This is a genomic window from Amycolatopsis sp. MtRt-6, from assembly GCF_017308975.1.
GTDB lineage: Bacteria > Actinomycetota > Actinomycetes > Mycobacteriales > Pseudonocardiaceae > Amycolatopsis.
Window position 1 is genome coordinate 111,216 of sequence record NZ_JADWPD010000014.1, and the last position, 57,671, is coordinate 168,886.

The window sequence follows — 57,671 nt, forward strand, 5'->3', positions numbered from 1 at the left end:
GGTGATCAGGTCGGTCGGGGCCTGCGCGACGCCGCCCACGACGACCGCCTTGCCGGCCTCCATCGGGCCGCCGGAGACGAACACCACCGGGATGTTCAGGCGCATCGCCGCGTTGAGCATGCCCGGGGTGATCTTGTCGCAGTTGGAGATGCACACCAGCGCGTCGGCCTGGTGCGCGTTGACCATGTACTCCACCGAGTCGGCGATGATCTCGCGCGAGGGCAGCGAGTAGAGCATCCCGGAGTGGCCCATGGCGATGCCGTCGTCGACGGCGATCGTGTGGAACTCGCGCGCGACGCCGCCCGCTTCCTTGACCGCGTCCGCGACGATCTCGCCGAGGTCCTTCAGGTGCACGTGGCCCGGCACGAACTGGGTGTAGGAGTTGGCGATCGCCACGATCGGCTTGCCGAAGTCGCTGTCGGTCATGCCGGTGGCGCGCCAGAGCGAGCGCGCGCCCGCCGCGTTGCGGCCGTGGGTGGTGGTCCGGGAACGGAGAGGCGGCACGGGAACTCCCAGGTCAAAGGGTGGCCGGCGAAACTGGTCCTACCAATTTACGCTGCCCGGCTCCCGAGACGAGCCGCGGGGTTATTCGCTCGGTGACGTCCCGGGCTTGAGGTCCTCGGCCTGCAGCACCCCGCTCGGGTCCGCGACCAGGCCCTCGCTGACCAGCGACAGCACCGGCAGGTGCCGGGTCCGCACGGTCGGCAGCGGCACCTTCGTGTCGTCCTGCAGCACCGCCTGCACGCGCGCCTTCTTCGTGATCGCCAGCCCCTTCAACGCCGACCACGGGATGTCGCGGTGGCCGAACATCGTGCGGACGGCCAGCCCCGAGCGCGTCGCGACCGTGCGGTGGCGGATCACGAACACCGCCAGCGCGATCGGGAAGACGTAGAGCCACTGCAGGTACGGGATCTCCCCGAGCGCGATCGGCGTCACGCAGATCGTCAGGAGGGCGATCGCCATGAAGGACGTGCGGGGGACGCGGAAGACGGCCTTCCGGCCTTCGTCCTGCTGTTTTTCGGCCACCCCGAAATGGTGCACCGCGCCGCCGACCGGCCCGGACCCGGGTCTCGCCGGTGTGACCCACGTCCACGATGCGGACATGTCATCCCGCAGAGTTGACACCCGCATGGCGTTCGGTCTAGCGTCATCGCCGTGACACCGCTGACCGGCCTCGTACTTCCCAAGCGCGTCGACGCTTAGGGAAGACTTTCCGCTGCGTCGACGCGCGAACCCTCGTGCGACCTTACGGTCGGCGAGGGTTTTTTGTTGCCCTAGGGAAGCAATTCCCCGCCCCACCGCACAAAACCGACCCGAACGAGTGACACCGAGACCCACGAGGCAGATCCGATGACCAGTGCGACGTCGCGCAGCGACGCGAAGCCCGGGCCGACGCCCGGAACGCCCGGAGCACGTCCGAAGCCGGCTCCACCGGCGGGAACGCCGGTGCGCGTCACCGGCGCCCAGTCCCTCGTGCGCTCGCTCGAGGCCGTCGGCGCCGAGGTGGTCTTCGGGATCCCGGGCGGCACCATCCTGCCCGCCTACGACCCGCTCCTCGACTCGACGAAGGTCCGCCACGTCCTGGTCCGCCACGAGCAGGGCGCCGGCCACGCGGCCACCGGGTACGCGCAGGCCACCGGCAAGGTCGGGGTCTGCATGGCGACCTCGGGCCCGGGCGCGACCAACCTGGTCACCCCGCTCGCCGACGCGAACATGGACTCGGTGCCGGTCGTGGCCATCACCGGGCAGCAGTCCCGCGCGCTGATCGGCACCGACGCGTTCCAGGAAGCCGACATCTGCGGCATCACCATGCCGATCACCAAGCACAACTTCCTCGTCACGGACCCCGCGGACATCCCGCGGACCATCGCCGAGGCGTTCCACCTGGCCGCGACCGGCCGCCCCGGCCCGGTCCTGGTGGACATCCCCAAGGACGTGCTGCAGGAGATGACCTCGTTCTCCTGGCCGACGGAGCTGCGCCTCCCGGGCTACCGCCCGACGCTGCGCCCGCACGGCAAGCAGGTCCGCGAAGCCGCGAAGCTGATCGCCAAGTCGCGGCGCCCGGTGCTCTACGTCGGCGGCGGCGTCATCAAGGCCGAGGCGCACGAGCAGCTGAAGCAACTCGCCGAGCTGACGAACATCCCCGTCGTCACCACGCTGATGGCGCGCGGCGCGTTCCCCGACTCGCACCCGCAGCACCTCGGCATGCCGGGCATGCACGGCTCGGTCGCCGCGGTCGCCGCCATGCAGCGCGCCGACCTGCTGATCGCGCTCGGCGCCCGGTTCGACGACCGGGTCACCGGCCAGCTGTCGTCGTTCGCGCCGGACGCCGCGATCGTGCACGCCGACATCGACCCGGCCGAGATCTCCAAGAACCGCAAGGCCGACGTCCCGATCGTCGGCGACTGCAAGGAGATCATCGGCGAGCTGATCACCGCCGTGACGACGGAGTTCGACCACAGCGGCCGGCCGGACCTGACCGACTGGTGGACCCAGGCCGACGACTGGCGCAAGACCTACCCGGCCGGCTACGAGTGGCCCGACGACGGTTCGCTGTCGCCGCAGTACGTCATCGAGCGGATCGGCGAGCTCGTCGGCCCGGACGCCGTCTACGCCGCCGGGGTCGGCCAGCACCAGATGTGGGCCGCGCAGTTCGTCAAGTACGAGAACCCGCGCACCTGGATCAACTCCGGCGGCCTCGGCACCATGGGCTACGCGGTGCCCGCCGCGATGGGCGCGCAGTTCGGCGTCCCGGACAAGCCGGTCTGGGCGATCGACGGCGACGGCTGCTTCCAGATGACGAACCAGGAGCTGGCCACCTGCGCCATCGAAGGCGCGCCGATCAAGGTCGCCGTCATCAACAACGGCAACCTGGGCATGGTCCGGCAGTGGCAGAACCTCTTCTACTCGGAGCGGTACTCCAACACCGACCTCGGCACGCACAAGCACCGCATCCCGGACTTCGTCCTGCTGGCGGAGGCGCTGGGCTGCGCCGGCCTGCGGTGCGAGACCCGCGAAGACGTCGACGCCACCATCCGCCGCGCGATGGAAATCAACGACCGCCCCGTCGTGATCGACTTCGTCGTGGGGAAGGATGCCCAGGTGTGGCCGATGGTCGCGGCCGGCACCGGCAACGACGAGATCATGGCGGTCCGGGGCATCCGGCCGCTGTTCGACGACGACGAGGTTTCGGTCGAGACGACCGAAGCCGCCGCGGAAGGTGAGCGCTGAGATGAGCGTCCACACGCTGAGTGTCCTGGTCGAGAACAAGCCCGGTGTGCTCGCGCGCGTGTCGGGCCTGTTCTCCCGCCGCGGGTTCAACATCGAGTCCCTCGCCGTCGGGCCCACGGAAAACCCCGAGGTGTCCCGCATGACGATCGTGGTCGCCGTGGAAGAGCTACCGCTCGAACAGGTGACGAAGCAGCTCAACAAGCTGGTCAACGTGATCAAGATCGTCGAGCTGGAGCAGTCGACCGCCGTGCAGCGCGAACTGCTGCTGGTGAAGGTTCGCGCCGACAACACCGTGCGCAGCCAGGTCCTCGAAACCGTCCAGCTCTTCCGGGCCAAGGTGGTGGACGTCTCTCCGGAGGCACTCACCGTCGAGGCCACCGGGACGTCCGACAAGATCGGTGCGTTGCTGCGGATGCTGGAGCCGTATGGCATCCGCGAGCTCGTGCAGTCCGGCATGGTCGCGGTGGGTCGCGGCGCCCGTTCGATCACCGCCACATCACCGCGATAAAGAAGTAAGTCAGGAAAGGAAGCAGTACCCCCATGGCAGTGGAAATCTTCTACGACGACGACGCCGACCTCTCGATCATCCAAGGGCGCAAGGTCGCTGTCATCGGCTACGGCAGCCAGGGCCACGCCCACTCGCTGAGCCTGCGCGACTCCGGCGTCGACGTCCGCATCGGCCTGCCCGAGGGGTCCAAGTCGCGGGCGAAGGCCGAGGAGCAGGGCCTGCGCGTGCTCACCCCGGCCGAGGCGTCGGCCGAGGCCGACCTGATCATGATCCTGGCGCCGGACACCAAGCAGCGCCACATCTACGAGCAGGACATCGCGCCGAACCTCAAGGACGGCGACGCCCTCTTCTTCGGGCACGGCTTCAACATCCGCTACGACCTGATCAAGCCGCCGGCAGGAGTCGACGTCGCGATGGTCGCCCCGAAGGGCCCGGGCCACCTGGTCCGCCGCCAGTTCGTCGACGGCAAGGGCGTCCCGGCGCTCATCGCCGTGGAGCAGGACGCCTCCGGCAACGCCCAGGCGCTCGCGCTCTCCTACGCGGCCGCCATCGGTGGCGCTCGCGCCGGCGTCATCAAGACGACGTTCACCGAGGAGACCGAGACCGACCTCTTCGGCGAGCAGGCCGTGCTCTGCGGTGGCGCGTCCGCGCTGGTGCAGACCGGTTTCGAGGTGCTCACCGAGGCGGGCTACGCCCCGGAGATCGCCTACTTCGAGGTGCTGCACGAGCTGAAGCTGATCGTCGACCTCATGTACGAGGGCGGCATCGCGCGCCAGCGCTACTCGATCTCCGACACCGCCGAGTACGGCGACCTGACCCGCGGCCCGCGCGTCATCTCGCCGGCGGTCAAGGAGGAGATGAAGAAGATCCTCGGCGAGATCCAGGACGGCACGTTCGCCCGCGAATGGGTGGCCGAGGACGAGGCCGGCCGGCCGAACTTCACCAAGCTCGAGGAGCAGGGCAACCAGCACCCGATCGAGGAGACCGGCAAGAAGCTCCGCGGCCTGATGTCGTGGGTGGACCGGCCGATCACCGAGACCGCCTGACGTTCTTATCGGTAACACAGTTGCCTGGACCGAAGGGGACGCCCGCTACCGGGCGTCCCCTTCGGTGTCTCGTTACGCTGACCGCATGACCGACGACAAGGAGCACATCCGGCACCACCTCGACCTGTCGCGGGCCGAGTGGATCCGGGGTGAACCCGCGGGCGTCACGCTCGACGAGGTCGTCGAGTACGCGTTCGTGCCGCACACCGACGGCGTCACCTACGTCGCGATGCGGAAGTCGACGGATCCCGACGGCGTGGTCCTGGTCTTCACCCCTTCGGAGTGGGACGCGTTCCTCAAGGGCGTCCGCGACGGCGAGTTCGACCTGCCCGAGGCCTAGGGAAGCTTCGCGGCCAGCTCGGGGATCTTCCCGAGCTCGCCGGCGATCCCGAGGTGGTCGCCGTAGTCGCGGGACTCCACGATGAGCCCGCCCGAGATCCGCATGACGAAGAGGTTCGCCACCCGCACCGGCTTTCCGCCGTAGCTGCCCTGGTAGGCGAACTCGCCGATCAGCACTTCCGGATCGGTGCCCCGGTAGGTGACCAGGTCCGTAACGGCGAACCCCGGGTTCAGCGCCTTGCCCGCCGCGAAGTGCGCGCGCAGCTCGTCGCGGGTGCGCATGACCTCGGAGCCCGGCAGGAACGGGTGCGTGACGTGTGTTTCCTCCGCGTACAGCTCCGGCAGTCCGTCCCAGCGCCCGGCGGCGACGCCGTGGACGAGCCGCTCGAACACCGTGTCCCCGCTCTCCGGCGTGACCGGGGAAAGTTCGTGCGGCGGAGCCTGTTCGTAGGCCTGCACCAGCTGGTCGACGCCGTCGCGGACGACCGCGAACCGCAGGTAGTCGTGGTAGTCGCGGGAATGGACGATCAGGCCGTCGCGGACGCGCAGCACCTGGACGTTGGCCGTGGGGATCGTCCGCCCGGTCCGCACCGATTCGGCGTCGTAGTCGTATTCGGCGACGATCACCTCGGGGTCGGTGGTCTCGTGTACGACGACGTTCTTGCGCTTGAACCGCATCGTGCCGGCGAGGGCGCCGGTGAACCGTTCGTGGACCGTCGCGCGACCCGTGATGCGGGCCGGCCGCGGTACCGCCTGGGGGTGCTCGACGACGGTGTCTTCCGCGTAGAGCGCGGAAAGGTCTTCCCAGCGTCCTTCGGTGATGCCGTCGGACAGTGCGTGGAACACCTCGCGGGGCGCGTTCATACGGTCCTCCCAGTAGCAAAACGGAGTCGGTAGTCCGCCTATGACGATACGGACTACCGACTCCGGTTGGCTACCTCAGCAGCTCCCGCGCGGCCGGCTGCCCGCACACCTCCGCCCACTTCTCCGGGGTGCTGCCGAAGATCGCGTCCCGCGCGCCGGGGTCGGCACCGCTTTCGACGAGGGCGCGGATGACGTCGACGTGGCCGGACTGCGCGGCCAGGTGCAGGGCTGTGACGCCCTCGCCGTGGTGCGGGCCGCCGAACGTGCCGCGGAAGTTCACGTCGGCGCCGAGGTCGAGGAGCGTCCGGACGGCGGCGAGCCGGCCCGAGGCCGCCGCCCACGCCAGCGCCGTTCCGCGGTAGACGTCGGCGTCCACGTCGGCGCCCCGCGCGACGAGCGTTCTCAGCGCGTCGACGCGGTCGTTGCGGGCCGCCCAGGAGAGGGCTTCGTTCTTGGCTTCGGCGGGGTCGTCCGTCGGCCGCCAGCGCGGGAAACCGCTGTGGGGACGGTAGAAGCCCCGGTGCGCGCCGCCGCGGCCCGACGTCAGGAGCTCGTCGAGGAGTTCGATGTCACCCAGCCCGGCGGCGACGCGGAGGTTGCCCGGCGCCCGGCTGTGTTCCGCGAGTTTTCCGGCGGCTTCGCGGTGACCCCAGAACAGGGCGACGACCAGGGGAGTGCCGCCGTCGCCGCGGGCGTGGACGTCGACCGGCGCGCCGCGCTCCAGCAGCAGGTCGAGCAGGTGCGGCAGGTTGCTGTAGGCGGCCTGGTGCAGGGGCGTCCAGCCGTGGACGTTGCCGCGGCCCGGGTCGGCGCCGTGGTCGAGGAGGATCCGGCTGAGCCGCTCGTCGTGCGTGGCGCCGGCCATGCCGAGCAGGTCGTTGCCGTTGGTGCCGCGGGCGGTGACGAGGCCGGGGAACGCGTCCAGCAGCGAGGCGAGCTGGTCCGGATCCCGCGCCTCGATCGCCCGGTACGCGCGGGCGAACGGCTCACCACTGTCCACAAGCGACTCGACGTGCCTGCGAAGTGCTTTCCAGGAACCGAAACCGTGCTCACGGGCGACGACCGCGCGGGCGCCGTCACGGGTGAGCGGCTGCCCCCAGCGGTCGAACGGCTCTCGCGCGCCGGGCGTCTCGTCCTCGGCCGAGGCGAGCAGGCCGAGCGCGCGTTCGGCGTAGTACCCGACGTCCTGGTGGTACGAGTGCTGCAGGGCGTCCCCGTGCTCGGTGACGCGCCGGACGTACGCCTGCAGCTTCGGCCAGCTCGGGAAGCCGTGGTCCCGCGCGATGCGGAACTGCGCTTCGGCGAGCTTGACGTTCTCGGCGCGCGCGAGGTCCTTCGCGCGCTTGCGCAGCTGGTCCAGGCTGGGTTTCGCGGGCAACGTGCCCATGGTGCCTCCTTCCCTCGACGCCCGTGGTCCGCCGGCACCGGGCAGGAAAGAAGGTGCGGAGCTGGTGGTGCGGTGAAGCGGGGCTGGGCTCGGCCCTGACCGCGGACGGGACGCGGACCCCACCGCGCCCCGCCACCTTACCCCGCTCACGGCAGCAGGTCGGCCAGCCTGCGGTAGGACGTCTCCGTGCGGGCCAGCACCTGGACACAGACGTGGTCGGCGCCCGCGTCGAGGTGGGCGCGGATCCGGTCCGCCACCGCCTGCTCGCCGGTCGCGACAATGGCGTCGGCCAGGCGGTCGCTGCCGCCGTCGGCCAGGTCGTCGTCGGTGAAGCCGAGCCGCCGCAGGTTTTCCTGGTGGTGCGGTGCCTGCCGGACGTACAGGCCGACGTGCTCGCGGGCGACGTCCGGTGCGGCGTCCAGGACCACCGCCTGCTCGACGGCGAGGTACTTGCCCGGCCCCAGCCGCTCGCGCGCCATCGCCGTGTGCTCCGGCGGGACGAAGTACGGGTGGGCGCCGTCGGCGCGTTCGGCCGCGAGGTCCAGCAGCTTGGGGCCCAGCGCCGCCAGCACCCGCCGTGGCCGCGGCGACGGCGGCGGGAGGCCCGGCAGCTCGGCCGCGTCCATCCCGTCGAGGTACTCGCGCAACGCCGTCAGCGGCCGCGCGCCCGGCCGGTGCCCGCCCAGACCGGCGATGAACCGGCCCGGGTACGCCTCGCCGAGGGCGCGGATGGCGCCTTCCGCGGCGAGCGGGGAGCGCTGGTCGAACCGCGCGACCCCGGTGGCGACCGTGAGCCGGGACGTCGCCGCGAGCAGCAGCGCCGCCTGGGTGAACGCTTCCCGGCCGGCGTACTCGCCGAACCAGATCGCGTCGAAGCCGAGTTCCTCCACCTCGGCGGCCGTTGCGCGGAGCGCGCCGATCGGGGCGCCGTCGAAGAACCGCCAGATCCCGACGCTCATCGGGTCACCTCCGCGGCCAGTTCGAGCAGGGTTTCCACAGTGGACTCGAACGTGGGTGCGGCCGGCGTCAGCAGTACGTGGTCCGCGCCCGCGTCGAGCACCTCGCCGAGGCGTTTCGCAATGGTCGGGGCGTCACCCCAGAGCACCAGGTCGTCGACGAACCGGTCGCTCGGCCCGTCGATGTCGGCGTCGGTGTAGCCGAGCCGTTTCCACCCGGCGAGGTACGCCGTCACCCGGTGCTCGCGCGATTGCGCCACCCGGTGCCGGACGGTTTCGCGAGCGTCCTCGCGCGTGCCGAGCAGGACCGTCTGCTGCGGGATGAGCAGCTTGTCCGGCCCGAGGATCTCGCGGGCGTACGGCGTGTGCGAGACCGGCTGGGCGAAGGGGTGGGCGCCGTCCGCGTGGTCGCGGGAGAGTGCCAGCATCTTCGGACCGACCGCGGCCAGGACCCGGGGGAACGGGACGGGCGCCGGGTTTTCGGCGGCCACCGCATCCATTTCGGACAGCTGGGCCCGCATCCGGTCGAGCGGCCGGTAGTCCTCGCCGAGTTTCGCTGCCTGGAAGGCGTGTCCGACGCCGATGCCGAGCACGAACCGGCCGGGGTGGGCCTGGGCGAGTGTCGCGCCACCCTTGTACGTGGTCGTTCCGCGCCGCAGCAAGGCGTTCGCGATGCCGGTGCCGAGCACGACGTCCGGCACGGCGGCCAGGAGGTCGCCGAACCGGGCGAACACCTCCCGGGTGCCGGGTCCTTCGCCGCTCCAGACCGAGCGGTAGCCGGCGTCGGCGAGCCGGCGGGTCGCGGCGCGTTCGACGTCCGGGGGTGGGTGCAGCGGGGCGCTCGGCAGCCAGGCACCGATCGCGCCGAGCCGGGCTCGCGTGTCTTCGATCAGGGTCATCCTCAGTCCCTCCAGTAAAGTGAGGCTGCCTCCGGTTAATATACGGAGGTGGCCTCCGATTGGCTACCCGGTATGGTCGGGAGCGCGATGACCGACGTCAGACCGATGCGCGCGGACGCCCGCCGCAACTACGAGCGCCTCCTCGAAGAGGCTCAACGCGCCTTCGTCGAGCACGGCGTCGAGGCGTCGCTCGAGGACATCGCGCGCCGCGCCGGGGTCGGCATCGGCACGCTCTACCGGCACTTCCCGACCCGGGAGGCGCTGCTCGAGACGCTCCTGCGCGCCCGGTTCGACGCCCAGGCCGAGCGGGCCCGCGAGCTGCTCGCCCACCCCGAGCCGCTGGCCGCCCTGCGGGCGTGGCTTACCGGGCTGGGGGACGCCACCGGTGCCTACCGTGGCCTGGCCGAGCTCACCGCGGACGCGCTGAACGACGAAACGTCCCGGTTGTACGAGTCGTGCCACGCCATGCGCGAGCTCGGTTCCCAGCTGGTGGAACGCGCGAAGCGGGCGGGCGAGCTGCGCGAGGACGTCACGGCGCACGAGCTGCTTCTGTTGCTGCACGCGGCATCCTGGGCGGGCGGGCACCTGCCCGGCGAGGGGGGCACGCACCGGCTGCTGGCTCTTGTTTTCGAGGGATTACGGGCGAGTTAACGCCGGGGGACGCCACGGGGTGCCGCGGGGCGTTAAACTCCGCCTCGACCGGGGCACAACGACGTGCAATGACCGTTTGTCGACACCGAGCGTCCTGGAAATGACCAGATAGTGGGAGCCGTATCGTGAGCAAGCCCAGCAAGCCCGTCGTCCTCATCGCGGAAAAGCTCGCCCCCTCCGTGCTGAGTGTCTTCGGTGACGAGGTGGAGGTCCGGCACGTCGACGGCACGGACCGGTCCGCGCTGCTCGAGGCGGTGAAGAGCGCCGACGCGCTCCTGGTTCGCTCCGCCACCCAGGTGAACGCCGAGGTCTTCGCGGCCACCACGCAACTCAAGGTCGTCGCCCGCGCCGGAGTCGGCCTCGACAACGTCGAGGTGCCCGCCGCGACCGAGCGCGGTGTCCTGGTCGTCAACGCGCCGACGTCGAACATCGTCTCCGCCGCCGAGCACGCCGTCGCCCTGCTGCTGTCGGTCGCGCGCCGCGTCCCGGCCGCCGACCAGAGCCTCCGCGGCGGCGAGTGGAAGCGCAGCTCGTTCTCCGGCGTCGAGCTGCAGGGCAAGACCATCGGTGTCGTCGGCCTCGGCAAGATCGGCCAGCTGTTCGCCCAGCGCCTGGCCGCCTTCGACACGCACCTGATCGCCTACGACCCCTACGTCTCGGCGGCGCGCGCCGCGCAGCTGGGCATCGAGCTCGTCACCCTCGACGAGCTGCTGACCCGCGCCGACGCCATCTCCATCCACCTGCCGAAGACGCCGGAGACCAAGGGCCTCATCGACGCCGAGGCGCTGAAGAAGACCAAGCCGGGCGTCATCATCGTCAACGCCGCCCGCGGCGGGCTCATCGTCGAGGAAGACCTGGCCGACGCGCTGCGCTCGGGCCACGTCGGCGGTGCCGGCGTCGACGTCTTCGTCACCGAGCCGACCACGTCCAGCCCGCTGTTCGAGCTGGAGAACGTCGTCGTGACGCCGCACCTGGGCGCCTCGACGGCCGAGGCGCAGGACCGCGCGGGCACCGACGTCGCGAAGTCGGTGCTGCTGGCCCTGCGCGGCGACTTCGTGCCGGACGCGGTGAACGTCTCCGGCGGCGGCGCGGTCGGCGAGCACGTCCGCCCGTACCTGTCGCTGGTCCAGAAGCTCGGCCAGCTCCTGACGGCGCTCAACCCGACGTCGCCGACGTCGGTGACCGTGCAGGTCAAGGGCGAGATCTCGAACGAGGACACCGGCGTGCTGCAGCTGGCGGCGCTGCGCGGGGTGTTCACCGGCGTGGTCGAGGACCAGGTCACGTTCGTCAACGCGCCGCAGCTGGCGGAGAAGCTGGGCGTGCAGGTCGAGCTGGAGACCGAGCCGGAGAGCCCCAAGTTCCGCAGCCTGGTCACGGTGCGCGCGGTGCACGCCGACGGCTCGGTGCTGAGCGTCTCGGGTTCGGTGACCGGCCTGGACGAGGTCGAGAAGCTGGTCGAGGTCAACGGCCGCGGCTTCGACCTGCGGGCCGAGGGCACCGTGCTGCTGGTCGAGTACCCGGACCGCCCGGGCGTGATGGGCCGGGTCGGGACGCTGCTCGGCGAGGCGGGCATCAACATCGAGGCCGCGCAGATCAGCCAGACGACGGACGGCTCGGACGCGGTGATGCTGCTGCGCGTCGACCGCCACATCGACGCGCACCTGCTGGAGCCGATCGGCGCTTCGGTCGGCGCGCACACGATTCGCGCGGTCGACTTCAACTGACGTAACTCGTTCGAAGGCCCCCTGTCACTCGGCAGGGGGTCTTCGCACGCAATCACAACTACATAACGGAGTCCTTTGCCTACGTAAGTAGGTGTTTTGGGGGATTAGGTTCTCTGCGCGAGGTCGAACCACGCGCCGTCGAGGGCACGGCGCTGTGCCGCGCTTCACCGTCGGGGGTGTCAGGAGCGGCAGGCAGGTTCGGGTCCAGACCTCGGGTAAGGGGCCGACTCATGAGCAGATCCCGCCTCCCCGCGCGCGCCACGACGGCGGCCTTCGCCGTCGTTCTGGCGGCCGCGCTCGGGGCGCCGGTCGCGAGCGCAGCGGACGCACCGCTCGCCGACGGCGTGGCACCCGCCAAGATCGACGACGCGAAGCTGCAGGGGAAGCTGTCGCCGCGCCTGGGAGCCGCGCAGGGCCGGGTCACCGCGTTCGTCGAGCTGGCCAAGAAGCCGGCCGTCGACGCGTTCACCGCCGCGCAGCCGCAGGGCAAGGAGCAGGCCAAGCGGGCCGCCAAGGCCGCCAAGGCCGACACCGCCGCCGCGGTCGACTCCGTCGTCGGCCAGCTACGCGCGGCCGACGCCAAGCCGCAGGTCGTCACCCGGACCGCCAACGCCGTTCCCGGCGTGGTCGTCACCGCGGACGCCGCGAAGCTGCGCGAGGTCGCGAAGCGGGCAGACGTCGTCGCGGTGCGCACGGTCGTGCCGAAGACCCGCACCAACGCCAGCGCCGCGCAGCTGACCAACACGCTCACCGCCTGGCAGCAGACCGGCAGGTTCGGCGACGGCGTCCGCGTCGGCGTCATCGACGACGGCATCGACTACACCCACGCCGACTTCGGCGGCCCCGGCACGCAGGCCGCCTACAAGAGCATCGACGGCACCAAGCCGACCCCGCTCTTCCCGACCGCCAAGATCGTCGGCGGCACCGACCTCGTCGGCGACGACTACGACGCCGGGACGCCCGGCAAGACCACCCCGAAGCCGGACCCGAACCCGCTGGCCTGCGGCGAGCACGGCACGCACGTCGCCGGCACCATCGGCGGCTTCGGCGTCACCGCCGACGGCAAGACCTTCAAGGGCGACTACAAGAAGCTGGACGCCAAGAAGGTCGACGCGATGCGGATCGGCCCGGGCACGGCGCCGAAGTCGCTGCTCTACGCCATCAAGGTGTTCGGCTGCGCCGGCTCGACGAACGTCACCTCGCAGGCCCTGGACTGGGCGCTCGACCCCGACGGCGACGGCGACTTCACCGACCACCTCGACATCGTCAACCTCTCGCTCGGCTCCGACTTCGGCGCCCCGGACGACCCGGACTCGCTGTTCGTGCGCAAGCTCGCCGCGAACAACGTCCTCCCGGTGATCTCCGCGGGCAACGGCGGCGACATCAACGACATCGCCGGCTCCCCGGGCAACACCCCCGAGGCGCTCACCGTCGCCAGCACGCGCGACGTGGGCATCCTCCGCGACGCCGCCGAGGTCAAGGCGCCGTCGACGGCCGCCGGCCAGAAGACCGGCCAGTACAGCCAGAACTACACCGGCTACGACACCCTCGACCTGACGGCGCCGGTCGTCGCCCTGTCGGCGGCGAACGCGGCCGGCTGCGCGCCGTACTCCGCCGAGGACAAGGCGAAGGCCGCCGGCAAGTTCGTCTTCCTGGAGTGGGACGACAACGACGCGACCCGAGCCTGCGGTTCGGCGGGCCGCGCCAACAACGCCCAGGCCGCCGGGGCCAAGGGCGCGCTCCTTTCGTCCACTTTGGAGCACTTCAGCGCCGGCATCGCGGGCAACGCGGCGATCCCGGTGTTCCAGTTCACCGGCTCCGCCACCCAGACGCTGCGCGCCGCGCTGACCGCCGGCACGCTGCAGGTCCGGCTCTACGGCGCCGGCCGCGCCTCGATCCAGACCTACGACAAGAAGATCGTCGACACCCCGAGCTCGTTCACCTCGCGCGGCACCCGCGGCCCGGCCGTCAAGCCGGACGTCGCCGCCCCCGGTGACACGATCACCTCGGCGTTCCGCGGCAGCGGCAACGGCCGCACCGTGCTGAGCGGCACCTCGATGGCCGCCCCGCACACCGCGGGCATCACCGCGCTGATCCGCCAGTCGCACCCCGACTGGTCGGTCGAGGAGGTCAAGGCCTCGGTCATCGACACCGCCGGCCACGACGTCACCGACGGCGCGGGCCACACCTACGCGCCGCAGCGCGTCGGCAGCGGCCGGATCGACGCCAAGGCCGCCCTGGACAACCAGGTGCTCGCCTACGTCGTCGACGACCCGGGCGCGGTCAGCGTCAGCTTCGGCACCGTCGAGGCCGCCGGCCCGGTGACGCTGTCGAAGACGATCAAGCTCGTCAACAAGGGCGTCACGCCCGCCGAGTACACCGTGGGCTACCAGGCGGTCAACGCGCTGCCGGGTGTCGAGTACACAGTGGACAAGCAGTCGGTGAAGCTGACCCCGCGCGGCACCGCCAAGGTCAAGGTGACGCTGAAGATCACCGACCCGAAGGCGCTGCGCAAGGTCATGGACCCGACCATGGCGGCCACCCAGGCCGGCCTGGCCCGGCAGTTCGTCGCGGACGCTTCCGGCCGCGTCGCCTTCACGCCGGTCAGCGGCGCCAAGGTGCCGCTGCGGGTCTCGGTCTATTCCGCGCCGAAGCCGGTGTCGACCATCTCGACGCCGTCGTCGGTGAAGTTCGCCCCGGACGCCACCCAGGCCGTGCTCAACCTGACCGGCAAGGGTGTCGACCAGGGTGCCGGCGCGCAGCGGTACCGCTCGCTGATCAGCGTGCTCGAACTGCAGGCGGAGTCCCCGCAGCTGCCCGAGTGCGACGCGGACGTGGTCACCGACTGCACGCTGAACAAGACGGCCAAGGGCGGCGACCTCCGCTACATCGGCGCGGCGTCGACCGCTCCGCTGGCGAAGGCGCAGGGCGAGCCGGAGAACGCGACCCTCGCGTTCGGCCTCTCCACCTGGGGTGACTGGGCGAACATCGGCAGCAACACCTCGCCGTTCGTCGACATCGACACGACCGGGGACGGGACGCCGGACTTCGAGACCTACGTGACCAAGGCGACGTCGACCGACGTCCTCCTGGCCGTCACGGTCGCGCTGACCCCGGGCTTCCCGACCGTCGACGTCCAGGCCGTCAACGGCCAGCTCGGCGACGTGGACACGAACGTGTTCGACACGAACGTGATCACGCTGCCGGTTTCGCTGGCCGCGCTGGGCATCGACGCGAACTCCGACAGCCACCGCATTTCCTACACGGTGGGCGTCAGCGGGTTCTACGTCGCGCCGGGCACGACGAACGGGCTGATCGACTACGTCGGCACGCCGCTTTCGTTCGACGCGCTCGCGCCGGGCTACACGGTGCAGGGTGGCGGCGACGCCGCGCTGGGCTACGTCGCGAAGCCGGGCACGGCGCTGGTCGTGACGCGCAACGCGGCGTCGGCCGCGGCCGACAAGGCCCTCGGGCTGCTGGCCATCGAGCACCACAACGCCGCGGGCAACCGGGCGAACGCGGTCAAGGTGGACGCGACGCAGGGCGCCCGGCCGGGGAACGAGCGTCAGCCGATCGGGGCTGGTCGCCGCTAGTCCCCGGCAAGATCGATTTGTGCAGGAGCAGGGGCGTCTCCGGCGGATTTCCGCCGGGGGCGCCCCGCTCGGGTTCACCCGATTGGGTGTCTCACCCTGCGGGAGGATGCGGCATAAGGGTGGTGCGGCTACGGCCGTTTGTCTACGGCCGGTAACCTTCCGGCTGCTGGCGTTTTGTTGCGGTGGGCCATCGGTGCGGTCGGTGGTCCGGTCGACGGAGGTGTGTGGATGCGGCTCGCGGTGATCCCAGGAGACGGGATCGGGCCCGAGGTGGTCTCCGAGGCGCTGAAGGTGCTCGGCGAGGTAGTACCGACGGCGGAGATCACGAACTACGACCTCGGCGCGGCCCGGTGGCACTCGACGGGTGAGCTGCTCCCGGAGTCGGTCCTCGGCGAGCTCCGCCAGCACGACGCGATCCTGCTGGGCGCGGTCGGCGACCCGACGGTGCCGAGCGGCATCCTCGAGCGCGGCCTGCTGCTGCGCCTGCGGTTCGAGATGGACCACCACGTCAACCTGCGTCCGGCGCGGCTCTACCCGGGGGTCCGGGGCCCGCTGGCCGACGCCGGCGACGTCGACATGGTCGTCGTGCGCGAAGGCACCGAAGGTCCGTACGCGGGCACCGGCGGCCTGATCCGCAAGGACACCGAGCACGAGATCGCGACGGAGGTCAGCGTCAACACGGCGTTCGGCGTCCGGCGCGTCGTCGCGGACGCGTTCAACCGCGCCGAGGCCCGGCCGCGCAAGCACCTGACGCTGGTGCACAAGACCAACGTGCTCTCGTTCGCCGGGTCGCTGTGGTCGCGGATCGTCGAAGAGGTTTCGCTGGAGCACCCGGAGGTGACGGTCGCGTACTCGCACGTGGACGCGGCGACCATCCACCTGGTGACCGACCCGTCCCGGTTCGACGTGATCGTCACGGACAACCTGTTCGGCGACATCATCACCGACCTCGCGGCGGCGGTGACGGGCGGCATCGGCCTGGCGGCCAGCGGCAACCTGGACATGACCCGCCGCAACCCGAGCATGTTCGAGCCGGTGCACGGTTCGGCGCCGGACATCGCGGGCCAGGGGCTGGCCGACCCGACGGCGGCGGTGCTGTCGGTGGCGCTGCTGCTGGACCACCTGGGCCAGAAGGAAGCGGCCCGCCGGATCGAGGCGTCGGTGGCGTTCGACCTGGCGACGCGGGACCAGTCCTCGCCGGGGGCCACGCAGGCCATCGGCGACCGGCTGGCGGCGTTGGTCTCGTCGAACGTGCGTACTGCCTGATTCTGCGAAAAAGCCCCGCGCCTCCTGGTGGGCGCGGGGCTTTTTCGTGTCCGTGGCGTTCCCGGATGGTGGGAGCTTGACCCAGCTTGTGGACTTTCGCGGAAACCCTGTGGCATGATGCGAGTGTGACCAGCTTCGCGATCATTATCGACGAGCGCGCCGGACGATAGCTCCACAAGAGCCCCCGGCGCGCAACCTCTCGCACCCATGCGGGAGGTTTTTTTGTTGCCCCGAAACGCCAGGAAAGCTAGGAGAGACCCGTGAACCGCAAGGAGCCCGCCGATACCCCGCTCGGCGACGCCTTCCACCTCTACGACACGACCCTGCGCGACGGCGCGCAGCGGGAAGGCATCTCCTACTCCGTCCAGGACAAGCTCGCCGTCGCGCGGCTGCTGGACGAGCTCGGCGTCGGGTTCATCGAAGGCGGCTGGCCGGGGGCGCTCCCGAAGGACACCGAATTCTTCGCCCGCGCCGCGAAGGGCGAGCTCCACCTGAAGCACGCCGCACTCGTCGCCTTCGGGGCGACGCGCAAGGCCGGGACCACCGCCGACGCCGATCCGCAGGTCCGGGCCCTGCTCGACAGCGAAGCGCCGGTCGTCACCCTCGTCGCGAAGTCCGACCTCCGGCACATCGAGCGGGCGCTGCGCGTCGACGTCGACGAGGCCTGCGCCATGGTGCGGGACACCGTCGCGTTCCTCACGCGGGAAGGCCGGCGGGTGTTCCTCGACGCCGAGCACTTCTTCGACGGCTACGCGTTTTCCCCCGAGACCTCCCTCAAGGTCCTGGACGCCGCCGCCCACGCCGGCGCCGACGTCCTCGTGCTCTGCGACACCAACGGCGGCCAGCTCCCGCTCGGCCTGGCCGAAACCGTCGCGAGCATCAAGGAAAAGACCGGGTTCCGGCTCGGGATCCACTGTCAGGACGACACTTCCTGCGCCGTGGCGAACTCCGTCGCCGCGGTGCAGGCCGGCGCGACGCACGTCCAGTGCACCGCCAACGGTTACGGGGAACGGGCCGGCAACGCCGACCTGTTCGCCGTGACGGGAAACCTGGTGACCAAGCTCGGCCTCGACGTCCTCCCGACCGGAGGCGCCGCCGAGCTCACCCGGGTCTCCCATGCCCTTGCCGAAATCGCCAACCTCGCCCCCTACACCCACCAGGCTTACGTGGGGGCGTCGGCCTTCGCCCACAAGGCGGGGCTGCACGCGAGCGCGATCAAGGTGGATCCGTTGCTGTACAACCACATCGATCCGTCTTCCGTCGGCAATGACATGCGGGTACTGGTCACCGAGATGGCCGGCAGGGCCAGCCTCGAGCTCAAGGGACGTGAGCTCGGGGTCGACCTTGCCGGCCGGCCCGAGGCGCTGACGAGCGCCATCACCAAGGTCAAGCGCCTCGAAGCCGAAGGCTGGTCCTTCGAAGCCGCCGACGCCTCCCTGGAACTCCTGCTGCGTCAGGAAGCCGACGTCCCCGTCGAAGCGCCGTTCGAGCTCGAGTCCTACCGCGTGGTGCTCGACCACCGCCCGGACGGCGAGGTGATGGCCGAGGCGACGGTCAAGGTGCACGTCGGCGGCCGGCGCGTCATCGCCACCGCGGAGGGCATCGGGCCGGTGCACGCCCTCGACGCCGCGCTCCGGAAAGCGCTGAGCCCGCACCTGTCCTGGTTGGACAGTGTGGAGCTGGCCGACTACAAGGTGCGCATCCTCCAGGGCCACCCCGGCACCGACGCGGTGACGCGCGTGCTGGTCGAGAGCACCGACGGCGAACGCGAGTGGACCACGGTCGGCGTGCACGGCAACATCGTCGAGGCCAGCTGGCTGGCGCTGTGCGACGCGCTCGTGCACAAGAGCACCACCGTGGCCTGAGCCGCTGTGACATCCGGGCCTTCGGCCCGGGCCGGGGGCTCCGCCACCCGGAACCCCCGAAAGCCGTGAGCCGGGCGCACGTAGACTTACGGCGTGCGCCTAGCCCGTATTGCTCATCCCGGTGGTGTCGCGTTCGCCTCGATCGAAGGCGACGGTGACGACGCCCAGGTCCTCGAAATCGCCGAGCACCCCTTCGGCCAGCCGAACTTCACCGGCAAGCGGTGGCCGCTGGCCGACGTCCGGCTGCTCGCGCCGATCCTGCCGTCGAAGGTGATCGCCGTCGGCCGCAACTACGCCAAGCACGCGGCCGAGTTCGGCAACGAGGTGCCCAGCGACCCGATGCTGTTCATCAAGCCGTCGACCACGGTCATCGGGCCCCACGCGGCCATCCGCCGCCCGTCCGGCATCGGCCGCGTCGACTTCGAAGGCGAGCTGGCGATCGTCATCGGGCAGCCGGTGAAGAACGTGCCGGCCGCCCGCGCCGCGAGCGCCATCCTCGGCTACACGATCGCCAACGACGTCAGCGCCCGCGACCTCCAGAAGGCCGACGGCCAGTGGGGCCGCGCCAAGGGCTTCGACACCTTCTGCCCGATCGGCCCGTGGATCGAGACCGCGATCGACGCGTCCGACCTGGCGCTGCGGTCCGAGGTCGACGGCGAGCTCAAGCAGGACGGCCGTACCTCGGACCTCGTCCACAAGATCCCCGAGCTGGTCGAGTTCGTCTCCGGCGTCATGACGCTCCTGCCCGGCGACGTCATCCTCACCGGCACGCCCGAGGGCGTCGGCCCGATCGAAGGCGGCCAGACCGTCTCGATCACCATCGACGGCATCGGCACCCTGACCAACCCGGTCGAGAACGTCTAGTCCCTGGTCGCCGGCTCCATCGGCCGCCGGGCGAACGCCGGAGCGTGCTCCGGCCGCAGCCCGAGGCCGAGGAGCCGGGCCGGGACGTACGACAGCCGCGGGAACCGGGCGAACAACTTGATCATCGGGGCCGGCGGCCCGTTGCGCTTGCCGGTCATCACCCCGCGCACCACGGTCCGGTGCAGCAGGCGCTGCAGCCCCTGCACCATCAGCGTCGGCGCGAGGCGCCGCGCGCGCACCTTCGCCAGCTCGGCCTCCGTGGGACGGCCCCGGCGCAGCGGCTCGGCCAGCAGCGTCGCCGCCGCCACCGCGTCCTGCACCGCCAGGTTGATGCCCACGCCGCCGATCGGCGACATCGCGTGCGCGGCGTCACCGATGCACAGCAGCCCGTCGACGTGCCACTTGCGCAGCAGGTTGAGCCGCACGTCGAGGAACTTGACGTCGTCCATCGCCGCCAATTCGTGCACGCGGTCGGTGAACTCCGGGCAGATCTGCGCCACGTTCTCCCGGAACGCCTCGATGCCCTGCTTCCGCAGGTCGTCGCCCTTCGGCGCGAGGTAGGCGACCTGGTAGAAGTCCGGCCGGGGGAGCGGCACCGCGAAGCGGCGGTCCCGCATCTTCGGCATCAGCATGCCGCCTTCCTCGTCCGCGCCGCGCGAGAGCCGGAACCACCAGACGTCGAACGGGCAGTCGTACTCCCGCGGCACCAGGCCGGCCTCCCGGCGGGCCAGCGACCAGCGGCCGTCGGCGGCGATCACCAGGTCGGCGCGGATCTCGCCGGTCTCGCCGCCGCTGGTGCGGTAGGTGACGCCCACGACCCGGCCGTGCTCGCGGACCAGGCCGGTGCACTCGGTCTCCATCCGCTGGACGAACGTCGGCTCCTTGCGCGCGCTTTCGGCGAGCAGGTCGAGGAAGTCCCACTGCGGCACCATCGCGATGTACGGGTGCGCCACCTTCAGCCGGGTGAAGTCGGCCAGCTTCATCATTTCGCCGTTTTCCTCGGGGAACCCGGCCGAGCGCAGCTCGCTGTGCGGCAGCGCGTGGAACTTCTCGCCGAGGCCCAGCTCGTCGAGCAGCGTCAACGTCGACGGGTGCACCGTGTCCCCGCGGAAGTCGCGCAGGAAATCGGCGTGCTTCTCCAGCACCGTCACCTCGACGCCGGCCCGGGCCAGCAGCAGCCCCGTGATCATCCCGGCCGGCCCGCCACCGATGACGACGCAGGTCGTGCGCTCGGTCATCTCGACCATCTCCCTTATTCATCGCGTGTTGAATAACTTGAGGATGCACCTGCCGGGCGCCGGCGTCAAGGGGTGTGACCGGAGATACGCTGATCGGGCGACGACCGGGGCAGGCCGCGTTCCGGTGACCAGAAACCGTCCAAACGCGACAGTTGGTCGGCCGCGTTCCGGTGGTGCGCGGATTCGGTGGCGACGCGCCGAAGTGTGCTTGTGGACGGAGCGGATTCCCAAGCGGAACAACGGTTTTCCGCGGCAATCGGTTACCGGCGCGTCCTCCGGCGTGCGGTGCCGGGTAACCGATCGGGGACGGTTCGCCAACTGGGAGTAGAGCCGGTGCGCCGGAACAGGCGAGCGGCAATCACCTCTTTGGCAGCGTCGCGAACGCGGCGGTTGCCCTAGCCTCACTGGGTGGATTTCGCCCTGGCACCCCGGACCCCTTCGCGAATCGCCCCGCCCGCCGCGGCGGCGTCCGAGCCCTGGGCGCCCCCCGAGCTCCGGCTGGTGTGCCTGGACATCGACGACACGCTCATCGACTGCACCGCCGCGATCCGCCGCAGCCTCCACATCCTCACCGGCCGGGGCGACCTGTGGCCGTTGTGGGACCTCATCACCGAAGAGCACGTCGCCCTGGTGGTCGCGGGCGAACTCGACTACGCGACCATGCACCAGCGGCGCACGGACTGCTTCCTCGCCGAAATCGGCATCTGCGCCGACGCCGAGCAGGTGAGCTCCTTCGAGCGGCGCCGCCGCGAGCTGCTCGACCACTCGTGGCAGCTGTTCGACGACGTCCTCGACTGCCTGGAGTGGCTGCGCGCGGCCGGCCTGATGCTGGCCGCCGTGACGAACGCCTCGGGCGTCCACCAGCGGAAGAAAATCGCCGACCTGGGCCTGGCGCCGTTCTTCGACCACGTGGCCATCGCGGGCGAGCTGGGCGTGGCCAAACCCGATCCGGTGATGTTCCACACGGTGTGCCTGGGCCTGGGGTGCGCCCCGGCCCAGGCGGTCCACGTGGGGGACAAACTGGACACGGACGCGATCGGCGCCCGCGACGCGGGGCTGGGGGCGGTCTGGCTCGACCGCGACCGCATCGGCGAGCGCGCGCCCGAGGGCGTCCACGCGGTGGCCGGCCTGGCGGAGCTGCCTGAGCTGCTGGTTTCGGAATACGCGACGATCGGCGTCCCGGCCCAGCGCCGCAGTGGCACCCCCGCGTTCACGGTCCGGAACGGCGTGCTCTAGTATTTCTCCTCGTGCGGTGCTGAACCGGCCAGCCGGATCGGTACCTCACTGGGGTATGGTGTAATTGGCAGCACGACTGGTTCTGGTCCAGTTAGTCTAGGTTCGAGTCCTGGTACCCCAGCTGCGGAGAGTGACCCCCCTGCGAAGCGGGAAATCGCTTCTGGTAGGTTCTCTCCAGCAAGAAAAAGTCTCCGGGAAACTGGAGGAGATCCTAGCCCCCGTCGTCTAGCGGCCTAGGACGCCGGCCTCTCACGCCGGTAGCGTGGGTTCGAATCCCATCGGGGGTACAGATAGGCAAGCCGTGTTGACCTCGGTCAGCACGGCTTGTTTTGTTGTGGGCGCCGTGGCTTCGGAGATCCTTTCCGTGGGTTGTGCCGTCTTGGGTAAGTGATCAACGGGTAGTTGACCTGTGACCGGCACCTCACTGGCGGCGATCTTCCGCTACGCCGACTCGCACCCGTTCCGGAGCCGGACGTGACCACCGGGCGGACGCCCGGCTGGTCTCGTGATCGACGAGGCGAGATCGAGGGTTGCGAAGCGGCTCGCCCAGCCAAGGAGCCGGCGCGGTCACGTCCTCACGGGCCTTTCGAGACGAGTGCAAGGAAGTTCAACAGGCGGCGCGATTGGACATCGCGTGAACCGACGTACCCCGATTTCGCCGTGGCTGTGCGATGACGAACCTCGACGTTGGTCGGCGATCAAGCATCGCAGTGCCGCGATCTCACGAAGCTTACCTACATACGGCTCACCAAATACACGTCGACAGCGCGGTGCTGCCGACTGGCACCGGCCGATCCTGCCGCGCGATGCGTCTGGCTGGTGGCCACACAGGAGGACGCAGGGGCGAACTGTCGGAAGCGGTTCTGGTACACGAATTCGGCGACCAGCGCTATCGCAGCTCGGCGACGTGGGTGTAGCCCGGCGCGCTCCGGTGGTGGCTGCGCGGCGCAACCGCCGCTGCTGCTTACCGAACTCGAATCATTCGCGATGTTGTGCCGGCGTGCGCTGTTACATCAGGCAGGGGATCAGCGACTCAGTGAGGTGAGGGAGCCCCGGGAAAGGTCGCGTTGATGAGTCGAGCGGTCGTGTTCGTGCACGGGACGGGGGTGCGAGGTGAGTCGTATGCCCGCTCATTCGCCCGGATCAAGGCGGCCTTACCCGGCGGAACGCAGTTCAGCGGGTGCTTCTGGGGTGCGACGGAGGGGGCGCGGCTGAGCGCGGGTGGGGTCTCGGTGCCTCGCTATGACAGTACTCGCGGCGAGCGTGACGCCGCGGCAGAGGAAGAACTCGCGCTCTGGGCGGTGCTCTACACTGATCCTTGGTATGAGTTGCGGTTGCTCCGATACGCCGGTGACGAAGCGGAGAATCTCCCTCCGGGAGCCGTTCCGCCGGCGGTCGCGCTGCGGGCACAGGTCGAGGGATTCACGCCCTCGGACCCGTTGCGGACGGAACTCGCCGCCGCCGGGCTGGAGCAGGCATTCGGCGAGGCGCTGACCGCGTTGGTTGCGTCGCCTGAGTTCGACGACGCGGCCGAGACTGCAGCGCTCGATCCGGTCGAGCACCGCAAGGCCGTGGCGAGGGCGGTGCTCGCACACGCACTGGTGGCCACGGCCTGCGCGATCGACGGCGAGACCAGAGATGCACTCGTCGAGCGACTGATCGACGAGCTGCACGGCTACGGCCGGGGCATCGGCGATTGGCTGGCCCGGCCACTCAAGGGTATCGCCGCCCGGACCGTGACGAGTCTGGTCGGGCGCCGCCGCGGGAGCGTCACCGACGCGGTTTCGCCCGCGGCCGGCGACATCTTGCGGTATCAGGCCAGAGGTGCGGGCATTCGTGACGCGATCCGGCAGGCGGTCACCGACAGCGGCGCGGCCGAAGTTGCCCTGCTGGCCCATAGCCTGGGCGGGATCGCCTGTGTCGATCTGCTGGTTTCGGGGAAGATCCCTGAGGTCGACCGGCTGGTCACGGTTGGCTCGCAAGCGCCGTTCCTGTACGAGATTGGTGCGCTGGCGAGTCTGGAGCCGCCGGATCCGTTGCCAGGGCACTTCCCGAGTTGGCTGAATATCTATGACCCGCGCGATTTCCTGGGCTACGTCGGGCAGGAAGTGTTCCCCGGCCGCGTGACCGATGTCGAGGTCGACAACCGGCAGCCGTTCCCGCAAGCGCACAGCGCCTACTGGGACAACCGTGCGGTGTGGGCGGCGGTGGGTGAGTTCCTGGCATGACGGTGGACATGGACCCGGCGGGCACCTTCGCGGTCGTGATCGGGATCGAACGGTACGACGCGGGGTGGTCGCTGGACGGCGCCGCGCGCGACGCTCTGCGCGCAGCAGCGTGGCTGCGCGCCGCGGGTGTGCCCGCGGACCGGATCCGGCTGACCGTCGATGCCTTGCCGGACAACGAAGACGACGTCAGGCGGGACGCAGCCGAGCTCGGCTTGTCCGTGCGCGAAGCCACGCGCGACGACATCATCGACCTCTTCACGAAGGAACTGACTGAGATCGACGGCTGTCACCTGGTGGTCTTCTGGAGCGGGCACGGCGTCCTGGACGACGGATACGCCCGGGCGCTGTTCACCGCGGACGCCCACACGGTCGACCAGCGCACGGTGCGGGTGGACGAATTGCTCGGCTTCCTGCGTGACAAAGAGATCCGCGGCTTCCACGACCAGGTTGTGATCATCGACGCCTGCGCCAACTTCGCCGCGGACATGAAGAGCCGCACCAGCCGCACCCATGCGACCTTCCCGGTCAGCCGGCCGCGCCCGGGCGTCCGGCAGTTCGTCCTCTACGCGGCTGCGCAAGGTGAGATCGCGGGCCACAACCAGGCCGCCAAGCACGGCGAGTTCTCCGACGCCGTGCTGGGGGTGCTCCATCCCGGTGAGGGCCCGCAGTGGCCACCGGACATGCCGGGGCTGTCCGCTTCGGTGGCGGCGAAGTTCGAGCGGCTGCGGGAGACTGGGCAGACGCGGGCCAACCCGGTGTACCTGTCCCGCAACACCGGCTGGACCGGGAGCGAGGTGCAATGCGAGTACGGGGGAATTCCTGTTTCGGGTGACTCCCGCCAGGCCGCCGACGAAGCGGGGATGACCGCGTCGCAACTGCGCAGGATGATCCATGCCTTCAACGCCGGCCCGCTCCAGGTCGGTGCCGAAAGAGTCGCCGATGCCTTCCGGCGCAGGGCGATGGACCAGCTCTTCTCGGAGCTGGCCACCGAGGCCAAGGGCGACGATCGGCGGTTGGCAGTCGAGCAGGTCAGACGGCACTGGCGTCTCCAGCGGAGGATCGCGGAACCGCTGCTGCACTTCCGGGCCGTGCCGCCGCGGCAGTTGCGCGCCTACTACGACGTGGTGCCCGACCGTCAGCTCGCGCCGCAACTGATCGAACTGGACGAGGTGCTCGAGCATCTCGCCGAGTTCGGCGAGGCCGACGAATCCGCGCCGCTGCTGCGGTTCGTGGCACGTCTGGAACTGTTCACCGGCACGTCACTGGAGGCGGACTGGTTCGGGCTTTCCCCAGCTCGGCTGGAGCACCTGCGCGCGGTCGAACGGCGCGCGGTGAGTGCCGGCAGCGGCTGCCACCTGGTGTTGCACCTGTCCGGCGACCAGTGGCCCGAAGAGGTGAGCGGGTATCTGCGCAGGTGCGGCGGGGAATGGGCGAAGCAGACGATTCCCTGTCCGGCGAGCCGGACGGGCGCTCTCGGCGCGGTCAACAGCCTGATCACCTGGGCACACGAGAGTCTGGCCGGAGAGCCGGCGCTGACGCTCGGGTTCCTGGTCTCCCGGGCGCGATTCGACGACGTGCCGGAGCGCTGGACCTACGTCGACGAGATGTCCGGCGAGCTCTCGCTCGGTGAGGAGTACCCGCTGGTGCTGCATTCCGGCGACCGGATCCGGGTGCCACGCGCCAGGGTCTGGTGGCGGGAGCGTCTGCGGCAGATCGCCGACGACATCGAACTGGCCGCACCCGAGATTCTGTGGATCGATGCGCCTCTGGACGCCAGGGCGATCACCAAGGCGGTGCGCGGCACGAACGCCGCCTGCGTGGTGTTCACCGACGTGCCGGGCCCCTTGCGCGGCACGCTGCCGGGAGACCCGATCGTCGCGGCGATCAATCCCGGCGCCCCGTACGTGATCTGGCTCGACGAACCGCCGGCCGACTGGGCACTCGCCAAGGCGGAGATAGCGGCCCTGGTGCGCAACGGCGCGTTCGACGGCGTGCCGGCCCGCACCCTGCGGATCCGGCAGGACGCGGGTCCGTGCACGGGCATCCGGGTGCTGTGGGACGACCAGGAGCTACTGCCCAAGTTCGGGCAGCTGACCGGAATCGATGTGAGGACGGCATGACCGGACCGGGCTTGTGGCAGCTCTACCGCGGCGACGGCGTACCCCGTGCGATGACGATGTCCGAGGCGCCGCCGTGGCGGCGGTTCAAGGGCACCGTGGTCCGGGAGCGGACAATCCCCGAACTCGAACCGGCCGCCTGGTTCCAGACCACGCCCGAGATGGTCGACGCGGTCAACGCGGCACTGCACCTGCGCCGTCCGTTGCTGGTGACCGGGCGGCCCGGTTCCGGGAAGTCGACGCTGATCGAGTCGGTCGCGAGCGAACTGCGACTGGGGGAAGTGCTGCGCTGGCACATCACCTCGTCGAGCACCCTGCGTGAGGCGCTGTACTCCTATGATGCCCTGGGCCGGCTGCAGGAGTTCCAGGTTACGGGCTCGGCGCCGGACATCGGTTCCTACCTGCGGCTCGGTCCGTTGGGCACGGCGCTGCTGCCGACCGCCACGCCGCGCGCGCTGCTGGTCGACGAGATCGACAAGAGTGACGTCGATCTGCCCAGTGACCTGCTGAACGTGTTCGAGCGCGGCGAGTTCCAAATCCCCGAGCTGGCGCGGCTGGGTCAGGACTCGGTCGACATCCAGGAGGACGGTGGCGATGAGCGATTCCCGATCACCGACGGGAAGGTGACGTGCCTGCAGTTCCCGTTCGTCGTGCTCACGAGCAACGGCGAGCGCGACTTCCCACCGGCCTTCCTACGCCGTTGCATCCAGTTCCGGATGCCCGACCCGGATCCACTGCTGCTGCGCCGGATCGTCGTCGCGCACCTTGGTGAGGGCGTTGCCGAGGCAGCGGAAGCGCTCATCGAAGACTTCTCCGAGCGGGCCGGCGCGAACCACGCGCAGGCCACCGACCAGCTGCTGAATGCGATCTTCGTCGTAACGAAGACGACGCCCGTACCGGAGGAACGGGAGCGGATCGTGCGGATGCTGCTGAAGGAACTGGAAAGCGACCTGCTGTGATCGAGCGGCTCGCCCGCGCGCTGCGGCAGGCAGGGGTCGACACCGATGCTGTCCAGCTCGCCGAAATCCTCTGGGTCGCCACCCGGCGCACCCCGGATCCCGTGCGCTCTCACCAGGATGAAGCGCAGGAGGCCCCCGAACTGCTCGACGCTCCGGCGCCTGGCCCGATCCCGCCGAGACCGCTGACGCGGGAGCCGGAGGAGATTCCGGAGCCATCACCGAGGTACCTCGTTCCGCAGCGGTCAGCGCCGGGCGAGGCGGTCGAAGTCCGGCTGCCCGCCCCAGTCGCCCTGCCCGGCAGGCTCCGGCTCGGTCGTGCCCTGCGCGCGTTCAAACAGCGGCACCCGGCGTCGCGGCTCCAGGAGTTCGATCTCGACGCCACCATCGAGTTGTACGGTGACACCGGACTGCTGGTTCCGCTGCTGCGCCCGGGTTCGGAACGCTGGTTCGACGTGACGTTGGTCGTCGACGCCGGCCCGACCATGGATGTTTGGGCCCAGACCACGGCCGAGCTGGCCCGGCTCCTGGCCGGCCACGGTGCTTTCCGCCGGGTCCGGCGGCTTCGTCTGGTCGACGAGGACGGCGAACCCTGGCTGCTCACCGACGCCGGGCAGCGGCAGCACCCCGGCCGGGTCGGCAGCCACGACGGCCGCCGGCTGACCATGGTGATCAGTGACTGCGTCGGCGCGCCCTGGTACGGCGAGACGCTGTGGCCGATCATCCGACAGTGGGGCCGGCGCGGCCCGGTGGTACTCGTCCAGACCCTGCCGCCGCGGTTGTGGGAGTCGACCGCGCTCGGCCCGGTCGACGTCCGCGTCAGCGGCTACCGCCCCGGGCAGCCCAACAGCGGTCTGCGCGTCACCTGGCCGTGGTGGTCGCTCGGCGGAGAGGACCAGCCGGGCGGGGTGGTGCCGGTCGTCGCCCTGACCGAGCCGGATCTTGCCCGTTGGGCGCGGATGGTCATGGGCCACGCCGACGTCCCGGTCGCCGGCGTGCCCGTCGGGCCCGCTTACGACGAGCCTGACCGGCCCTCGGAGATCTCCGCGGCGGCCCGGGTGGCCGCGGTCAAGGCGACCGTGTCGGTTGAGGCGTACCAGCTGGCGGTATGCCTGGCCGCGGTGCCGATCCGGTTGCCGGTGGCCAGGATGGTGCAGTACGCGATTCTTGGCAGCCACGACCCGGTACACCTCGCGGAGGTCTTCGCGAGCGGCCTGATCCGTCGGCTCGACCCCGCTGATCTGCCGCCCGACGAGGTCGCCTACGACTTCGTCCCCGGCGTTCGCGAGGTGCTGCAGGGCTCGCTGACCGGCAGCCGGACCCTGGAGATCTTCCGCGCGGTGGCGCAGTACCTGGAACGCACCATCGGCGCGAGTGCGAGCTTCACCGCGCTGCTGACCGGCGTAACGGGGGAGACCGAGGCCGACCCGGCGTTCCTCCCGTTCGCGGAGGTCGGCGCCTCGTTGCTGGACCGCCTTGGCCTGCGGTCGGCACCGGTGTCCGCAGCGTCCCCGCCGGTGCCGTCCGCGCCCGCCGGATTGCCGTGGGCCCACGCGATCCTGATCGGTGACCACGACCTGGAGGAATTCTGGGTGTGGTTGCGGGACAACGGATTTCCGGTGGAGCGCATCACCTGGCTGCGAGGCGACTTCGTGCGGGAGTCGTTCCAGCACGCGGTTCGCGAGGCGGCCGCCCAGCAGCCGGTGACCGGCCTGCTGTTCGTTCTGATGCTCGGCCGGGCCCAGTGGCCCCAGCGGGAGGTCGCCGTCTACAGCGAACTCGCCCTCGTCCCAGCACTGACGGCTTTTCCCGAGTTCGCGACCGTGACGCTGACCCAGGGTGAGCCGATGGAGGGCTGGCGGATCGACTCGCCTCCGCGAGCCGCAGTGCTCGGCTACAGCGGAGTCTCGGTCCCCGAGGTGGTCAGCGCACTGTCCGGCGGGGCGATGTCCGAGCGGGGGACGGTCACCGGGACGTCGCTCGACAGGTTTCTCGGGAGCCGTGCGACGGATGCTTACACCCTGCTCAACGAAAACCATGAGGTCGTGCTCCGGCCCGTACCGGAGCGGCCGCGGATCACGCGGTGTCGAGCGGTAGCGGTCGGTCTCGAAGGCGGTGCGGCCGACGCGAAACGGCTCGGGAAGCGGCTGAGCGAGCTCGGCTATGAGGCGCGAGTGCAGGCCGACGTGGTGACCACGAGCCCGTTGATCGCCGATCTCGACTGGCTTGCCGAGGGCGCAACCGAGCAGGATCTGCTCTGGCTGCACGTGTCGGCGGACTGCGGGATGGCTATGGCGGAGGACGACGTGGGGTGGATGCTCGACGACGGGGCCTTCGTCACGCTGGCCGACATTCGTGACGTCTTCGTCGCAAGCGGCGCCGGCGCAGTGGTGATCACGGACGAGACGCGAGAGCTCGCGGAGTTCACCGGTTCGAGCCGGTGGAACTACGGATTCCGGGATCGGAGCGGGGAACGGGTCCGGAACTTCCTGCGGATCTCGGCATTGGCCTCCCGCGCCAAGAACGGATTGGTTTCCCGCCTGCTCGATCTGCTCGCGCACGAGCCGCACGAGATCGAATGGCGCAGTGTCCTCGCGGAAAGTGGATCGTTCTATCTCGCCCCGTGGCCAGTCACGCGTTGGGGCGAGCTTGCCGTCTCGATCGCCCCGGATCCCGCAGCGGTCGTCGTCGCGGATCTCCGGTTGGTCGAGGTCCCGGAAGGTGACTTCTTCAGTGGAATGACCGAAGGGCAACTGGTGGAGATTTCCGGTGAGTTCCCCGACGCGGCGGGATTCCGGTCTTCGGGCGAAACAGTGTTCGTTCCGAGTTTCTCGATCAGCAAGTTCCCCATCACGAACCGGCAGTTCGCCAGGTTCGTCGCCGCCACCGTCTGGAAACCGCCGCACTATTGGGAAGGTGCGACGCCGCCGGACGAGATCGCCGATCATCCGGTCGTCCGGATCACCGCTGTCAAGGCCAGGGCGTACTGCTATTGGCTTGCACAACAGACAGGGGAGCCGTTCCGCCTGCCGACCGCACTGGAATGGGAGAAGGCCGCTCGTGGTACCGACGCCCGCCGGTTTCCGTGGGGAGATGAGTTCGACCCCGCCCGATGCTCGCATCGCCGACGGAGCACCGTGCCGGTGACAGCGTTCTCGCCCGAAGGTGACAGCCCGTACGGCGTTGCGGACACAGTCGGCAACGTCCGGGAATGGACGAGTACTGTCAAGGTCGGCAATTACGGTAACGAGTATGTTGTCGTGTGCGGCGGCGGCATGTACATCCGGGATGAACACGAACTGTGGTGTAATCATTCTTCGACGCTTGCGGACGGCCCGAAGGCGAGTATCGGCTTTCGGGTCGCGCTCGGCCAGGGCATGGCGACAGCGACGAAGCCGAGAGTTCATCAGGACCCGTAGAGGTTCGTCTCACTCAGGAGCGTCCCAGGCGGGCCGAGCAGTTGCCCTGCCGGGATAAAGTCACCTCTGCGTGAAGGCTGGGGCGAATCATTTTCCGAAGTGGTCGTGACGGCTGAACGAGTGATCTTTGGCTGGCGATCGGGCATGTTTTAGATCCGCCTCGACGACGCCCCCCGGTTTTGCCGACAGTGCGCTTAAATGGCTGTATGGCAGTTGAAGTTGCGCTCATTCAGCTGGGCGCCGTGGCAGTGCGGTCGGCGGTCAAGTTGTGGTTGAGCGACAATAAGATCGCGGAAGAGGTGGGCGGCCACGCCATTGATCTTGTTGCCGCGCGACTCAGCCGGGAGCGGGACAAACGCAAATTCGTTCGGATGGTCGAGAACTTCGAGGACACCGTGATCGAGCGGCTCGAGCCGATTCTGGAGATCGAGTTCCGCGGCCTTCCCGCGAACGAGCGGATCGCTGCGGTACTGGCGGTGGTGGACGTGTTCCAGAGGGCCAAGCTCGATGACAGGGACCTCTTCGCCGCGGACCTGGATGCACGCCACCTCGATCGGACCGTGCGAGGAGCCGGCCTGGAGGTCACGAGGGACCTCTCGGCCGATGCTGTGGCGCTGTTCGACCTGCTCTTGCTCGAGTGCTGCGGCTACGTGATCGAGATTTCACGTGGACTTCCGCCGTTCACGGTGAACGCCCTCACCGAACTGCTTCAACGGGAGCGCCAGGTCTTGGACGGCATCAAGGAAGTACTGGCCCGGCTGCCGCCCCGCGGACGAGAGGCCGGGTTCGTCTACGACTACCGGCAGCTCGTGGCGAGGACGCTCGATCACGTCGAACTCTTCGGAGCCACGGTCTCCGACGCCAGCAGACGTTACCCCTTGTCGGTCGCGTACATCAGCCTCACCGTGGCCGAGAGCAGCCAATCGCCGTACGAGCAGGGGCGCCGGGTCGAGGATCACCTGACGAACAGCTATCGTCATCTGATCCGCGGTGAGGCAGGGCTCGGCAAGACGACGTTGCTCCGGTGGATCGCGGTCCACTGCGCTCGCGGAGACTTCGGCGCACCTTTGACGCGCTGGAACGGCTTGGTGCCGTTCTTCATTCCTCTGCGCAGGTATGCCGATCGCGATCTTCCGGTGCCCCAGCAGTTCTTGTTCGAGGTCGGCCGGCACATATCCGACGAGATGCCACCCGGGTGGGTCCGCGAACAGCTCGATTCGGGAGCCGCGGTCGTGCTGGTGGATGGCGTCGACGAGCTCGCCGAGCACCGGCGCCAGGAGGTCCGGGACTGGATCCACGAGCTCGTGGACAGCTTCCCGAACGCCAGGTACGTGGTGACTTCGAGGCCGGGCGCGGCCTCGGCGACCTGGCTGGACCATGAAGGCTTCAACGTTCTGGATCTGCAGCCCATGACACCATCCGACACGAGGGTGTTCATCGATCGCTGGTACGACGCGATGCGCGTCCAGTGTGTCGATGAAGCCGAAAAAGCGGAACTCGACATGTACCAGGCTCGTTTCCTCGAGCAGATCGACTTTCGTGGACATCTGCGCAAACTTGCGGGTTACCCCTTGCTCTGCGCCTTGCTGTGTGCGTTGCACCGTGACCGCCGTGCGGCGCTGCCGAGCAACCGGATGGAACTCTACGACGTGGCCTTGCAGATGCTGTTGGAAAGGCTCGACGCCGAACGCAACATCCGATCACTTGACGGCCTCCACCGCACCGAGAAGACCCTTTTGCTGAGTGATCTCGCCTACTGGCTCATCCGCAACGACGCCGCGGATGTGGCCGTCGATCGCGCGATCGCGCGGATCGACGGACGTTTGAAGTCGATGGCGCAGGTCGAAGGCGGTGTCGCCGCGGTCTATCGATACCTCGTGGAACGCAGTGGGCTGCTGCGGGAGTCAACCGCGGACCGTGTCGATTTCGTGCACCGCACATTCCAGGAGTACTTGGCCGCGCGTAGCGCCGTCGTGGACTCTGACGACATCGGAGTCCTCGTGGGCAACGCGGACAAGGATCAGTGGAGCCAGGTCATCGTGATGGCGGCCGGTCACGCGACCAGTTCTCAGCGGAAGGAGCTGCTCGAGGGCTTGCTGGATCGGGGAAGGGCGGAGAACAACGCGACCTTCCTGCTGCTGGCAGTCGCGGCGCTGGAGACAGCGCCCGAGTTGGAGCCGGCGCTGCGGCAACGCATCCTCGACAGCACCGCATCGCTGCTGCCTCCGTCGTCCGAGGCCATTGCCGACACGTTGGCGGCGGCTGGATCGTTCGCACTCGACCTTCTCGGCACGGTGCAACCTCGATCGGTGCGGGAGGTTGTCTACACGATCCGGGCAGCGGCGGGGACGGGCTTGAACGAGGCAGTGCCCGTCATTGCCAGGTTCCGGGACGACCGTCGGGGTGCAGTGCATCAAGAGATCTTGCGGCACTGGCCTCGATTCGACCCACACCTCTACGCAGAGCGTGTGCTTTCCCATCTGCCTGTCGACAGTGTCGCGCTGGCCGACCCATCGATGTTGTCCGCGTGCGCGCTGCTGCCGAACGTCCGGAAACTGACCTGTCCGGCCGGCCGGGTCGTCGTCCTCGGGGATCTTCCGCCGCAACTGGAAGAGCTGAACTTGAGCATCGAATTCGACACCCACCTGGTCGCCTCTCGGTCGCATACGCTGCGTTCGCTCAGTGTATCCGCGAGGTACGCCAGCGGCGAGATTACGGTGAGCCTCGAGGGTGAACTGGGCGGGAAGACGCGTCTGAACTCGTTTACAGCGAACAACGTGACCGTCGTCAACCTCGATGAACTACGCAGGATGGAAGTGGTGAAGCTGTCCATGTGCAATGCGGTCTCCGCGCCGACGCTGGCTACCATGGCGAGTTGGGTGCTCGTCGAGCTTCACCTCGACAACGTGTTCGGACTCGAGGATCTCGAAGCACTCAGTTTTGCGAAGTGTCTCAAAATTCTTCGCCTCGAGAACTGCCAAGAGCTTTCTTGGATCGACGGAATCGACCAGTGGGCGGAAAGCCTGGAGGAGTTGTCGATCCGCAACTGCCATGGCATCGACCTCAACGCCGACGAGGTCGTCGGCAAGATGGTCTCATTGCCGCGCCTGCGAAAGGTGGAACTCGGGGGGACCGGTGACTCTTCGACGCTGGCCTTGAAGTTGGTGGAGTCCGGCAAGGTGGTCGATCTCGCGGCCGAGCGCTGACCCACGTCGCTGGGTGCGTCGGGGCGGGCAAGCCGGCTGACCGAGGGCGGTCGCCCAAGGCGCGGAATCCGCGCCGCTTGCCCAGCCTGTCGGCGCTGCACTCGACGGCCCACTGGTACAGCGCGGAAAACGTGGCGCCGAGAGCACCGACCAGAGCGGACGACAACGGATCTACGGTGACACCCCAAAGATCGCCAATCCGACGACCTGAGCGTAGCGAACGCCGTTCCGGACGCGGACCCTCCGCAAGCGCGAAGGAGGGTCGCGGCCGGTTGGACGAGATGGCCGTCAATCCGGCGATCGGTGCAGTGCCGGACCCGAGCGCGGGCCGTGTGGTCCCAGAAGTCGGCCCCCGCATCTGATCTGCGGCGACAGGTGCGTTCCGCCTGACGAAGATCGCCGCCGGCGAACTCGGCAGCGTGGCGCGATACCGGGAGGACTTCGATCTCAACCGCGGCGTCCGCCGGCCGGACGACCGTTTCCTCGAGGACCCGAGCCTGCTTCGCCCAGGCTGGATTCCCCGACTGCCGGACGATCCCGGTCGAACGGACGCCTGCTGGACGACCCCGGACGCGAATCCACCCCGGCGACGTCCTGCGCATACCCCGCCCGCCAAACCCCGCCGCGGGATGCGGTGGAGCTCCGGCCGCCGCCGAAGCCACCCGGCGGGCGAACCCCTCCCAGCTCAGCCGGCCGGCTTCCGGCTTCCATCGACGATCTCGACCAGGCGTTGCGAACGCTCGCAGAGCGCCTCGGAGACAACCTGCCCGGACTGCGAGCGGTCAAGGCCGGGCCTGACGGAATCAGGCTGCGTCCCCGTGGGCCGCGGGAGCCTGCAGAGGCTCCAGCCGGAGCAGGTCAGCGAACTCGTCGCGGCTTCGCTGCCGCCGAAGTGCCCGCCGAGGTCCTGGCCGGCGAGTACCGGAACGTCCCGTCGGCGGAGAGTGGCGCACCAGAACCTGTCCAGGCGTGAACACCGGTGGTCCCGCTCCAGTCGCTGGGGCCCGTTCGGTTGTACGGAGCCGACCCGCAGGCTGTGGAGGGCAGAAAGCTCGACCGCCTTGCGGAGCCGGCTGCGTTTCTCACGCTGCATCCCGGAGTGACGGCCGGCGAGATCTCCCGCCTCCGGACCTGGCTGGGCCGGGACGAGAACGACGAGCTGTCCGTACCGAACGTCGATGCGCGGCGTGGGACACCGGATGTCGGACTCGTTCACCTCCGGCTGGGGATGCGTTCCAGGACCTCGCGCGTCGCGGTCTCGCCGAAAGGGAGTCCACCCTGGCCGACGCCTACAGAAGGCGGGCGATTTCGCGGCTGCGCGCCCGGCGATGACGCGCGGACTGCCGGCCGAGCCGCGGAGCGAGATCCTCTACCGGGATTTGCTCCGCATCGAGTACCGCGCCGGAAACCATGCCGGGGTGCGAGAGACAGCGGGCAAGCTCATCGCGCTCGTGGCCTCTCTCGACGTGGAGCTGGACGATGAGACCGGTGTCCTGGCGAGCGCATTGCCTGCTCGCCGGCCGCAGAACGGTTGGGGCGTCGATCAATTGTTCGATTTTGCGTTCGTCCTGTCGGGACGGTCGTGGTGTCGGGCACATGTCCTATGAGGACGTTGCTTCCGCTGTTCAGCAGGCCCAGAGGGTGAATTCGCAGGTCAGGGGGGCAGGTCGTGAGCGCGGCTTACGGCTGGGGTCGGAATTCCGCGCGACACAACAGGGTTAAGCTGCTTCCGCTGTTTGGATTCGTGCAGGTTTGGTAATACCCTGTGCGCTGTCGGCCGTGATGGGCCTGACTGGTAGTTCCACTTTGGAGGACTGGAATGACGAACAAGGCCCAGCTGATCGAGGCGCTGTCGGAGCGTCTGGGCGATGACAAGAAGGTGGCTGCGCAGGCCGTGGACGGTCTGGTGGACATCATCATCCGGACGGTCAACAAGGGCGAGAAGGTCAACATCACCGGCTTCGGGGTGTTCGAGAAGCGTGCTCGCGCGGCTCGTACGGCGCGGAACCCGCGTACCGGTGAGGCCGTGAAGGTGAAGAAGACCAACGTGCCCGCGTTCCGGGCCGGCACCACCTTCAAGGACGTCATCTCCGGCACCAAGAAGCTGCCGAAGGCCACCCCGGTCAAGCGCGCCACGGCCGCGAAGGCTGCCGCCGCTCCGGCGAAGGCCGCGACGACGACCCGTACCACCCGGGCCGCCGCGGCCAAGCCGGCCGCGACCACGACCCGCACCCGCACGGCGGCCGCGAAGCCGGCGGCGAAGGCCGCCGCCACCAAGGCGGCCCCGAAGACCGCCGCCAAGACCACGGCGGCCAAGGCCACCACGGCGAAGGCCACCACGGCCAAGGCTGCCACCACGCGGGCCAAGACGGCCGCCGCCAAGCCGGCTGCCGCCAAGACCGCCGCGGCGAAGACCACGGCTGCCAAGGCGCCGGCCAAGCGCACCTCCGCGGCCAAGAAGAAGTAACCCGGCTTTGTCGCCGAAAGGCCCCGCACCGGCTTGGTGCGGGGCCTTTCGTGCACGTCAGGCCCGAACTCGGAGCGGCCGGGACCAAGGCAGTTCGTCGCGCCGGGCTGGGCTTCGTGATCGGCAGGTGCCCTGCCTTGACCGGCGCACCTTCCGGCAGTACCTCCTTTGCTTCTGTGCCAACCCATATCGGAACGGCCATGGTGCGGGTGCGCCCTTGGCCCGGTGCCGCCCACCGCCGGACGGCAGCGGGAGCGTGCGGAGGTGGGTAGGGTTGCCGACGGTGACTGTCGGCTACGGCGTGGGGGTGGAGCAGTGAGCGGGTCGTCGGGCAGCGGACTGATGCCGCCGCCGCGGATGTTCGTCGACCGGGAGCCGGAGCGGGACTCGTTCGTGCTCGAGGTCGCGGCCGCGCGGGAGACCGGTGAGCAGGGGGTGTTCGTTTTCACCGGGTTGCCGGGGGTGGGCAAGACGTCGCTGGCGCTCTGGTGTGCTCACCAGCTGGAAGGGCCGTTCGACATCGTGCTCTGCGTCAGCATGGGCGCGTCTTCGCAGGCGTTGTCCGTCGAGGACGCGCTGACGATCTTCCTGCCGCAGCTCGGGGTCGAGTCGCTGCCGCCGACAGGAGCCGGGATGCTCGCCACCTACCGGGCGAAGACCGCGGGACTGCAGATCCTGTTGTTCGCCGACGACATCGAGTCGGCGGCGCAGCTGAACGAGCTGTTGCCGGCCTCGGCGGGCAGCGTGGTCATCGCGACCAGCCGCCGCCGGTCGGAGGGGTTCGAGGAATACGGCTTCACCACGGTGTCCGTCGGACTGTTCGATCTCGCGAGCGCGAAGCAGCTGCTGACCTACGGGATGGACGACGCCGGTGCCGAGGAGGACTTGGCGGCGGTCGCCGAGCTCTGCGGCCGGCTGCCGCTGGCCCTGCGAGTGGCTCGGGCGCACCTGCGGACCCGGCACGGCGGACGCGTCGCGGCGTATGCCGAGCGGCTGCGGGCGGCGAAGGCTCTTCTCGCCGAGTTCACGATCGACGGCGAGCGGGTCGTCGAGGCCGTCTACGAGGTTTCCTACCAGGATCTGAAGGAGCCGGAACAGCGGCTGTACCGGCTGCTGAGCCTGCACCCGGGCGACCAGTTCGGTGTCGAAGCCGCGGCGGCGTTGCTCGGGCCGGAGCACCCGGTGGCCGAGGTGGAGGACGCGCTCCGGGCGCTGGTGCGGGCGAGTCTGCTCACTGACGTCGGACCTGGCCGCTACGAGCTGCACAGCCTGGTTCGGCAGCATGCAGCCGCGCTGGCCGGGAAGGACGAGAACGCCGCTGAGCTGTGGGAAGCGGTGCGCCGGCTCGTGGACTTCTACCTCGACTTCGCCGTCGCACGTGAACTCGTGCTCAGCACGCGGGTGCGGTGGGGTGAGCGGTTCGACGGCCGGATCGCTCCTGCCTACCAAGGGGCCGGCGCATGGGATCGGGCCGTTGCCGACCTCGAGCGGGAGCGGCCGAACCTGCGGCGCGCGGTACGGGTGGCGGTGGACGAACGCTTCTTCGACCTGGCGTGGCAACTGTGCGAAGCCCTGGTGACCTTCTACTTCCAGCGTGACCTCTACGCGGACGCGATCGCGGTGCACGGTCTCGGCCTGCCGGCCGCCGAAGACGTGTCCGGGCGAACCGGTGACCGGCGGCCGCAGCTGCGGATGCACGCGGAACTGGGCACGGCGTACTTCATGGTGCACGAGCACGAGACCGCGTTGCGGCACTTCGAGACGTCCGCGGCGCTGGCAGAACAGATCGACGATGCCGAGGTCTCCGTGGTGCACCGGGCGAAGATGACTGTGTGGACTGCACTGGTCCACCGGCGGCTCGGGCACGCGGAGGTCGCGGTGGCCGCCGCGGAACGCTCCCGGGCGCTGATCGCGGATCCGCGGTTCCCGGCCGCGTTGCGGGCGCGCGAGAACGCCTTACTGGACATGAACAGCGGGCCGATGCTCGCCGAGGTGGGCCGGTTCGAGGAAGCCCTCGCCGTCGGACGGCGTGCCGTCGCGTACCTCGCCGAGGGCACCGAACAGCACAACCACGCCAAGGCGGTGGCCAACCTGGGCGAATCGCTCGCCCTCGCCGGAGAGGCCCATCGGGACGAGGCCGTCGGCGTGCTCCGCGAGGCACTCGCCCTCGAACGGGCACGCGGGCTCGGCTGGTGGGAGGCACACACGAGCGAGCTGCTGGGTGACCTCCTGACCCGGGGCGGCCGGCCGGACGAGGGACGGAACCTGCTGGAGCACGCCCAGCGGTTGTTCGAGGAACACGACCTCCAGCGCGCCGCGGCCTTACGCGCCCGGCTGGACCGCGGCTGACCACAGCTCGACAGGCGTCTGCTCGGTGCCTTGGACCACGTCGAACCGCCGGGGCAATGTGGACGATCCGGTCATGAGCGACTCGTACAGGAGCGCGGCCGCGATGGCCGGATCGGTGGTGGAGGCCGTCACCAGGTGACCGTCGTGCGTCAGCAGCAAGCTGCCCGTGTCGTGCGGGAGCGCGGCGATCCGGGCGGACCGGTGCCGCCGCAGCACGTCGGCCAGGACGTCCCCGGGTTCGTCGTGGCAGGCGGGGAGGGAAGTGAGGACGACCGGTGCCTCCCCGGGGAGTGCCTGCCGAGGGTGGTCTTCGTGGGCGACGAGGAACGCGGTGTCGAGATGCCCGGAGGCCTCGGTGGTGACGTCGGCCGGGTACCGCGAGATCGTCGCGGTGGTGCCGCTCAGGCGGCACACGACGTGGTCCGCGCGGACGGGGGAGGGCCGGATCGTGGCGACCGCCTCGGGCGGGACGACCGGGAGGATCGCCGCGCCGTGCGGTTCGGCAAGCCCGAGGTGACCGTAGAAGAGGGCGCGCAGCCGCTGCGCGGACTCGCCGGGGCAGGAGGTGACGAGGTCGCGGAGCGGGTCGAACGTGCCGGGACGGTGTTCGGCGAAGGCGCGGTCGAGCTGGGTGCGCAGGTTCTCGCGCCGGTTGAGCCGTCGTGCGGTACGGCCCAGGAGCGCGCCGACGGAATCGGGCGCGACGTCGGCCTCGGGGAACGCCGCCAGTAGCACGGGCAGGTCGAGGGAAGCGCCGTAGCAGCTGGTCGCGCCGTGGTCGCCGACGACAAGGTCGGAGGCGAGCAGGACGGCCTGCCAGCCTTCCATCGGGCCGGCCAGGATCAGGCCCGCGCGGACGCAGTCGGCGAGCCAGGTGTGGACCTGCCACGGGCCGTGGCCGTGCCAGATGTTCGGGTGGATCAACCCCGCCACGCGGTATTCGTCGCGGGGGAGGCAGGCGAGGACCTCGCGGAACAGCGAGGGCCAGCTGCCCAGCAGGGAGCGGTGCCACCACGTGGTGGCCAGGGTGATCAGCTTCTGGCCGGGCCGGACGCCGAGGGCTTCACGGTAGCGGGGCCGCAGGTGACGGCTGCGCACCATGCGGTCGTAGGAGGGATCGCCCGCGACCACGGCGGTGCCGGCGGCCGCCGGGGTCGCCTGCGCCAGGCGCTCGCGTTCGTTCTCGTGGGCGACGACCAGCGACGACGCGATCGGCTCGCCGTTGTAGAGCAGCCATTCCGGGGAAAGCCCGAACACGGAACGGTTTCCGGTTTCCGGTTTCCGGTTTCCGGTTTCCGGTTTCCGGTTTCCGGTTTCCGGTTTCCGGGCGAATTTTTAGTGTATCCCACGCCATGGGGAATGATCACCAGGGGGGCGGTGATTTCGGTGAGGCCGCCGTGGTTGGCGGCAATCGCCAGGTCGAATTCGGTGTCGATGGCCTGCGACCAGGGAATGAGCACGACGCCGAGTTCGTCGAGGAGCCGGTCGAGGCCGTGCCGGAACGGGTCCGACCCGTTCCAGGTGAAGACGACCTGGACGCGGGGGTCGGCGTCGAACACCGTGATCACGTCGAGCAGCCGCAGGAGCGACGTCACGTGGTGTGCCACGACGAGGACATACCGGTCCGGCTCGACGGTGGTCCAGTGCGGCGCCTGCAGGCCGATCGGGACCTTGACCGGGGGCGGCGCGGACACGGGATTCCTCGTTTCGGCTGGTGGGGCGGTGGTGCTCAGCCACCGTAGCCGATCGTCTGCCCGGGGCAGGCGCAGCCACGGGGCGGTGTGACGCAGAAACGTCCGGACGGCCGCGGCGTGGTCGTGGTCGCGGAGGGCCTGCTGCCGGGCCCGCCGCCACATGGCCCGGCGCTGCCCGGGGTCGAGTTCGAGTGCCTTGCCCAGGGCCGCCGCCAGGGCGGGCGGCGAACCTGCCGGGCACGTGAAGCCGGTTTCGCCGTCGACGACCTGCCCCGCCAGCCCTTGGGCTGTGGTGGTGATCACCGGCACCGCACCGGCCGCGAAGGCCTCCATGGGGATGCGGCCGAACGGTTCGGCCCGGGACGGCACGACCACGGCCCGCAGGCCGGGATGCCGGAGCAGCCCGGCGACTTCCGGGGTGAACCGGTACCTCATGCTCGCGTCGACGCCCAGGGCTTGCAGCCGGGCCGCGAGCGTGCGCTGGTACGGGGTCGGTTCGTCGGCCTCCGCGGTCGCGGCCAGCAGCAGGTGCGGCAAGTCGTGCCCCGCTCGCCGGGCGAGCGCGTAGGCGTCGATCAGGTCTTCGAACCCTTTGTACGGCTCAGCGCGTCCCATGGCCAGCACGAAGTCCCCCGGATGTCCGGCGGTGGCCGCGGTCCCCGAGAACCTTTCCCAATCACTCGCCGCGAGCCCGTCCCGGACGGCGACCATCGACCGCGCCGGCACGCCGTAGTTTTCGCGCAGATGCCGGCCGAGGAACGGCGAGATGACTCCGACCCGCGTGCCGTCGGCCAGGCCCGCGTGCAGCCCGGCTCGTTCCCAGGCGACCCGGGGCGCGTCCCACGGGGCGTGGATCAGGGCGCTGGACCGCGGTATGAGCACGACGTCCCGGCGACGCGCGGGCGGCAGCAGCGCGGCCAGGCCGAGAAACGGGGCGTCGAAGGCGACAACGAGTGCCGGGCCTGCTCCGGGAAGCACCTCGACGGCCAACCGGCGCGCGGTGTCGCGCACCAGGGTGCGGAAGTTCTCGAGCGTGCCCCAGCGATCGGTACCCGCCGTCCCGTTGGAGACCGGGTGCACGGAAGTGCGTGGCCGGTCGAGCAGCGTGCGGGCCCGGGCGTGCCAGTGGGCGTGGTACTCGGTGCCGGCCGGGTGCAGGAAGACGGGGAGCACGGCAAGCCGGACGTCGTCCGGTATGACGGAAACCAGCGTTTCGAGGAAGCCGTGGTTCGCGTAGCCGGCGCCGGTTCCGCAGCCGTAGTAGCCGTCGTGGATGGCGACGGCCAGTGTCGACCGGTCGTTCATCGGGCGGGCAGGGGAAGCACCGGTCAGGACAGCGCCGGCAGGACGTCCGTGGCCACCGTGTCGAGGATCGCCTCGTCACCCGCGAACGGACCCTCCCGCCGCGGCCACGGCGCCAGGACGTCGGTGAACCCCAGTTCCGCCGCGCGGCCCAGGAAGTCGCGGTAGACCTCGATGCTCGACAGGCTGAAGACCGGCGCCGCGTCGGTCTGGAGGAAGCGGCGGACCTCGGCCGGGTCGCGGTTTTCGGCTGACAGGGCGTCGGTGAACCGGGCCGACAGCTCGGCCAGCGACTTCCACCACCCCGCCATGCTGTCGTGGACGGCGCCGATGGTGACCCAGCCCTGGCCGTGCCGGGCCGTCAGTGCCAACGCCTTCGGGCCGTTCGCCGCCAGCACGAACGGGGTGCGCGGACGCTGGACACAGCCGGGGGCGGTGCGGGCGTTCACCGTTGTGTAGTACTCGCCGGAGTAGTCGGCCGTCCCCGTGGTCAGCAGCGTGTCGAGCAGCTCCACGAACTCCCGGTACCGCTTCGCCGGGCTCGTGGCCTTCGTGGTGCCACCGAAGACGTCCACGTCGTAGCCGTCCACCCCGCCGGCTCCGAGGCCCACCGTCAGCCTGCCGTCCGACAGGTCGTCCAGCGCCGTGACTTCCTGCACGAACGGCAGCGGGTGCCGGAAGTTCGGCGACGCCACCATGAAGCCCAGCTCGATCCGCGACGTCGCCAGCGCCGCCGCGCTCAACGTCGGCACCGAGCCGAACCACGGTTCGCCGACCAGCGGTCCCCAGCCCAGGTGGTCGAACGTCCACGCGTGGGCGAAGCCGTACGCCTCCGCGGCCTGCCACCTCGGCTTCGCCTCGGCCCAGCGGTACTCCGGAAGGATCGTGATCCCCGCCCGCATCGCTTTCTCCCCCACGTCGATCCCCGCAGCGAACCCTGCCGTGCGCATTCGAACAGAATGCGCTTTCAAGGTCAACAGCGAGCCGGGGCTACAAGCTGGGGCGCTGCCGGTAGATCGCCACGCCGATCTGCTGGCTGACCTCGTCCAGCCGGGCCGCCGCGGTCCTGATCGCGTCGGCGTCCGTGCCGGCGAGGGCGGTGCGCAGCACGTCGATGGCCTCGCGGGCCTGGCCCTGCATCGCGAACGGGAACTTGCCGCCGTGCTCGCGGACGAACCCCTCCAGCTGGTAGATCGACGTCTCCGCGCGGTTGCGCAGCTCCGCCTCCGCGCGGCGGCGCTGGTCGTCCTCCGTCCAGCGTTCCGCGTCGCGCACCATGCGGCCGATCTCGTCGCGGGACAGGCCCACCCCGCCGGAGATGTCGAGTGACTGCTCGCGGCCGGTGCCGAGGTCGCGGGCCGACACGTGCATCACGCCGTTGGGGTCGAGGTCGAACGTCACCTCGAACTGGGGGACGCCGCGGGGTGCCGGGGGCAGGCCGGTCAGCTCGAACGTGCCCAGGTGCCGGTTCTCCTTCGCGATCTCGCGCTCGCCCTGGTACACGCTGACCTGGATGGACGGCTGGTTGTCCTCGGCCGTGGTGAAGATTTCCGAACGCTTCGCCGGGAAACTCGTGTTGCGGGGGATGACCCTCGTGAACACCCCGCCCTTGGTCTCGATGCCGAGCGAAACGGGGTTCACGTCGAGCAGGAGCGTGTCCTGCACCTCGCCGGCCAGCACGCCGGCCTGCAGGGCGGCGCCGGCCGCGACGATCTCGTTGGCGCTGAACCGCTGCTTCGGGGTGGTCCCGCCCAGCAGCTCGCGGACGAGCGCGAGAAACGCCGGCATCCGCGCGGCGCCGCCGGCGAACAGGACGTGGTCGATCTGCGCCGCGGTGATGCCCGCTTCGCGGAGGACGTCGGTGACCGGGCCGCGGACGCGGTCCAACAGGTCCGCGGTGATGCTCTCGAACTCGGCGCGGGTGAGGGCCTCGTCGAGGTGCAACGGCTCCTTCTCGGCGCTCACCGTGATGTAGGGCAGGGCGATCGTCGTGCGCTGCACGCTGGACAACGCGATCTTCGCCTGCTCCGCGGCTTCCCGCAGCCGTTGCAGTGCCATCCGGTCGGCCCGGAGGTCGATGCCCCGCGCGCGCCGGAAGCGGGCCACGACGTGGTCGACGATCCGCTGGTCCCAGTCGTCGCCACCGAGCTGGTTGTCCCCGCTGGTCGCCTTGACCTCGAAGACGCCGGTGCCGCACTCCAGCAGGGAGACGTCGAACGTGCCGCCGCCCAGGTCGCAGACGAGCACCGTGGCGTCGTCGGCGGCGCCCAGCCCGGAGGCCAGCGCCGCGGCGGTCGGCTCGCTGAGCAGCCGCAGGACTTTCAGCCCGGCGATCTCGGCGGCCTCCTTCGTGGCTTGCCTTTGGTGGTCGGTGAAGTAGGCGGGCACGGTGAGCACGACGTCGGTGATCTTCGCGTTGAGCCCGTCCTCGGCGTCGTGCTTGAGCTTCGCCAGGACGCGGGCGGCGATCTCCTGCGCCGTGTAGCGCCGCCCGTCGACCGGCGGCGACTTCCAGTCCGTCCCGATGAGCCGCTTGATCGAGCGGAACGTCCGGTCCGCGTTCGTCACCGCCTGGTTCTTCGCCGACTGCCCGACGAAGACTTCGCCCGACTTCGCGAACGCGACGACGGACGGCGTCGTGAGCGTGCCTTCGGCGTTGGGCACCAGGAACGGGCTGCGGTTTTCGAGCGTGGCGAGGGCGGAGTTGGTGGTGCCGAAGTCGATGCCGACCGACGTCAGCTGCCGCCGCGGCGGCTCGTCGGCCTTCGGCCGTTCGGGTTCCCGCGGCTCGGCAGGCGGCTCCGGGACGGGCCGGGCGGCCGGCTGCCCGCGCAGCTCCCGGAGGGCTTCGGCCGCCTTGCTCGCCAGCGACCGGCTGTCGTCGTCGGTGAGGGCGGTCAACGCCTCGAGCGCCGCCCTCGCCAGCAGCGGCTCGTCGCCCTTGACCAGCGTGACGAGCATGCCGATCGCTTCCGCGCGGTCCTGCGGCACGGGTTCCCGCAGGGCGCGGGCGACCGCGGGCGGGAGAACGGCGTGCGGTCCGGTCGTCCAGGCGACGTTGCGGGCCAGCGCGAGGTCGTCCACCGTGCCGCCGCCACGGCGTTGCGGCTTCGGCAGCCCGCGGGCGTTCAGGGCGCGCAGGAGGTGCCGGTAGATCTGGGCGAGGGTGAGGAACTCGGGGCCGTCGGCGAGGCCGTCGCCGAGGAGCCGGAGGAGCTCCCCGGTGAACGCGGTGTGGGGCGCGCCGAGCGGGGCGTTGGCGGTTTCGTTGGCGGCGGACGACGTCAGGGTGTAGCGCCCGGGGATGTCGATCTGCCCGGACACCACCGAGCCGGGATCGGCCATCGCTTCGATGGCCCGGCCCGAGAAGCAGCAGTCGAGGATCAGGATGTTGTGGATCGCCGGGCTTTCGCGGAAGACCCGGTCGATCATGGTGAGCGGCAGCGCGGAGTAGGCGACGCGCTGCGCCCGCGTCGAGGACAGCCCGAGGTAGAGCGCACCGTCGGCGTCGACGAGGCCGTGGCCGGCGTAGTAGACGAGGAGGGTGTCCTCGGCCTGCTCGGCGATCTCGGCCATCCGGGAGCCGAGCTGGTGGCTGTTGTCCGGGTCGGTGATCACCGTGCAGTGCCGCGCCGCGAACCCGCCGAAGTCCTCGCGGGTCAGGTGGTCGGCGAGGCCGGTGACGTTGCCCAGCACCGCGGGCAGGTCCGGCAGGCTGTCGTCGCCGGGGTAGCGGGCGGTGCCGACGAGGATGACGCGGGACCTCCCCGGATCGGGCAGGCGCACCGGCTACCTCTCCCGCTCGGCGTCGAGGACGCTCTTGATGACGGCTTCGGCGTCGGCGACCCGCTGGGCGGTGACCTTCACCGAGCGGGCGCCGTCGCCGTCGGTGGTGATCTCGATCGTGGTGTCCGAGCGTTGCTGACGCAGCCAGGTCGACAGCGACCGGGCGAGCACCGCGGCCGCGCCCCCGCCGCCGAGCGCCACGGTCAGCACGTCCGCGACCGCGCCCATCTCGCCGGGCGCGGGGGCGCCGCCGGTCAGCTCGAGCCGCCCCCGCAGTTCGCTTTCGGCCCGCAGCCAGGTCAAGAGCGGGCGGAGCCTGTCACGGGAGTCCGCCGTGGTCACCCGAATCCGTGCCTGCATCCACGCTCCTCCGCCCCGAACCCCGGCTGTCCACTCAATCGTAGGACGCGGTGGCTTCGCTACAGGCGATTTCGGGCGGCGGAGTCAGCAGCAGCGATCCGGCGGACGGCCCTCCCGCCGCCGCAGCCGTTCGAGCTCGTACGCCCGGCGGGTCGGCACCGGCCGGTCCGGGCACTGCGCCCGCGCGCGGGCGCAGTGCCGTTCGTACTCCGCCGCCCCGCCGATCTCCCGGACGTACCAGCGGAGCAGGCGCAGTACCTTCACCTCCGGCCGCCGGCGGAGATCAGCGATTCGACGTAGGGCGCCTCGCTCGACGACGGTGTCCCGCGGCCGCGCACCGAACGGACGCAGACCACCGCGGCGTTGCCGACCACGACCACGACCAGCAGCAGGAAGACCGCGACCAGCACACCGTCCACAGTGGAGTTCACGACCACCGCGTGCATGTCGGCCGCGGTCTTGGCGGGCGGCAGCACACGGCCGGCGTCGAGCGCGTCGGCGTACCGGGCCCGCTGGGCGAAGAAGCCGATCTGGGGGTTGGCCGAGAAGATCTTCTCCAGGCTCGCCGTGAACGTGACGGCGATGGTCCAGGCCAGCGGGATCCCGGTCACCCACGCCCAGCGCAGCCGGCCCGACTTGACGAGCACCGTCGTGGTGACCGCGAGCGCGACGACGGCGAGGAGCTGGTTGGCGATGCCGAAGAGCGGGAAGAGCTGGTTGATCCCGCCGAGCGGGTCCGTCGCGCCCGCGTAGAGGAAGTAGCCCCAGGCCGCCACCACCAGGGCGCTGGCGAGCCAGCTGCCCGGCTTCCAGGTCACCCGGCCGATCGGCTTCCAGACGTTGCCCAGCATGTCCTGCAGCATGAAGCGCCCGACGCGGGTGCCCGCGTCGACGGTGGTGAGGATGAACAGGGCCTCGAACATGATCGCGAAGTGGTACCAGAACGCCTTCGCCGACTCGCTGCCGAAGAGCCCGGAAAGAATCTCCGACATGCCGACCGCCAGCGTCGGCGCGCCGCCGGTGCGGGCGACGAGGCTGTGCTCGCCGACCGCCTGCGCCGCCGCGTCGAGCTGATCGGGCGTGATCGTGAACCCGAGCTCGGTCACGGCGCGGGCGGCGGACCCCGCCGTCGACCCGAGCACGCCGGCCGGGGCGTTCATCGCGTAGTACAGCCCGGGATCCAGGGCGCAGGCCGCGATCAGCGCCGTGACCGCCACGAACGACTCCATCAGCATCGCGCCGTAGCCGATCAGCCGGACCTGGGACTCCTTCTGGATCAGCTTCGGGGTGGTCCCGGACGACACCAGGGCGTGGAAACCGGACAACGCCCCGCACGCGATCGTGATGAACAGGAAGGGAAAGAGCGTGCCCGAGAAGACCGGGCCGGTGCCGGTGGCCGCGAACCGCGTCACCGCGCCGCTCTGCAGGACCGGCCCGACGACCAGCACGCCGACCGCCAGCAGGGCGATCGTGCCGATCTTCATGAACGTCGAGAGGTAGTCGCGGGGCGCGAGCAGTGCCCACACCGGCAGCACCGACGCGACGAACCCGTAGCCGGCGAGGCCGAGCACGAGCGTCGCCGGGCTCCAGGTGAACGCGGCCGCGAGCGCGGAGTGCTCGACCCAGCCGCCGCCCGCGATGGCGAGCAGGAGCAGGACCACCCCGAGCACGCTCGCCTCCAGGACGCGTCCTGGCCGCAGGAACCGCAGGTAGCAGCCCATCAGCAGGGCGATCGGGATCGTCATGACGACCGAGAAGGTGCCCCACGGCGAGTGCGCCAGCGCGTTGACCACGACCAGGGCCAGCACCGCCAGCAGGATGATCATGATGGCGAAGACGGCGAGCAGCGCGGCCGCGCCGCCCACCTTGCCGATTTCGTCCCTGGCCAGCTGGCCGAGGCTCTTGCCGTCGCGCCGCAGCGAAAGGAAGAGCACGACCATGTCCTGCACGGCGCCCGCGAAGATCACGCCGGCGACGATCCAGATCGTCCCCGGCAGGTAACCCATCTGGGCGGCCAGCACCGGGCCGACCAGCGGTCCGGCGCCGGCGATCGCGGCGAAGTGGTGCCCGAGCAGGATGCGCCGGTCGGTCGGCTGGTAGTCGGCGCCGTCCTCCAGCCGCTCCGCCGGGGTGGCCCGGCGGTCGTCGACCCGCAGCACCCGGCGCGCGATGAACCGCGCGTAGAAGCGGTACGCGATGAGGTAGGAGCCCAGGGCGGCCAGGAGCAGCCAGACGGCCGAAACGCGTTCCCCGCGGGACAGCGCGAGCACGGCCCAGCCGACGGCACCGGCCAGCGCCACGGTGGTCCACAGCAGGATCGGCCGGATCCTGGCCGCGGGCACGACGAATCTTGACAAGGTTGACTCCTCGGATCGGGAGGAACTGACGAGGTGGGCGCCGAGGCCCGCCTTGTGCGAGAGTTGCCGGTCCCCGGTTCCGGTGGACACGCGTGCGCGGCGAAAGTTTTCCGCGGATTCCTGTCCTCCGGATCCGGTGGTCCGGCAACTGGCAGACAAGAGCGGGCGTGCCGAAGGCGGTGACCGATGTCGGGAGACCTCATGACGGCGCTCGCCGTCGTCGGCGGGGCGTCCCTGCTCGCCGTCGCCGCCCGCCGGTTCCACCGCACCGAAGAGCTGCCGACGCTGGACGGCTGGGCACTGGCCGACCGCGGTCTCGGTCCGGTGTGGACCTGGTTCCTGCTCGGCAGCACGATCTTCACGGCCTACACGTTCATCGCCGTGCCCGGGCTGGTGTTCGCCACCGGGGCACCCGCGTTCTTTTCGCTGCCCTACACCGTGGTCATCTGCCCGCTGGCCTTCGTGCTCCTCCCGCGGCTGTGGGCGGTGGCGCGCGAGCACGGCTACGTCACCGTCGCCGACTTCGTCCGCGGCCGGTACGGCTCGTCGGCGCTGGCGCTCGTCGTGGCGCTGACGGGCATCCTCGCGACCATGCCGTACCTCGCGCTCCAGCTGGTCGGCATCCGCGCGGTCCTCGTCGCGGCCGGGCTGCCCGCCCGGACGGTGGCCGGCGACCTGGTGATGGTGGCGCTCTTCGCCGGGCTCGCGATGGCGACGTACCAGCGTGGCCTGCGGGCGCCCACGGTCATCTCGGCGTTCAAGACCGTGGCCGTCTTCGGCGCGGCCGTCTTCGTCCTCGGGTTCGTCCTGGGGCGGACCGGTGGGTCAGGGGAGATCTTCGACGCCGCTTCCGAGCGCGGTGCGCTGCTGCTCACCCCCGCGCAGCAACCGGCGTTCGCCACGCTCGCGCTCGGCTCGGCGCTCGCCCTGTTCATGTACCCGCACGTCCTCACGGCGGGCTTCGCCGCGAACAGCCGCGACACCCTGCGCAAGGCCGCGGTCGCGCTGCCGGCCTGGACCGCGATCCTCGCGGTGTTCGCCTTCTTCGGCATCGCCGCCTTCGCCGCCGGCGTGCGCACCGCGCCCGGCGGCGCCGAGGCCACGGTTCCGCTGCTGGTGGAGCAGGTCCTGCCGGCACCGGCGGCCGGGCTCGTCTTCGGCGCCCTCGTCGTCGGCGGGCTCGTCCCGGCCGCCGTCATGTCGATCTCGGCCGCGACGTCCTTCGTCCGCAACGTCTACGTCGAGTACTTCCACCCGACCGCGACGCCGAAGCGCCAGGTGCGCATCGCGAAAGCCGTTTCCCTCACCGCGAAGGTCGGCGCCATCGCGTTCGTCTTCGGCCTGCGCGACCAGGACGCCATCAACCTCCAGCTGCTGGGCGGGGTGTGGATCCTGCAGATCTTCCCGGCGGTGGTCCTCGGCCTGGCCGCGCGGCGGCTGCCCCACCGGGCGCTGCTGGCGGGCTGGGCCGCGGGGATGGCCGGCGGCACGTTCGCCGTCGTGCACGCGGGGTTTTCCCCGGTGGTCGCGATCGGGCCGGCCGGCGTCTACGCGGGCGTCGTCGCGCTGGTCGTGAACCTGGCCGTCACCTTCGCCGCGGCCGCGCTGCTCGTGCCCACGAAGGACTCCCCCGAGAGCGGAGTGAACCCATGAGACGGACCGAGTCCCGGCCGCAGCCGTCCGTGACCGGCGGCGACGCCGAGCGCGAGGCGGGCGTGGCGAGGCTGTTCGACCTGCACTACCCGGCGATGCTGCGGCTGGCCGCCCTGCTCGGGGCCGACGATCCGGAGAACGTCGTGGCCGAGGCGTACTACCAGATCTACCGGAAGTGGCGGAAGGTCCGCGACGCCGGGGCCGCGGAGGCGTACCTGCGGTCGATCATCTGCAACCTCACCCGGATGCGGATCCGCCACCTGCAGGTCGTCCGCCGCAACAGCCCGGCGCTGCGGGTGGAGCCGGTGGCCTCGCCGGAGGACTCCGTGCTGCTGCGCGACGACCAGCGGGCCCTGGTCGGCGTCCTGCGCGAACTGCCCGCGCGGCAACGGGAAGCGCTCGTCCTGCGGTACTGGCAGGGCCTGAAGGAAACCGAGATCGCGGCGGCGATGGGCATCTCGCCGGGATCGGTCAAGACCCACGCCGCGCGCGGGATGGCCGCCCTGACCCAGCGAATGGAGGCCCGGCGATGAACACCGTCCCCGAAGACATGGAACGCCGCCTGCGCGAAACACTCGACACGCTGGCGGGCGGGGTCCACCCGGCCCCGGACGCCTACCGCACGGCCCGCGGCGACTGGCTCCGCCGCGAACGACGGCGCCGCCTGGTGCTGGCCCTGCTGGTCGCGGTGGTGTTCACCGTGGCGGTGGTGATCGGCCTGTGGGTCCTCAACCAGGCCCCGGCCGGGAACGGCGCCATCTTCACCGAGCCGGCGAGCACGGTGCACCCGGCCGGCCGCGGTTGACGGGGGCGGTTTCCGCGCCCTTCGGAAAACGGCGCGTCCGGTTGGCGCCCGGCGGCCGATCGGCCGACACTGGCGGTAGCCGGGTGCCGCCGGGGTGGAGGTTCGTCCGTTGAGTTCGGAATACACGGTGATCAAGGCGATCCTCGTGCTCGAGGTGCGCTCCGCGACCGGGGGCAGCACGCCCCTGCGGGCCGACCTCCGCTACGACAGCCGGGAGCCCTACGCGGTCGCCCTCACCCTCCACACCGGACGCGGGCCCGTCGAGTGGCTCGCCGCGCGGGAGCTGCTCATCGACGGCCTGCACGCGCCGGCCGGGCTCGGCGACGTCCGGGTCGCGCCGGCCGCCGACCCCGCGGTGACCGTGATCGAGCTGCGGTCGCCGAGCGGGCGCGTCGCGCTCGAAGCCGGCACCGCCGAAATCGTCGACTTCCTCTACCGCACCTGCGAGGCCCTGCCGCGCGGGGAGGAAAGCCGCGCCTTCGACTTCGACCGGGAACTGGCGAAGCTGACCTCGGAATAAGCCGACGGCGGCCAGGGGGTTGACGCCGCGTGGGCATCATTCATACATTCGATGCCGATGTGTATGAATGACGGGAGTTGATCCGCATGCGGCTCGGCAAGACCGCCGTCGTCCTCGGGGGCAGTGCCGCCGGTCTCTGCGCGGCCGGAGCGCTCGCCCCGCACTTCGACCGCGTGCTGGTGCTGGAACGCGACGAACTGCCCGACGGCGCCGAGCACCGCCGCGGCGTGCCGCAGAGCAAGCACCCGCACTTCCTGCTGAACTCGGGCCGGCGCGCGATCGGCGCGCTGTTCCCCGGCTTCGAAGAAGACCTCATCGCGGCCGGCGGGCTGCTGCTGATGCCGTCCATGGACGCCGCCTACCTCGACGGCCCGGGCTGGTCGGCCCGCAAGCGCAGCGCCATGACGATGGTCTACGGCTCGCGGATCCTCATCGAGCGCGTACTGCGCGACAAGGTGCGCGAGCTGGCGAACGTCGTCGTCCGCGAGGGGGTCGCCGTGCGCGGCCTGACCACCGCGGACGGGGAAGTCACCGGCGTCGGGTTCTCCGCCGCCGACGGCGACGAGCACGTCGACGCCGACTTCGTCGTGGACGCGATGGGCCGCGGCTCCCCGGTTTCCGGCTGGCTGGCGGCGGCCGGCTGGCCCGAACCGCCGGTGCGGACGCTCGACGCCAAGGTCACCTACACCTCGCGCTGGTACGACCTGCCCGCCGAACGCCCGGCGTCCTGGTGGTGGCGGCACCTGGTGATCATGCCGACGCCGGACAAGGGCGAGCACCCGGCCGAGCACGAGTTCCTGGTCAACTTCTTCCCGATCGAGGGCAACCGCGTCATCGCCTGCATGGGCTCGTGGGGACTGGAGATGCCCAGCACCACCGACGCGTTCGTCGAAACCGCGCGCCGGGTGCGGACGCCGTTGTTCGCCGACGCCATGGACCGGTGCGCCCCCGCCTCCCCGGTGCACCTCACCCGGTCGACCGGCAACAAGTGGCGCCGCTACGACCGGCTGCGCACCCCGCCGCGGCGGCTGGTGTTCGTCGGCGACTCGATCTGCGCGTTCAACCCCTTCTACGCCCAGGGCATCAGTTCCGCGTCGGCCTCGGCCCTGCTGCTGCGCGAACACCTGGCACGCGCCGAGCGGCTCGACGCGAAGTTCACCTCGCGGTTCTTCGCCGCGCAACGCACGTTGCTGCGCGTGCCGTGGCGCCTGGCGATGGCCCGGGACCAGGGCTACGCGTGCGCGGTGGGCACCGAGCGGCTGCCGGAGTGGCGGCGGCGCGTCGTCGCGGCGATGTCGGCCCCGGCGTTCAGCCTCGTCGTCGGCGCCGCGCGGGAGGACGCCGTGGTCGACGAGCACTTCGCGAAGGTGTTCAACCTGGACGAATCGCTGGGGCAGATGCTGCGCAACCCGCGCGTGCTCGCGGGCCTGCTGCGCTACCGCGTCCGCGCGGCGCTGGGCAGGCACCGCGTCCCGTTCGGGTTCGATCCCCAGGCCGAACCGCCTGCCAAGGACTATTCGACGGCGACCGCGTGATGAGCACGGCGTGCGGGCCGGACGCCGAAGCCGTCACCCGCGGACTCGGCTTCGACTGCCACGACGTCTCGCCGGTGGTTTCGCTCCGGCCGCCGTGGGCGCTCGCGCACTGGACGATGCCGCTGCTGGAGCTGCTGATCGTCGGCGGCGCGGTGTTCGCGCTGGTGCACGCCCTGCGCCGGTACCGCGCGGGCGATCCGGTGAACCTGGCGCTGTGGTGGGCTTCGCTGGTCTACCTCTTCGTCACCGAGCCGCCGCTGTACTTCCCGGAGTGGTTCGGCCTCGACCGGCTCTACGGCTTCATCTTCGCCCACAACCTCTTCACCGTGCAGCTCATGGCGGACCGGCTGCCGCTCTACATCGTGGCGTTCTACCCGGTGATCAGCCAGCTCGCCTACGAGGTCGTGCGCTCGCTGGGGCTCTTCCGCCGCGGGGCGTTGCGCGGCTCGGTGGCCGTGGCCTTCGTGCTGCAGGTGTTCTACGAGGTCTTCGACCACGTCGGCCCGCAGCTGAAGTGGTGGGCGTGGAACCCGGGCAACACGGTCGTCAACCAGCCGGCGCTGGCCTCGGTGCCGCTGAACAGCATGCTGCTGTTCGCTTCCGTCTCGATGGCCGCGATGACGTACCTCGTCGTGCGCCTGACGGGTGGCCCACCACGCCGCCGGCTGCCCCTGCGCGTCCTGCTGGCGGGCGTCCTCACGCCGCCGACCATGGCGATCGCCGGCATCCCGTCGAGCTTCGCCGGCGACGGCACCACCGCGCGGGCGTGGATCCTCGGCGTCGAACTGGGCCTGCTGTGGCTTGCCGGCGCGTGGATCGTCGTGGCGCATCTGCGGTCCGGGGAACCGGGCGAGCCGCTGACAGCCTTCGCGCGGTACTACCCCGCCCTTTACCTGGGCGGGATGGCGGTGTGCTGGCTGGCCGCCCTGCCGGGGTACCTGGCCGCGAAGGACGGCGTCACCGCGGACGGCACCCCGATCGGCAGCGGGCCGTACGCGCTGGCCTGCTTCGCCGGGGCCAGTCTGCTGCTGGTCGCGCTGTACCGGAAGGACCGCGCCCCCGTCCCGGGCTGAGCGATCCCTCGGGGAAGATGGGGCGCATGGGGCACCACGGCTGGCAGGGCAACCCGCCCGGCACCGAAGACGAGGCACGCCGCCGGATCGTCGAAGCGGCGACGGCGTGCCTCGACCGCGCGGGCCTGGCCAAGACGAGCCTCTCGGACGTCGCCGCCGAGGCGGGTGTCACCCGGCAGACCGTCTACCGCTACTTCCCGGGCCTGAAGGAGATCCTGCGCGCGGTGGCGCTGGCCGGGGTCGAGGAGTTCGCCGGGCGGATGGAGCGGCACCTGGCCACGTTCGGCACGGCCGCCGAAGCCGCGGTGGAGTCGGTGGTGTTCGCCGTCCGGACGCTGCCCGGCGAGCCGCGCATGGGCCTGCTCCTGCAGGCGGGCGAAGCGGACTTCTTCACCGACGGCGTCGTTTCGCCGCTGGCGTTTTCCTACGGCGCGCGGATCCTCCGGAACCTGCCGGTGGACTGGGCGGCCGCCGGGATCGCCTCCGACGAGGACCTGCGGGGCCTGGCCGAGGTCCTGATGCGGCTGTTCCTGTCGTTCCTGCAGTACCCCTCGACGCCGCCGCTGACCGACGACGAGCTGCGCGCCCTCGTCCGCCGGTGGATCGGGCCGGCGTTGCGCGGGTTTCCGGAAACACCGCGCGAAATGCGCTGACAATTCCTGACAACGCGGAGGCTGTGACGCCTCCCACGCCCGGTGCCGAAATGCCGGTGGCGAGGGCGCTCAGCCCTCGCCACCGGCGCTGCCGTGATCTCTCCCCAGTGATCTGGCGGCCACCGCGTTACTTCTTGGCGGCGGCGACCTTCTTGCGCGGGGCACGCTTGCGCGGCGGCGTGGCGGGCGCCTCGGCCTCTTCGACCTGGGCCTGCTCGTAGGCGGCGATCACCTCGGAGGAGAGGCGGCCGCGCTCGGAGACCTCGTAGCCGTTCGCGTTGGCCCAGGCGCGGATCTGCTGGTTGCGCTCGCGGTCGGTGGTGCTGGTCGTGGTCGACTGCCCGGTGGCGACGCGGACCTTGCGGCCGCCGATGCGCCGTCCGGCCGCGATGTAGCGGGCCAGTTCGTCGCGCAGGGCGGTGGCGTTCTCGTCCGAGAGGTCGATTTCGTAGGTGACGCCGTCGAGGCCGAACTGAACGGTCTGGGCGGCGGTGCTGCCGTCGATGTCGTCCAGGATCTCGACGAGGACTTTCTGGGCCACGTGAATGCTCCTCAGCTGGATGTGCGTCCGGGGAACGCGACGTGTGACAAGTTGCACAATGGTCGGCGTTCTTCGGTGGAGTGTATCCACCCGGGGAGAGGTACGGCAATTTCCTCCCGGTTAAGTGGAACGGAGGCGGCCCGGGGTGGTCCTGATAGGACCGGCTCGGCCCGCCGTCGTTCCGGCCGGGTCGTGGCCTTTCGTCCGGAACGACGACGGAAATCGCGCCGGGAATCTAGGTTCCGGACGGCGTGGAGCCCTGCTCGCCGTGGTGGTAGGGCGGATCGGTGGCCAGCGCCTCGTCGGCGGCTCCTTCGGCGGGATCGGCCAGTTCGGCCTGCTCGGCGGCTTCTTTTGCCTCTTTGATGAGCTGCCGGCTGTGCGCGAGGTCCGCTTCGGGCCGGTTTTCGTTCTCCGTCATCGCGACTCCTTGCGGTCGGATTGCGTTCCCTGCGGGACGGCTACCCGCGAAGCCGTGAACGCAACCGTGGCGGGCCGCGGGCGGAAAGGTGGGGGAGCGTTCACCCCAACGTGTGGTGGCGGTGAATTCTTCGGGGGCCGGCGCGGGATCGGGTGGGGAGGTGACCGGGACCGGTTCCGCGAGCGGGGAATGCGGCGGGAAAGGACGGCGGGCGGGTTCCCCGCCGGTCGGTGCCTGCTGGGCGCGCGTTTGAACGATGGCCGGTGGACAGTGTTCAAGACGGCGGAGAGCGGCGCTGGGACGATCAGCGGGCGCCGGAGCCGGGTTCGGCCGGCAAGCCGGGAGTGGCGATCTCAGCGGGGTCCGCGAGTCATCGGCGCCGGGCAGGCGGCCTGGGTGCGGCGGATGCCTCGGCCTGCTCGGCGCGGCCCGGTGCGCCCCGCCGGGGGCGAATTCCGCCTCTCGGCCCGGAACAGCCTGGCTCGGAACAGCTGGCCCGGAGCAGCCTGGCCCGGAGCAGTCGGGCTCGGAACAGCTGGCTCGGAGCAGCCGGGCTCGGAGCAGCCGGGCCCGGCCAACCCGGCTCGGAGCAACCCGGCCCGCGACATCCCTGCCCCCGAATGCCGGAAGGGCCCCGCACCAGGCAGGTGCGGGGCCCTTCCGATCGTCGCGAGGGGTGTTACTTCTTCTTCGCGGCGGAGGTGCGCTTGGCCGGGGCCTTGGCGGCGGCCGGCTTCTTGGCGGCGGCGGTCTTGGTCGCGGCCGGCTTGGCGGCGGCCTTGGCCCGCGTCGTGGTCGCCTTCGCCGTGGTGGCCTTGGCCGCCGTGGTCTTCGCCGCGGCCGCCTTCGGGGCCGCCTTGGTGGCGGTGGCCTTGGCGGCCGGCTTCGCGGCCGCCGCGCGGGTGCGCGTCGTGGTCGAACGCGTGGTGGCCGGCTTGGCCGCGGCCGCACGGGTGGTGCGGGTCGTGGTGGCCTTGGCCGGGGCCGCAGCCGCCGTCTTGGTGGCGGTCGCGCGGGTCGACGTCGCCGCGGTGGCGCGCTTGACCGGGGTGGCCTTGGGGAGCTTCTTGGTGCCGGAGATGACGTCCTTGAAGGTGGTGCCGGCGCGGAAGGCGGGCACGTTGGTCTTCTTGACGCGGACGGCCTCACCGGTACGCGGGTTGCGGGCGGTGCGAGCGGCGCGGGCGCGCTTCTCGAACACCCCGAAGCCGGTGATGTTGACCTTTTCGCCCTTGTTGACCGTCCGGATGATGATGTCCACCAGACCGTCCACGGCCTGCGAAGCCACCTTCTTGTCGCCCAGACGCTCCGACAGCGCCTCGATCAGCTGGGCCTTGTTCGTCATTCCAGTCCTCCATAGTGGAACTACTCGTCACGGCCCATCTCGGCCGACACTGCACACGGTATTACCAATACCGCACAAAATCCAACCGGGGGTCGAAATATTTCCTTGTGCGGGGGCGGGTTCCGGCCCCGCGCGGCCCGCCGCCGGACGGCACCCGGAACGCGGGCCGAACCTTCGCCATGCCCCTGAGCAGGGAAAATACCCGGTGGGTGCCGTCCACAGTGGTCGTCCATATAGGACCCGAGGCCCTTTCGGAGAACTTTTCCCGCGACACGCCGGAGCGGGCGTCCCGGCGTGTGTCCGAGCCCACCCCGGGCCCACCCCGGCCCCGATCCCGCGCTGCGATCGGGGATCGCGGCCCGCTCCGGAGGCCCTTCGCCGTGGCGGCAGGCGGAAGCGCCCGGCCGTAACGCCGGGCCCGCCCGGCGCGACCCCCGGGCACGGCGTTGCGGCGCAACCGGTCCGCTCCCGGAATGCCCTGCGGCGGGGCCGAAAGGTCCTCCCCGAAGGGTGAACTCACTCGTTCGGCGCAGTCTTGGCCTGCGCGGACAGCGCGTCGGCATCGCCGTGTTGGCCGCGGGACTGTCGTACCGGCGGGCTACTCTGCCGCGGGAGGAAGCGCCGGGTGAGACAGGGAGAACCGTGGACCAGGAGACGCTCACCACCGTGGTCGGCCGGGTGGCCGGCACCGAGGACTCGACGCCGCTGCAGTTCTGCGTGGCCGTCGATCCCGATGCCTATCTGCAGCTCGACGACGTCGTCGTGACCAGGCGGGAACTCCCCGGTCTCGGCGAAGTCACCTCCTACGGCGTGGTCACGCAGGTGACCGCGCGGCACGAGGGCGCCAGCTTCGGCAGCGACGTCTTCCTGATCTCCGACGGGGTCCTGCCCGCCCAGGTGCAGGAGATCGCGGAGATCGCCACCACCCGCGTCGAGCCCGAGTGCTACGTGCCGCCCAAGCCGGGCAGCCAGGTCCAGCGGGCCGTGGGGGAGGATCGCGCGCAGGCGCTGTACTTCGACAACATGACCCGCCAAGTGGCGGTGGGCCTGGGGCGGGACGGCGAACCCGTCTACCTCAACATGGACTTCCTCGACGGCACCCGCGGCGCGCACGTCAGCATCAGCGGCGTCTCCGGCGTGGCCACCAAGACGTCGTTCGCGTTGTTCCTGCTGCACTCGATCTTCCGCGGCGGCGCGCTGCCCAACGCCCACAACGC

General features: G+C 70.5%; 43 protein-coding genes, 2 tRNA genes and 2 pseudogenes (2 of these 47 cut by a window edge). 29 read left to right on the forward strand and 18 right to left on the reverse strand.

Going from position 1 to position 57,671, the window contains the following annotated elements; genetic code table 11:
• Both ilvD and I4Q55_RS50620 read right to left on the reverse strand, forming a co-directional pair.
• Positions 1–504, reverse strand: the 5' portion of a protein-coding gene (ilvD, locus tag I4Q55_RS23945; protein ID WP_206790678.1) for a dihydroxy-acid dehydratase. The gene continues 1,341 nt to the left of window position 1, outside the view; only the first 504 of its 1,845 coding nucleotides appear in the window; its start codon is at positions 502–504; its stop codon lies off the left edge, out of view.
• Positions 505–585: 81 nt separating this feature from the next.
• A complete protein-coding gene (locus I4Q55_RS50620; RefSeq protein WP_206790679.1) occupies positions 586–1,026 on the reverse strand; it encodes a PH domain-containing protein in 441 nt (146 codons plus the stop codon).
• A 324-nt stretch (positions 1,027–1,350) separates the two neighbouring features.
• Between I4Q55_RS50620 and I4Q55_RS23955 the strand changes: the two genes are divergently transcribed.
• From I4Q55_RS23955 to I4Q55_RS23970, 4 genes are all read left to right on the forward strand, one after another.
• Positions 1,351–3,231: an acetolactate synthase large subunit gene (locus tag I4Q55_RS23955; RefSeq protein ID WP_242546603.1), complete on the forward strand. Its 1,881-nt coding sequence runs from the start codon at positions 1,351–1,353 to the stop codon at positions 3,229–3,231.
• 1 nt (position 3,232) lies between these two features.
• Complete coding sequence (gene ilvN / locus I4Q55_RS23960; RefSeq protein WP_003080760.1) at positions 3,233–3,739, forward strand: acetolactate synthase small subunit; 507 nt, start codon at positions 3,233–3,235, stop codon at positions 3,737–3,739.
• Positions 3,740–3,771: 32 nt separating this feature from the next.
• Complete coding sequence (gene ilvC / locus I4Q55_RS23965; RefSeq protein ID WP_206790680.1) at positions 3,772–4,785, forward strand: ketol-acid reductoisomerase; 1,014 nt, start codon at positions 3,772–3,774, stop codon at positions 4,783–4,785.
• Positions 4,786–4,870: 85 nt separating this feature from the next.
• Positions 4,871–5,125 (forward strand): DUF397 domain-containing protein, encoded by a 255-nt coding sequence (locus I4Q55_RS23970; protein WP_206790681.1) that lies wholly within the window; start codon positions 4,871–4,873, stop codon positions 5,123–5,125.
• Here the strand turns inward: I4Q55_RS23970 and I4Q55_RS23975 are convergent.
• The 4 genes from I4Q55_RS23975 to I4Q55_RS23990 form a co-directional block, all read right to left on the reverse strand.
• Positions 5,122–5,988 carry a nuclear transport factor 2 family protein gene (locus I4Q55_RS23975; protein WP_206790682.1) on the reverse strand — a complete coding sequence of 289 codons (867 nt, stop codon included), beginning with the start codon at positions 5,986–5,988 and terminating at the stop codon, positions 5,122–5,124. The genes I4Q55_RS23970 and I4Q55_RS23975 overlap by 4 nt on opposite strands.
• A 70-nt stretch (positions 5,989–6,058) precedes the next feature.
• Positions 6,059–7,375 (reverse strand): ankyrin repeat domain-containing protein, encoded by a 1,317-nt coding sequence (locus I4Q55_RS23980; protein WP_206790684.1) that lies wholly within the window; start codon positions 7,373–7,375, stop codon positions 6,059–6,061.
• Positions 7,376–7,521: 146 nt separating this feature from the next.
• Positions 7,522–8,334, reverse strand: a complete 813-nt coding sequence (locus I4Q55_RS23985) for a TIGR03620 family F420-dependent LLM class oxidoreductase (protein WP_206790685.1) — start codon at positions 8,332–8,334, stop codon at positions 7,522–7,524.
• Positions 8,331–9,230: a TIGR03620 family F420-dependent LLM class oxidoreductase gene (locus tag I4Q55_RS23990; RefSeq protein ID WP_206790687.1), complete on the reverse strand. Its 900-nt coding sequence runs from the start codon at positions 9,228–9,230 to the stop codon at positions 8,331–8,333. Before I4Q55_RS23990 ends, I4Q55_RS23985 begins: the two co-directional genes overlap by 4 nt.
• Positions 9,231–9,317: 87 nt before the next feature.
• On the opposite strand from I4Q55_RS23990, the gene I4Q55_RS23995 reads away from it, so the two are divergent.
• The 6 genes from I4Q55_RS23995 to I4Q55_RS24020 all read left to right on the forward strand — a co-directional run bounded on the left by I4Q55_RS23995 (position 9,318) and on the right by I4Q55_RS24020 (position 19,193).
• Positions 9,318–9,881, forward strand: coding sequence for a TetR/AcrR family transcriptional regulator (locus tag I4Q55_RS23995; protein WP_206790688.1), 564 nt, complete (start codon positions 9,318–9,320; stop codon positions 9,879–9,881).
• A gap of 125 nt (positions 9,882–10,006) precedes the next feature.
• Complete coding sequence (gene serA, locus I4Q55_RS24000) at positions 10,007–11,605, forward strand: phosphoglycerate dehydrogenase (RefSeq protein ID WP_206790689.1); 1,599 nt, start codon at positions 10,007–10,009, stop codon at positions 11,603–11,605.
• A gap of 230 nt (positions 11,606–11,835) precedes the next feature.
• The gene (locus I4Q55_RS24005; protein WP_206790690.1) at positions 11,836–15,198 is read left to right on the forward strand and encodes a S8 family serine peptidase; all 3,363 of its coding nucleotides are present in this window, start codon (positions 11,836–11,838) and stop codon (positions 15,196–15,198) included.
• 228 nt (positions 15,199–15,426) lie between these two features.
• Positions 15,427–16,464: a 3-isopropylmalate dehydrogenase gene (locus I4Q55_RS24010; RefSeq protein ID WP_091306264.1), complete on the forward strand. Its 1,038-nt coding sequence runs from the start codon at positions 15,427–15,429 to the stop codon at positions 16,462–16,464.
• A gap of 260 nt (positions 16,465–16,724) precedes the next feature.
• Complete coding sequence (gene cimA / locus I4Q55_RS24015) at positions 16,725–18,329, forward strand: citramalate synthase (RefSeq protein WP_206790691.1); 1,605 nt, start codon at positions 16,725–16,727, stop codon at positions 18,327–18,329.
• A gap of 93 nt (positions 18,330–18,422) precedes the next feature.
• Entirely contained in the window at positions 18,423–19,193 is a 771-nt protein-coding gene (locus I4Q55_RS24020) for a fumarylacetoacetate hydrolase family protein (RefSeq protein WP_206790692.1), read from the forward strand.
• Here the strand turns inward: I4Q55_RS24020 and I4Q55_RS24025 are convergent.
• Positions 19,190–20,440 carry an FAD-dependent oxidoreductase gene (locus tag I4Q55_RS24025; RefSeq protein WP_206790693.1) on the reverse strand — a complete coding sequence of 417 codons (1,251 nt, stop codon included), beginning with the start codon at positions 20,438–20,440 and terminating at the stop codon, positions 19,190–19,192. The two genes, I4Q55_RS24020 and I4Q55_RS24025, sit on opposite strands and share 4 nt — an antisense overlap.
• A 492-nt stretch (positions 20,441–20,932) precedes the next feature.
• Here I4Q55_RS24025 and I4Q55_RS24030 point away from each other — a divergent pair, with 492 nt between their 5' ends.
• The 11 genes from I4Q55_RS24030 (at position 20,933) to I4Q55_RS24080 (ending at position 38,409) form a co-directional block, all read left to right on the forward strand.
• Positions 20,933–21,667, forward strand: coding sequence for an HAD family hydrolase (locus I4Q55_RS24030; RefSeq protein WP_206790838.1), 735 nt, complete (start codon positions 20,933–20,935; stop codon positions 21,665–21,667).
• A gap of 49 nt (positions 21,668–21,716) precedes the next feature.
• Positions 21,717–21,788, forward strand: a tRNA-Gln gene (locus I4Q55_RS24035).
• Positions 21,789–21,881: 93 nt separating this feature from the next.
• Positions 21,882–21,954 (forward strand) — tRNA-Glu (locus I4Q55_RS24040).
• Between the two features lie 783 nt (positions 21,955–22,737).
• A complete protein-coding gene (locus I4Q55_RS24045) occupies positions 22,738–23,895 on the forward strand; it encodes a triacylglycerol lipase (RefSeq protein ID WP_206790695.1) in 1,158 nt (385 codons plus the stop codon).
• Positions 23,892–26,015, forward strand: a complete 2,124-nt coding sequence (locus tag I4Q55_RS24050; RefSeq protein ID WP_206790697.1) for a hypothetical protein — start codon at positions 23,892–23,894, stop codon at positions 26,013–26,015. The genes I4Q55_RS24045 and I4Q55_RS24050 overlap by 4 nt, the downstream gene beginning before the upstream one ends.
• Entirely contained in the window at positions 26,012–26,971 is a 960-nt protein-coding gene (locus I4Q55_RS24055; protein WP_206790700.1) for a MoxR family ATPase, read from the forward strand. The genes I4Q55_RS24050 and I4Q55_RS24055 overlap by 4 nt, the downstream gene beginning before the upstream one ends.
• Positions 26,968–30,387 carry an SAV_2336 N-terminal domain-related protein gene (locus tag I4Q55_RS50215; protein WP_206790706.1) on the forward strand — a complete coding sequence of 1,140 codons (3,420 nt, stop codon included), beginning with the start codon at positions 26,968–26,970 and terminating at the stop codon, positions 30,385–30,387. The genes I4Q55_RS24055 and I4Q55_RS50215 overlap by 4 nt, the downstream gene beginning before the upstream one ends.
• A 206-nt stretch (positions 30,388–30,593) precedes the next feature.
• Positions 30,594–33,593, forward strand: coding sequence for an NACHT domain-containing NTPase (locus I4Q55_RS24065; protein WP_206790707.1), 3,000 nt, complete (start codon positions 30,594–30,596; stop codon positions 33,591–33,593).
• A 1,328-nt stretch (positions 33,594–34,921) separates the two neighbouring features.
• Entirely contained in the window at positions 34,922–35,200 is a 279-nt protein-coding gene (locus tag I4Q55_RS24070) for a hypothetical protein (protein ID WP_206790708.1), read from the forward strand.
• Between the two features lie 212 nt (positions 35,201–35,412).
• The gene (locus tag I4Q55_RS24075; protein ID WP_206790709.1) at positions 35,413–36,060 is read left to right on the forward strand and encodes an HU family DNA-binding protein; all 648 of its coding nucleotides are present in this window, start codon (positions 35,413–35,415) and stop codon (positions 36,058–36,060) included.
• A 315-nt stretch (positions 36,061–36,375) separates the two neighbouring features.
• Entirely contained in the window at positions 36,376–38,409 is a 2,034-nt protein-coding gene (locus I4Q55_RS24080; RefSeq protein WP_206790710.1) for a hypothetical protein, read from the forward strand.
• On the opposite strand, the gene I4Q55_RS24085 is transcribed toward I4Q55_RS24080, so the two are convergent.
• The 8 genes and pseudogenes from I4Q55_RS24085 to I4Q55_RS24115 form a co-directional block, all read right to left on the reverse strand.
• Positions 38,383–39,507: a hypothetical protein gene (locus tag I4Q55_RS24085; RefSeq protein ID WP_206790712.1), complete on the reverse strand. Its 1,125-nt coding sequence runs from the start codon at positions 39,505–39,507 to the stop codon at positions 38,383–38,385. The two genes, I4Q55_RS24080 and I4Q55_RS24085, sit on opposite strands and share 27 nt — an antisense overlap.
• Entirely contained in the window at positions 39,441–41,408 is a 1,968-nt protein-coding gene (locus tag I4Q55_RS24090; RefSeq protein ID WP_206790715.1) for a glycosyltransferase family 4 protein, read from the reverse strand. The genes I4Q55_RS24085 and I4Q55_RS24090 overlap by 67 nt, the downstream gene beginning before the upstream one ends.
• A 23-nt stretch (positions 41,409–41,431) precedes the next feature.
• Positions 41,432–42,307, reverse strand: coding sequence for an LLM class flavin-dependent oxidoreductase (locus tag I4Q55_RS24095; protein ID WP_206790839.1), 876 nt, complete (start codon positions 42,305–42,307; stop codon positions 41,432–41,434).
• 109 nt (positions 42,308–42,416) lie between these two features.
• A pseudogene (gene dnaK, locus I4Q55_RS49350) lies at positions 42,417–44,144 on the reverse strand (molecular chaperone DnaK); the annotation flags it as partial.
• A 414-nt stretch (positions 44,145–44,558) separates the two neighbouring features.
• Positions 44,559–45,191, reverse strand: a pseudogene (locus tag I4Q55_RS49355) (caspase domain-containing protein); the annotation flags it as partial.
• A gap of 3 nt (positions 45,192–45,194) precedes the next feature.
• A complete protein-coding gene (locus I4Q55_RS24105; RefSeq protein WP_206790721.1) occupies positions 45,195–45,551 on the reverse strand; it encodes a hypothetical protein in 357 nt (118 codons plus the stop codon).
• Positions 45,552–45,635: 84 nt separating this feature from the next.
• Entirely contained in the window at positions 45,636–45,815 is a 180-nt protein-coding gene (locus tag I4Q55_RS24110; RefSeq protein ID WP_206790723.1) for a CstA-like transporter-associated (seleno)protein, read from the reverse strand.
• Positions 45,812–47,908 (reverse strand): carbon starvation CstA family protein, encoded by a 2,097-nt coding sequence (locus I4Q55_RS24115; RefSeq protein WP_242546604.1) that lies wholly within the window; start codon positions 47,906–47,908, stop codon positions 45,812–45,814. Before I4Q55_RS24115 ends, I4Q55_RS24110 begins: the two co-directional genes overlap by 4 nt.
• Positions 47,909–48,094: 186 nt before the next feature.
• Between I4Q55_RS24115 and I4Q55_RS24120 the strand changes: the two genes are divergently transcribed.
• From I4Q55_RS24120 to I4Q55_RS24150, 7 genes are all read left to right on the forward strand, one after another.
• Positions 48,095–49,561 carry a sodium:solute symporter gene (locus I4Q55_RS24120; RefSeq protein ID WP_206790725.1) on the forward strand — a complete coding sequence of 489 codons (1,467 nt, stop codon included), beginning with the start codon at positions 48,095–48,097 and terminating at the stop codon, positions 49,559–49,561.
• On the forward strand, positions 49,558–50,094 hold the full coding sequence (locus tag I4Q55_RS24125; RefSeq protein ID WP_206790727.1) for an RNA polymerase sigma factor: 537 nt from the start codon (positions 49,558–49,560) through the stop codon (positions 50,092–50,094). Before I4Q55_RS24120 ends, I4Q55_RS24125 begins: the two co-directional genes overlap by 4 nt.
• On the forward strand, positions 50,091–50,366 hold the full coding sequence (locus I4Q55_RS24130; RefSeq protein WP_206790729.1) for a hypothetical protein: 276 nt from the start codon (positions 50,091–50,093) through the stop codon (positions 50,364–50,366). Before I4Q55_RS24125 ends, I4Q55_RS24130 begins: the two co-directional genes overlap by 4 nt.
• A 109-nt stretch (positions 50,367–50,475) precedes the next feature.
• Positions 50,476–50,886: an SsgA family sporulation/cell division regulator gene (locus I4Q55_RS24135; protein ID WP_206790731.1), complete on the forward strand. Its 411-nt coding sequence runs from the start codon at positions 50,476–50,478 to the stop codon at positions 50,884–50,886.
• 86 nt (positions 50,887–50,972) lie between these two features.
• Positions 50,973–52,421: an NAD(P)/FAD-dependent oxidoreductase gene (locus I4Q55_RS24140; RefSeq protein WP_206790734.1), complete on the forward strand. Its 1,449-nt coding sequence runs from the start codon at positions 50,973–50,975 to the stop codon at positions 52,419–52,421.
• Entirely contained in the window at positions 52,421–53,494 is a 1,074-nt protein-coding gene (locus I4Q55_RS24145; RefSeq protein ID WP_206790737.1) for a hypothetical protein, read from the forward strand. Before I4Q55_RS24140 ends, I4Q55_RS24145 begins: the two co-directional genes overlap by 1 nt.
• Positions 53,495–53,520: 26 nt before the next feature.
• Positions 53,521–54,147 (forward strand): TetR/AcrR family transcriptional regulator, encoded by a 627-nt coding sequence (locus tag I4Q55_RS24150; RefSeq protein ID WP_206790739.1) that lies wholly within the window; start codon positions 53,521–53,523, stop codon positions 54,145–54,147.
• Positions 54,148–54,274: 127 nt separating this feature from the next.
• Here the strand turns inward: I4Q55_RS24150 and I4Q55_RS24155 are convergent, their stop codons facing one another.
• The 3 genes from I4Q55_RS24155 to I4Q55_RS24165 all read right to left on the reverse strand — a co-directional run bounded on the left by I4Q55_RS24155 (position 54,275) and on the right by I4Q55_RS24165 (position 56,454).
• On the reverse strand, positions 54,275–54,688 hold the full coding sequence (locus tag I4Q55_RS24155) for an Lsr2 family protein (RefSeq protein ID WP_206790741.1): 414 nt from the start codon (positions 54,686–54,688) through the stop codon (positions 54,275–54,277).
• A 235-nt stretch (positions 54,689–54,923) separates the two neighbouring features.
• Positions 54,924–55,109: a hypothetical protein gene (locus I4Q55_RS24160; protein WP_206790743.1), complete on the reverse strand. Its 186-nt coding sequence runs from the start codon at positions 55,107–55,109 to the stop codon at positions 54,924–54,926.
• Positions 55,110–55,788: 679 nt separating this feature from the next.
• Positions 55,789–56,454: an HU family DNA-binding protein gene (locus I4Q55_RS24165; protein WP_206790745.1), complete on the reverse strand. Its 666-nt coding sequence runs from the start codon at positions 56,452–56,454 to the stop codon at positions 55,789–55,791.
• 642 nt (positions 56,455–57,096) lie between these two features.
• On the opposite strand from I4Q55_RS24165, the gene I4Q55_RS24170 reads away from it, so the two are divergent.
• On the forward strand, positions 57,097–57,671 hold the 5' portion of the coding sequence (locus I4Q55_RS24170) for an ATP-binding protein (RefSeq protein WP_206790747.1). The gene runs 1,174 nt beyond the window's last position; 575 of the gene's 1,749 nt are visible here — the first part of the coding sequence; the start codon lies at positions 57,097–57,099; its stop codon lies beyond the right edge, outside the window.

Coding starts and splice junctions, on each gene's coding strand:
- ilvC (WP_206790680.1), top strand. CDS start 3,772: ATGGCAGTGGAAATCTTCTACGACGACGACGCCGACCTCTCGATCATC.
- I4Q55_RS24160 (WP_206790743.1), bottom strand. CDS start 55,109: ATGACGGAGAACGAAAACCGGCCCGAAGCGGACCTCGCGCACAGCCGG.
- I4Q55_RS24045 (WP_206790695.1), top strand. CDS start 22,738: ATGAGTCGAGCGGTCGTGTTCGTGCACGGGACGGGGGTGCGAGGTGAG.
- I4Q55_RS23955 (WP_242546603.1), top strand. CDS start 1,351: ATGACCAGTGCGACGTCGCGCAGCGACGCGAAGCCCGGGCCGACGCCC.
- I4Q55_RS24050 (WP_206790697.1), top strand. CDS start 23,892: ATGACGGTGGACATGGACCCGGCGGGCACCTTCGCGGTCGTGATCGGG.
- I4Q55_RS24120 (WP_206790725.1), top strand. CDS start 48,095: ATGTCGGGAGACCTCATGACGGCGCTCGCCGTCGTCGGCGGGGCGTCC.
- I4Q55_RS24025 (WP_206790693.1), bottom strand. CDS start 20,440: ATGGTCGAGATGACCGAGCGCACGACCTGCGTCGTCATCGGTGGCGGG.
- I4Q55_RS23985 (WP_206790685.1), bottom strand. CDS start 8,334: ATGAGCGTCGGGATCTGGCGGTTCTTCGACGGCGCCCCGATCGGCGCG.
- I4Q55_RS24140 (WP_206790734.1), top strand. CDS start 50,973: ATGCGGCTCGGCAAGACCGCCGTCGTCCTCGGGGGCAGTGCCGCCGGT.
- I4Q55_RS24095 (WP_206790839.1), bottom strand. CDS start 42,307: ATGCGGGCGGGGATCACGATCCTTCCGGAGTACCGCTGGGCCGAGGCG.
- I4Q55_RS24125 (WP_206790727.1), top strand. CDS start 49,558: ATGAGACGGACCGAGTCCCGGCCGCAGCCGTCCGTGACCGGCGGCGAC.
- I4Q55_RS24065 (WP_206790707.1), top strand. CDS start 30,594: ATGGCAGTTGAAGTTGCGCTCATTCAGCTGGGCGCCGTGGCAGTGCGG.
- I4Q55_RS24055 (WP_206790700.1), top strand. CDS start 26,012: ATGACCGGACCGGGCTTGTGGCAGCTCTACCGCGGCGACGGCGTACCC.
- I4Q55_RS24105 (WP_206790721.1), bottom strand. CDS start 45,551: ATGCAGGCACGGATTCGGGTGACCACGGCGGACTCCCGTGACAGGCTC.
- ilvN (WP_003080760.1), top strand. CDS start 3,233: ATGAGCGTCCACACGCTGAGTGTCCTGGTCGAGAACAAGCCCGGTGTG.
- I4Q55_RS23975 (WP_206790682.1), bottom strand. CDS start 5,988: ATGAACGCGCCCCGCGAGGTGTTCCACGCACTGTCCGACGGCATCACC.
- I4Q55_RS24075 (WP_206790709.1), top strand. CDS start 35,413: ATGACGAACAAGGCCCAGCTGATCGAGGCGCTGTCGGAGCGTCTGGGC.
- I4Q55_RS24010 (WP_091306264.1), top strand. CDS start 15,427: ATGCGGCTCGCGGTGATCCCAGGAGACGGGATCGGGCCCGAGGTGGTC.
- I4Q55_RS24165 (WP_206790745.1), bottom strand. CDS start 56,454: ATGACGAACAAGGCCCAGCTGATCGAGGCGCTGTCGGAGCGTCTGGGC.
- I4Q55_RS23990 (WP_206790687.1), bottom strand. CDS start 9,230: ATGACCCTGATCGAAGACACGCGAGCCCGGCTCGGCGCGATCGGTGCC.
- I4Q55_RS23995 (WP_206790688.1), top strand. CDS start 9,318: ATGACCGACGTCAGACCGATGCGCGCGGACGCCCGCCGCAACTACGAG.
- I4Q55_RS24005 (WP_206790690.1), top strand. CDS start 11,836: ATGAGCAGATCCCGCCTCCCCGCGCGCGCCACGACGGCGGCCTTCGCC.
- I4Q55_RS24070 (WP_206790708.1), top strand. CDS start 34,922: ATGACGCGCGGACTGCCGGCCGAGCCGCGGAGCGAGATCCTCTACCGG.
- I4Q55_RS24150 (WP_206790739.1), top strand. CDS start 53,521: ATGGGGCACCACGGCTGGCAGGGCAACCCGCCCGGCACCGAAGACGAG.
- I4Q55_RS23970 (WP_206790681.1), top strand. CDS start 4,871: ATGACCGACGACAAGGAGCACATCCGGCACCACCTCGACCTGTCGCGG.
- I4Q55_RS24145 (WP_206790737.1), top strand. CDS start 52,421: ATGAGCACGGCGTGCGGGCCGGACGCCGAAGCCGTCACCCGCGGACTC.
- I4Q55_RS23980 (WP_206790684.1), bottom strand. CDS start 7,375: ATGGGCACGTTGCCCGCGAAACCCAGCCTGGACCAGCTGCGCAAGCGC.
- I4Q55_RS24090 (WP_206790715.1), bottom strand. CDS start 41,408: ATGAACGACCGGTCGACACTGGCCGTCGCCATCCACGACGGCTACTAC.
- I4Q55_RS24130 (WP_206790729.1), top strand. CDS start 50,091: ATGAACACCGTCCCCGAAGACATGGAACGCCGCCTGCGCGAAACACTC.